The organism is Bacteroides sp. 11BF, assembly GCF_019633765.1.
Taxonomy (GTDB): domain Bacteria; phylum Bacteroidota; class Bacteroidia; order Bacteroidales; family Bacteroidaceae; genus Bacteroides; species Bacteroides hominis.
On record NZ_JAFKPJ010000005.1, the window covers coordinates 288,357 to 329,834 of the forward strand.

The following is a 41,478-nucleotide window of genomic DNA, read 5'->3' on the forward strand; positions in this document are numbered from 1 at the left end:
AACCGGTAACCAAACCGTTATCGCCAAATTAAAATAAAAAACGAACAATGGCAAATGCTATTATCCGCCATATACCCAACACAGTGACCTGCCTGAATCTCTTTTCAGGATGCATTGCTTGTGTTATGGCCTTTGAAGCCAAATACGAATTGGCTGTCACTTTTATCATCTTGAGTGCTGTCTTCGATTTTTTCGATGGTATGTTGGCACGTTTGCTTCATGCCTACTCTCCTATTGGTAAAGAATTGGACTCTTTGGCCGATGATGTCAGCTTCGGCGTAGCTCCGGCTATACTTGTTTTTTCATTCATGAAAGAACCCGGACTTATGTATCCCGACTTTCTGGCAGGCGTAAAAGAGTATATTCCTTATCTGGCTTTTCTTATTTCGATATTCTCAGCTCTCCGTTTGGCCAACTTTAATGTAGACGAACGCCAAACGAGTTCCTTTATCGGTCTTCCTGTCCCTGCCAACGCTTTATATTGGGGTGCACTTATTGTAGGAGGCAAAGAATTCTTACTTGCTCACTGCAATGTTATATACCTTATTATAATGGTAATGCTTTTTTCATGGTTGCTGGTAGCTGAGATCCCCATGTTCTCCCTGAAATTTAAAAATCTTTCTTGGAAAGACAATAAGATTAGTTTCATATTCCTGATAGTCTGCATTCCACTGTTGCTGTTCTTGGGTATCAGCGGATTCTCAGCGGTTATTGTATGGTATATCATTCTTTCACTTTTAACAAGAAAAAATAAATAAACAATCCTTCTGGCACGTTTGTTGTACTACAAATTTTAAACAATGCATAAAACAAATAGCCTATGTTTCACATTTTAGGATTTTTATTCATTATCGTTATCGCCGTTATCATTATCGGACTGGCCCTTGTAGGAAGTGTGTTAAGAGCCATCTTCGGACTGGGGAAACGCTCATCTGCCTCCGGTTCCGGAAGCCAGAATTCGACACACAGTAATTCGGGGCAAAGATACTATCGTCCGACACAAGCTAACGATAAAGAGGAAATCATTACTGAAACCGGAGCTAACAAGCACAAAAAACTTTTTGATGACAATGAAGGAGAATATGTGGATTATGAAGAGATAAAAGATTGATAATATAAAAATTCACCTTCTTTTAGACGCAAAAAAATCTTTCATCAGATTGGCACATTCATCGGCGAGTATCCCTTTGACAACTACAGTTTTGGGATGAAGGGACTTTGGAGCATATCTCTGGTACCCCCTTTTTTCGTCTTCAGCACCAAAAACCAATTTACCAGTTTGTGCCCAGGCAATAGCACCGGCACACATCACACAAGGTTCTACAGTAACATACAACGTACATTCATTCAGATATTTTCCTCCAAGGACATTGGCTGCCGCAGTAATAGCCTGCATTTCGGCATGGGCTGTCACGTCATTCAATGTTTCAGTCAGATTGTGTGCACGAGCAATGATCCGCTCTTTACATACGACAACTGCTCCCACTGGGACTTCTCCACGTTCGCCGGCCTTAGCAGCCTCAACCAGAGCTTGTTTCATAAAATAAGAATCGTCCAACATAATCTTAACGCCGCATATCGTGTTCACCAAAAAGAGTCGGATAATCCTCCTCCATATTTTTATGTATAAACATGAGAATCGTTTCACGAAGCCAACGCGATTTATTCGTTATCTTATACTTATCCAGATAACGATCTACAATCTGCTGCTCATCTTCGCTTAGCAATATACTCATCCTGCGTTCCCGTTTAGGTTCGTCAAGAGTTGCCTTATTACACTTTTTATCTCTCTTTCTCATATTCTTTGCAAATTTACTTTTACTTCTGTAATTTCAAAGAAGAAAAAGAGTAAATTTGCAGAAAATAGTATGCTAAAAGTATATGGCAGAACATAATCTGTTAGGAAAGGCCGGAGAGGATGCTGCTGTTCAATATCTGGAGCAGCACGAATATACCATTCGTCATCGGAATTGGCGTAAAGGACATCTGGAACTGGACATTGTGGCAGCCAAAAACGGTGAACTGATAATTGTGGAAGTAAAGACACGTACCGACACGGACTTTGCATTACCTCAGGATGCTGTTACTCCACAGAAAATCAGGCGAACCGTAATCGCAGCCGATACATATATTAAGCTTTTCCAAATAGACGCATCTGTAAGATTTGATATTATTACTGTCGTAGGTAAAGTAGGAAATTTCAGAATTGAACATATAAAAGAGGCGTTTTACCCGCCATTATTTTAAATAGTATGAATATAGAATCAGCCAGAGAATACTGCCTTCAGAAAAAAGCAGTCACCGAATGCCTCCCATTCGATGAATACTCACTTGTACTGAAAGTGATGGATAAAATGTTCGCACTAATCGATTTGGAGGGAGCCAATATGATTGCTTTGAAATGTAATCCTGATTATGCCATCGAACTACGTGAACATTATTCAGCCATCGAAGGTGCTTATCATTTCAACAAAAAATATTGGAATCAGATTTTCTTTGACCGGGACGCCGACGATAAATTGATAAAACAGCTGATTGACCATTCTTACGAAGAAGTATTGAAGAAATTCACTAAAAAACTACGTGCCGAATATGATGCCCTTCCCTGAGTCTTTTCCTGTACCTTTGATTTATATCGAAGAGACAGACTCCACCAATCATTATTTAAACGATCTGTGCAATAAGCAAGATGTCAGTGAACTAACCACAGTAGTAGCTAACTACCAAACCTTGGGCAGAGGACAGCGAGGAAACAGTTGGGAATCGGAGAAAGGTAAGAATCTGATGTTTAGCTTCGTACTTTATCCCACTTCTTTAGAAATCCGCAGACAATTTCTTCTATCTCAAATCATCTCTTTATCCATTAAGGAAGAACTCGACACATACGTTAAAGATATCTCTATTAAATGGCCGAACGATATCTACTGGAAAGAAAGAAAAATCTGCGGAATATTGATTGAAAATGATTTGATGGGAGTACATATCAGCCAAAGCATTGCAGGGATTGGTATCAATATTAACCAGGAAGAGTTTTTTAGCCCGGCCCCCAATCCTGTATCACTTAAACAAATCACCGGTCAAACTTACGAACTCTCCGGAATATTGGCAGGAGTTATGCAACGAATTATAGAATATTACAGCCTGCTTCAAAAAGGAGAGCACACTTACATAACCCACCGGTATCAGAAGGCGCTTTTCCGAAAAGAAGGTATGCATAAGTATTCCGATGCGAACGGAGAGTTTATAGCCAGAACCATAGAAGTTGAAGCCGACGGTCATCTTGTTTTGCAAGACGATACAGGCAAAATACGCCGATACGTATTTAAAGAGGTACAGCACATTTTATAATACTTCTTCTTTTTTAGTTTAAAACATTACCTTTGCAATATTGTTTTAAATATAAAAACATTTAATTTATGAAAATCAGATGCCTACTGTTAATATCCATATTAACACTACTGTTTGTCAGTTGTGAAGACTCCAATACCGAAAATAATTCAAAACTTGAGTTGTCGGAGTCATCTTTTCAAGATATTGACAGCGATGGAGTTACTCTAACCGTAAATATCACCAGCAGCGATTCGTGGGTAGCAGCAAGTTCTTCAACCTGGTGCAAGCTCGTACCCAATAAGGGAGCAAGTAATCAGCCACTCGGCATTGTTGTAGAGACTAACCTTGAAACGACTGAAAGAAGTGCAACGATTGCGGTAACTTCCAGTGGAATAAAAAAGGTCATAACCGTCACACAATTGGCAGCTGGACATTCAACCGATCCCGAAGCGTACCACTATGAACTTCCCATAATCTTCCACGTGCTATATAAGAATAGTTCCGACCCCAAACAGTACATTAGTCCAAACCGTTTAACTGACATATTAAAAACGGTCAACAAATTATATAAAAACAAGATTGGAAGCGTAGATATGAACCTGACTTTTACACTTGCCTCTACGGGTCCTGACGGAAAAGATTTAACTACTCCGGGAGTGGAATACACCCTTTGGCCGGAAAGTTATCCCATCGACTGCGATGCATTTATGTCCGACAATACGCGAAAATATGTAAGTTACCTTTGGGATCCTAACCAGTATATCAATGTGATGATTTACAACTTTACCAATGACAATTCCGGCTTTACAACATTAGGTATTGCCCACCTTCCCTTTTCTACCAAAGGCAGTACCTTTTTGGAAGGGCTCAATCCGGTAGAAAGTCCCTATTTGACGCTAAATAATTTAAAGTTTCCCTATTGTGTATCAATTAACAGCCTTTACATAAATGAACAATCATCGGGAAACTCATATAACTCAGCAGACGTAACCGTCACTATGGCTCACGAATTAGGTCATTATTTAGGTCTGCACCATGTGTTCTCCGAAGATGATAACGGCACTTACGACGGATGCATTGATTCGGATTATTGTAAGGATACTCCGACATACAATAAAGAATATTATGATCAGTGGTCAAACACTCAATTAGCTTTAGGAGTACATGCCTTGTCTACCCTCGCCTTAAGAGAAAATTGCATGACCGATCAGACATTTACATCCCATAACATCATGGATTACGCATATAGCTATTCTGACCAATTCAGCCATGACCAGCGCAACCGTATCCGCCATGTCCTGACCTACAGCCCACTAATTCCGGGACCGAAAAAAGGACAGACACAAACCCGCACAGCAGTCGAAGGTCCTTTGGATTTGCCAATACTTATAAGAAGATAAGAAAAAAGAGGTGAACAGCCTTACTATCTGTTCACCTCTTTTTCTATCAGTTTTATTCTATCTAATGTCTTCTTTGCTTCAGTAGAAGGAAACTGGCTGACCACCCTCTCTAAATATCCTTTTGCCTTTATATATCCGGTAGTAAGTATCTGGCTGAGTCCCTCCCGGTAACGGGCATACTGCATCCGGGTAGGAGTGTTTATTTTCTTATAATCATTCTCTATCTTCTGCTTTTCCTGTTCAGCCTTCAGGTAATAGTAGTTACCGACAAAGATATTAGCAGCCAGATTATCTGCATCCAGCGTCAATATCTTCTCGTAAGTCTTCAAAGCTTCTGCTTCCTTACCCCGGCAAACCTCCATCTCACCACAAGAAGCTAAACAGTTCACATCGTTCGGTGATTTTTGCAGCAATTCTTTATAAAACAGATACGCCTTATCATAGCTACGTGACTTCTTATAGAATGAAGCCAGCTCATTAGCAAACTTCGAGGCTACATCTGTATTCTTATCCACCCCGGTCCAGTAAAACATTTCAGCCTTTTCCACATTTGTATTTACAGCCTGACGGAACAGACTAATAGCTTGTTCCCACTGTTTATTATCAATGGCGACTGATACCCTCTGCAGCATTTCTCCTGCCGATTGTGCTGAAAGCGCAAACGGAAGCGAAAACAACAAGGAAAGAAATAAAGTTAAGGCCTTCATCTTATTCATATTTATTTAGTTAGGTCCCTACAAAGATAGAAATTATTCCGACTCACCGGTCGCTAAAAACCAATTAAATAACGTTATTGTTCTCTTCATTTTCAGATTCACCTTTTTTCGTGTAACTTTGCCCGTCCATGGATAAAATCTTTCATCTCAGCAGTGGTAACAGACGGATTCTGCAAATAGCCGTCCCTTCCATCATCTCCAATATAACCGTTCCGCTATTGGGGCTGATCGATGTTACTATTGTAGGCCATCTGGGGTCAGCAGCCTACATTGGTGCCATTGCCGTGGGAGGTATGCTGTTTAATATCATTTACTGGATATTCGGTTTTCTGCGGATGGGTACCAGCGGAATGACTTCTCAGGCATACGGCAAGCGCGATCTTGACGAAGTGACCCGACTCCTATTACGGTCGGTCGGTGTAGGACTGTTCATTGCTCTCTGCCTGATGCTTCTGCAATATCCCATACTAAAAGCGGCATTTACTTTTATCCAAACCTCCGATGAAGTGAAACGCCTTGCTACACTTTATTTCTATATCTGCATTTGGGGCGCTCCCGCCATGTTAGGGCTTTATGGCTTTGCCGGATGGTTTATCGGTATGCAAAACTCCCGTTTCCCGATGTACATCGCCATCACTCAAAATATAGTCAACATCGCAGCCAGCCTATGCTTTGTCTATCTGTTGGGTATGAAAGTAGAAGGCGTTGCGCTGGGTACTCTGATTGCCCAATATGCAGGTTTTTTCATGGCATTCCTGTTATGGCACCGATATTATGGGCAACTGCGAAAACGCATCCAGTGGAAAGGCCTGCTGCAAAGACAGGCCATGTATCGTTTCTTCCAGGTAAATCGTGATATCTTTCTCCGTACTTTATGCCTGGTGGCGGTAACGATGTATTTTACCTCTGCCGGAGCAGCACAAGGAGAAGTTGTCCTGGCCGTAAACACACTACTTATGCAACTTTTTACTCTGTTCTCATATATCATGGATGGTTTTGCTTACGCAGGCGAAGCATTGGCAGGACGCTATATAGGTGCCGATAACCGGGCGGAACTTCACCGCACTGTCCGCAGATTATTTGCCTGGGGTACCGGCCTTTCAATCGCTTTCACCCTACTTTATGGCATAGGAGGACAATCATTTCTCGGCTTACTCACCAACGAAGCGTCTGTTATCAATGAAGCAGAAACCTATTTCTATTGGGTATTGGCTATTCCTCTTGCCGGATTCTCGGCATTCCTTTGGGACGGCATCTTCATTGGTGCGACTGCAACACGCCAAATGCTCTATTCCATGTTTATAGCTTCGGCCAGTTTCTTCATTATCTATTACACATTTCATAACTCAATGGGTAACCACGCTTTATGGATGGCATTTATCGTCTATCTCTCTTCACGGGGATTCATACAAGCACTACTCGCCAGAAAGATAATGCAACAAAAATAACTCTCAAAAGAATCTCGCTTTAAAACTATTCGTTTATCTTTGCAAAAAAAGAAATCATTAACAACCAACTCGTATGGCAAAATACAAAAGAATCCTGTTGAAGCTCAGCGGTGAGAGCCTGATGGGAGAAAAGCAATATGGCATCGATGAAAAACGATTGGCCGAATATGCCGCACAAATCAAAGAGATTCACGAACAAGGCGTACAAATAGGTATCGTCATCGGTGGTGGCAACATCTTCCGCGGACTGAGCGGAGCCAATAAAGGTTTCGATCGGGTAAAAGGCGACCAAATGGGAATGCTGGCCACTGTTATCAACAGCCTTGCACTCAGCTCGGCATTGGTTGCTGCCGGGGTGAAAGCACGCGTACTGACCGCAGTACGTATGGAACCCATCGGTGAGTTTTACAGCAAATGGAAAGCCATCGAATGTATGGAAAACGGCGAAATCGTGATCATGTCAGCAGGAACAGGAAATCCATTCTTCACTACCGATACCGGTTCTTCCCTCCGCGGCATCGAGATAGAAGCAGACGTAATGCTGAAAGGCACCCGTGTAGACGGTATCTACACTGCTGACCCGGAAAAAGACCCGACTGCTACAAAATTCGACACCATCACTTACGACGAAGTGTTGAAACGCGGATTGAAAGTGATGGATCTCACAGCTACATGTATGTGCAAGGAAAACAATCTGCCCATCGTGGTATTCGATATGGATACGGTAGGTAACCTGAAAAAAGTAATCACAGGAGAAGAGATTGGCACATTGGTACACAATTAGTCAATTCTCTAATCTGAAGAAATACGAATGGGTTAATAAGTGGACAGGATACGTTCACTTATTAACCCATTCTTCATTTATTCTCCAGTTTCCATTTCATCAGATAATTTCCCATCCTTCTCCAACAGTTCACGAGTCAGCAACTCTTCCGGGAAATAATAATGAAAAGGTATCCTATGACAGTGTTCTTCTTTTAGCCTCTTATTCAGCCTCCTTTCAGGAAGTGTATTTTCTTTTACCTTAAAACAGAAGCATATGATTCTTAAAATTTCATGTCTTCAACCCGTTTCTTTCATTAAAAGAGGCAGATCTCCGGACATGCATCCGGATATATTCCGCGCATACATACAGGATATACTCGGATATACGTCCGGAAAGACACTTGAATAAATCAAAGAGAACCTATTGTTTTATGAATACCAAGTGAAACATACTTTCCATTATTTTGCCTTAATAGCATATTAATGATATTCAATATAGAATATTAAATTAATGTGCTAAAAACATGACCGATCATCAATATAAATCAAAGAGGTTCTTTACTAATTCCAATTTTGTACCGGATATCCGGTACAAAATCATTTTACAACAATTTTATAAAGCAATATGTTTGATTTTCACAACTACAAACTATATATTTGCGAAACAAGATTGAAAAAGACAGAGTTATTCGTTATCTGATCTAATAAAAAGTATTCATACTTTATGTAAAACCAGAAATAAAAATCTATATATTAATCTATAAATACACACAACATGGAATGGCCCAAAAGTAAAAATAACAAAATGGAAGAGCTATTGGAAAGAATGAGCCAATTTGAAGCTAATCTTGCTCAATTAATCTCAACCGGAATGCCCAATCACACTCCCTCTCCAGCTACCGATGAGGCGACATCCTCCCCCAATGAACAGGAACAACTTTCTCCCGAACAAGAAGAAGAAATGAAATTAAAAATCCAGGAGCTTCAACAAAAAGAAAAAGAGTTGAATCTACGTGCTGAAAAGTTGGATAAATTAGCAAAAGAACTTGAAGAACGGCAGCAGAACCTGGAGAATAGGAATCCAAACGATGAACGCTCCATAGAGCCTGCGACGCATCCCGATCACTCGTTCCCTTCTCAAATCGGAGATCAAATAAATGCATTAAAAAAACTATTGGAAGATTCTTCTTACAAAGATAAAATCATTAAGGATCTTCATGAAGAACTGCAAAGTCATAACCGGGATCTTCATGCGGAAATCGTAAAACCTCTTCTGAAAAACATGATAAAAATGCATGAACGACTCACGAAAACTTATAAGTTTTATGAAAATACGGAAGCTAAGAGTTCCCCTGAAACTTATACGAGATTATTGAGAGAAGTGGAAAATTGTAAACTGCATATTCAAGATATTCTGGAAGACGAATACGACTTAGAGTATTTTGAACCAACAATAGGCAGCGCATATTCACCTAAAGAGCAAACAGCCATCCGGACAGTGATCACTGATACTCCTGAACAGGCCGGCACTATTAAAGAATTTCATTACGGAGGCTTCCGAAATACTACCACAAACAAAATATTTCAACCCTCAACAGTCACTGTATATAAAAAATCAGAATAATCAACTCATCTAAAAAAACTCTAAAAAGATAAATAACTATGGACAATACCAGAAGTGTATATGGTATCGATTTAGGTACCACCTACAGTTGCATTGCACAAGTAGATAAATTCGACCAAGCCATTGTTCTCCGCAATTTCGAAGGAGATGCCACTACTCCATCCGCTGTATATTTTGAGGATATGGACCATGTTGTCGTGGGAAAAGAAGCCAAAGGTATGTTGGCCACTGAACCTACCAAAACGGCAGTATTCATAAAACGCCATATAGGTGTAGATGACAGTTTCGATAAAAACACAAACGAATTTCCCTATCATTACGACCCAACAGAAATCTCGGCTTTCATCTTAAAAAAGCTGGTTAAAGATGCCAACGATTTGGGAGACAATCCGGAACCGATCAAAGATGTCGTTATCACTTGTCCGGCCTATTTTGGAACCAAAGAGCGTATGCAAACCAAGCAGGCCGGAGAAATAGCCGGCTTAAATGTACTTTCTATCATCAATGAGCCTACGGCTGCCGCGATCTCTTACGGTGTAAAGACAGATCAGAAAAAAACGGTTTTAGTATACGACCTCGGAGGCGGAACATTTGACGTTACCCTGATTAATGTGAACGGTGGTGCCATTAAAGTAATAGCCACAGGTGGAGACCATCATTTAGGAGGAGTAGACTGGGATACCGCATTAGCTGAATATATGCTGGCAGCTTTTAACGAACAAAATAACACTTCTTATTCGTTCGAAGACCGATTAGACCTAAAATATGAGTTGTTATTACTTGCAGAAGACAAGAAAAAAGTATTGACAGCCAAGCAGACAGCGAAAGCAACTTACCAATATGAAGGCAATTCCGCACGTATAGAAATTAGCCGTGAGTTATTCAATTCGCTGACAGAAAGGAAACTGGACGAAACGATTGATGCCACCAAGAAGGTCATTGCTATTGCCAAAGAAAAAGGTTACAATAATATTGATGAAATACTGTTGGTGGGAGGTAGCAGCCGCATGCCACAAATAAAGGAACGGGTAGATAAAGAATTCAATTGTGATGCCAAACTAACCGACCCGGATGAATGTGTAGCCAAAGGAGCGGCAATTTATGCTATGAATGCCGCCTATTCACAAGCAGTTCGCGACTATGAAGAAGGAGAAAGTGATGATAAACCGGCTCCTCTCCGTGGAGATCGTACCACAGTGGTCAATGTCACCAGTAAAACATATGGTACCGACGTAATCATTGAAGGACAAAGCATGGTGCAAAACCTCATTTTTGCAAATAGTTCGTTACCCACAAAACGAATTGAAACCTTTACTACTTCTATTCCTAACCAACGAGGTGTATCTGTGAAAGTATTTGAAAGTGATTTCACAAATATGGAAACAGAAAGTATCGTGGAAGAAAGATTCTGCACACTAATTGACGACCATACGCTTAAACTGAGCAAAGACTGGCCTCAAGGTACCCAGATTTCAGTTACATATCAGATTGACCAGGAAGGTATCTTGCACGGATTAGCTTATGTAGAAAATGATAAACTTGAATTCGATCTCAAAATCACCGGTGTAAAATGTGAAGAAGAACTCAGAAAATCAAAAGCAATCATCGACAAAGCATCAGTAGAGTAAAAAACAGAACAAAGCAGAACCCTATAAATGGATAAGACTTTATTAAAACTGGAAATCGGCAAGTGGAACGAAGCTTGTCGATTTCTTAAAAGCAAACAAACAGAACTCTCTACAGCAGAATGGACTGCTATAGAGACACTTGCCGACTATTGGCGAAAAAAATTTGATCCGGATGCTACCAGCGAATGCATAGACCTGATAAGCACTCTTGAACAATCGGATAAATTACACAGCAATAATAAAGAAATTATTGTATGGAGTAAAGAGTTTCGTACCATCGCCAGGAAATATTACACTAAAGACGAAACTACATTTTTAGTATTCCAAAATGCGTTAAAGGAATTATATCAGAGTTCTGCACCCCGCTCTTCGGCTCCTCTTCAGACACCTGTCAACAGTGAATCTCAAAATATCATATTAAAACAAAATGCCAAAAAATGGGCAAGCACTTATTCGCAATTATACGAGAATCAGAATGAACTGGACCGAGATGAATGGAATGCTGTCCGTTTCTTAGCCAATTTCTGGAAAAACGGTACATTTAACGAAACGTCCCGAAAAGAATGTGAGCAGTATATCTCCATTCTAATCGCATCAGACAAATTGCATAGCAATAACAAAAACATCATTACCTGGAGCAAAGATTTTCGTGGAATAGCCAAAACATATTATACAAAAGATTCTAAAACTTTTGAGGACTTCAAAAAGTTCATGACGAAATATACCCGCGAAAACCCGATACAAGAAAGAGCCCCTCAGGAAAGAATACCACAAACTCCTCCCCGGCAAACATCCCCTTCCATTGAAATAACCAGATTGGTAATTGCCAATACTGACGAAAAAGGTGATCCCATTCCTTCGAATCAGGCCGAGCTCGATACTCGTAGCTGCTATTTACAGCCTCGAATTGATTATCGAGTATTAAGAGGAGGGAGCAGTGTAGATATATGGTACAAATTATACGCTCCCGACAGGACACTCATGACAGCCAGCAACAGCAAGTCCGGTTATACGTGGTATGGCAATGTCCCTCTCACAGGTTCCCGATCCGCATATCCCTTGAATGGCTTCGGAAGTATGTCTGGAAATGTATTCTCCGCCGGTCAATGGAGTATTGAGTTCTTTGAAAATGATCTGCAAATTGCAACATACACATTCACAATCAAACAATACCGGGCCTCTACCCCGCCCCCGCAGTCACGGGTAACACCGCCACCTCCTCCAAGAACCCCATCTAACCGACGAACATCTACAGTTCCGCCTAAAAAGGGGCACGGAGGTTTGTGGTCGTTCCTGATTATCACCGCTATCATAGGCTTTTGCGGCTATCAATATTGGTATAAACCTATGGCCATTGATCGGGACGCAGAGCGTACCTATGTATACGTATCCAGCTTGCTGCAACGTTCCGATAAAAATGCAAATGTAGAATATAATCGTATCCAATCTCTGCCCTATGGTTCGGAGCTCATCACTTACCAAAAAGAAGGAGATGGATGGTCATACATTAAAGCCAATGAGAAAAAAGGATATGTATCTACCAATTACACCCTAAGTAAGGCTGATTTTGAATTGTTGAATAACTTATGGGGAAGCAAAGAAGCTATGGAAGGAGCACCGACAGCAAAATGTCGGCTGGCACTCGTAGACTTTATAAAGAAAAACAACTATAAAACAGGGACGGGACAATGGCAGTTGTTTGCACAGCCCATAGAAGTCAAACCTAACGCAGTACTTTACCCCCGCCTGGCTAACGGATATACGAAGTTTACAGAATTTGCGTTCATCTTATCCAACACCTCCACACACGAAGGCGTACTGGCTATTTATTCGTTTGCAGATGACGAAACTCCCGTTTTTATATATCAAGAGCAAACAACAGAAAATGCCCAAATAAAAGATATTAAATATTATCCATGGAAAACAGATAAATATAAAGTTATCTATGCTACCCCAAATGCTACGGTTAGTCGCTCGCCTCAACTCCCAACCAACCAGCAGCCGTCAAAAACAAAGAGCGAGAACGGACTAAAAATAACAAAGGCACTTTTTGGAAACACTGATAAAAGTTACAATGTTCTTACTCAATTTGGGACACAGCTCCCCACCACCACTCAGTACTTGTCTCCACGTATTTTCTATGAAAATCCTGCAGGGAAGAGTTCAGTGGTTATCAAATATAAAATTATCACTCCACAGGGGAACTTAATGACTGGAACAGGATCACCCTCCGGATATACTAATGAACAAAAAGTAACTCTAAACAGATCCGGATATATTAATTTAGCCGGTTGGGGAAATACGACCGGAGATGCGTACACTTCTGGAACTTACCGGATAGAATTCTGGTCCGAAGGACAATTATTGTATTCAACCGGAGTGCAAATTCAGGGCAATTCAGAAAAGGCTGTAACCGTTTCTTCAAAACCAGTTGAGTGTCCCATCAAGATCCGAACAATGTTATTTGCCAACTCAAACGATAAAGGGACCATTTTAGAAGATTATGGGAAGCCGCTTTACGGAAATAAATTACAATACCTGAAACCAAAGATTATTTATTCAAGTCTAAACGGGGCCAGAAACATTACATTGTATGCCAAAATCTATCGGCCCAATGGTGTACTCATTGCCAACAAGAACTCGCCGAACGGATACACTTACAAGCATGGTATATATACACCTGCTGTCGGAGCTGATAACAATGTTTCTTATTTAACAAGCTGGGGAAGTCCAGAGTGTGACGTGTATTCTCCAGGTACTTATCAGTACGAGATATGGTACGAGGGAAGTAAAATCTTCTCCTGCCAAGTAATCGTACACTAAGCATAATACAATGAAAAAGAAAATTATACGGTATCTAATTATATCGCATCTAACATTTATCCTTTCTATAGGCGGTATGGCAGTAGCTTTCTACTACTACCATACTGCCCAAATGGCACAAATTAAGAATGCGAACATTCTTCTCATCTCAAAAGATGAAATGAAATTACGCTTAATAGACTATAAGGGCCAAGAATTATTCACTGCCGACATAGCTTGTGGGAAGAATTATGGCAATAAGGAAAAACAAGGAGATTTAAAAACTCCTGAAGGAACTTTTAAAATAATCGATATCCAAGATGCTTCTAAATGGAAACACGATTTTGGAGATGGGAAAGGTGAAATAGAGGGTGCATACGGTAATCATTTCATCCGGTTAGAAACACCCGGACATAAAGGAATTGGGATTCATGGCACCCACGACCCATTATCTATTGGGACCCGAGCGACCGAAGGATGCATTCGAATCAAAAATTCAGAATTAGAGCAATTAGTATCTTTAATCCGAGTGCCGACAACTGTTATCATCACGCCTGCTGTAAAAGACATAAAACCCAGTAAATAACAAACTGATGAAAACATTCAAACGATTCCTGTTCATTTGTATCGGACTATTCATTATAGTCCTCTCTACCCAAGCTTTGGAAAAGTATGAAGTGACCGCCAATACTTTTCTAAACATACGTAGTCATGGAAGCACAAATGCTCCTGTCATCGGAACAATAAATCATGGGGGAATCGTAAATGTAGAATCAATAGATGGCGAATGGGCAAAGATATCCTTCAATGGCGGATATGGATACGTAAGTACGGCCTACATACGACCTGTTACTCCAACACCTCCCGCAAAAGCTCCAACAAATACATTCAGCGACTGGTTTCGACAAACAAATTATGATTGCCGCCCTTTAGTTTATATCATATTAGGACTTTCTATTGTGCTATTCATCCTTAGAATGCGTCGTGGAGAAAGTACTCCGCTGGAAGACACCGAACATACGATAAACCTCAGTTTATTCATTACCGTCTGTTTGTTAGAACTATTTTATGTGTTTTCAATGGGGGCAAATAGTATTTGGTTTTGCACTCCCGATAAAATAGGATGGCTATGGACCATCATTAATTTCTTTATATTCGGTGCAGTTGTATTTAATCAATGGATGTGTTTTTTCAATACCTTGAATGATGTGCAATACAATTCCTACGCAACTTTCAATTGGACATGGGGAATATATACTTGGGGCATCTGTATCATAGGCGCTATCATTTGTGGCTTTTTCTTTGCAGGCTTTTTGCCTGTGATAGGAATTGGATTTCTTGTCGGACAATCTGTGCAAACAGGTATTATTTTCAATAAAGTACTTCCCAAAGGTGGATGGAAACATGCATGTATCTGTACATTAACTTATTTAATTGGTTCAACAGCCACTGTCTTAATTGTAGCTCATTTCCTCATCCTTTTACTAATTGTACTAATTGCTCTCTTTTTGCTTTCACTTTTAGGAAAATCATCTTCTTCATCCGGCGGTAAAAGATGCTCCAATTGTAGTCACCTCAGTGGTTCCAGTTGTAACTTAAGCGGACGTTATATCAGCAGCCCGTCTACCACCTATTGCGATAATTACCAATAATACTATTTAGAAAGAGAAACGTCAGGCAATGCATTTCTCTCTATAGATAGTTGCAGATAACCAAAAAATAATCTACTTTTGTTTTCAAAATTAATCAAAGTGCCAATTTTATAAAGACTTAATAAGATGGTAGACGTAAAAACGATTATCGAAGAATCACAAGAGAAGATGGATATGGCAGTGATGTATCTGGAAGAAGCACTGGCACACATCCGCGCCGGAAAAGCAAGCACACGCTTGCTGGATGGTATCCGTGTAGACTCTTACGGAAGCATGGTGCCCATCAGCAACGTAGCTGCCGTAACCACTCCCGATGCACGCAGCATCACAATTAAACCTTGGGATAAAAGCATGTTCCGGGTTATTGAAAAAGCCATTATCGACTCCGATCTCGGTATCATGCCGGAGAATAACGGTGAAATTATCCGCATCGGCATCCCCCCTCTTACCGAGGAACGCCGTAAACAACTTGCCAAACAGTGTAAAGCTGAAGGCGAGACAGCTAAAGTAAGTATCCGCAACGCGCGCCGCGACGGTATAGATGCACTGAAAAAAGCTGTAAAAGACGGTTTGGCTGAAGATGAACAAAAGAATGCAGAAGCTAAACTGCAGAAGGTTCATGATAAGTACATCGCCAAGATTGAAGAAATGCTGGCTGAAAAGGACAAAGAAATTATGACCGTATAATTCTAAATTACAAGTTACGAGCTACGAGTGCAGTGCACAAGCACAGCCTCTCCAATCATTTCTTATAGCTCGTAACTTGTAATTTGCAGTTTATAAAACATGAAGGGATTAGTAATAAAGAATACAGGTAGCTGGTATCAGGTGAAAACCGATGACGGGCAGTTGGTTGAATGCAAGATCAAAGGTAATTTTCGGCTGAAAGGCATACGGAGTACAAATCCCGTTGCCGTAGGTGACCGTGTACAAATCATACTCAACCAGGAAGGAACGGCCTTTATCAATGAGATAGAAGACCGGAAAAATTACATCATCCGCCGTTCATCGAACCTCTCCAAACAATCGCATATTCTTGCAGCCAACCTCGACCAATGTATGCTGGTGGTGACTATTAACTATCCCGAAACTTCAACCACCTTCATCGACCGTTTTTTGGCGTCGGCAGAGGCCTACCGTGTACCGGTGAAGATTCTTTTCAACAAAGTGGATGCTTATGATGAAGACGAACTGCATTATCTGGACAGCCTCATCACCCTCTATACCCAAATAGGTTACCCTTGTTTTAAAATATCCGCACTGACCGGTGAAGGAGTCGATGCCATACGCGAGGAACTGAAAGGTCGGGTAACTCTCTTTTCCGGACATTCGGGAGTGGGCAAGTCAACCCTCATCAATGCCCTTGTCCCGGGACTGGAAGTCAAGACCGCAGAGATATCAGCTTATCACAACAAAGGAATGCACACCACCACTTTCTCCGAAATGTTCCCCATCCCCGGCAACGGATATATCATCGATACACCCGGTATCAAAGGTTTCGGCACTTTCGATATGGAAGAGGAAGAGATAGGGCATTACTTCCCCGAAATATTCAAGACTTCGGCAGACTGCAAATATGGAAACTGCACACACCGTCAAGAACCCGGTTGTGCTGTTCGGAAAGCGGTAGAAGAGCACTACATCAGCGAATCACGCTACACTTCCTATCTGAGTATGCTTGAGGATAAGGAGGAAGGAAAATACCGTGCGGCATACTGAATCTCTGCTATTTTTCAGAGAATATTCTTTATTCTATTTTAATGCTTCACTTGGCAAAGCAACTGCTTCTCCTACAAAAAATACGTTTCGATCTTCCATCTTCCACCTTTTTCCACTTACTCCATTAATAATCAATGCAATGACATGGTGGAAGATCGCATTTTCAGCCTGTTTATCTTCCACCCGCATCTTCCATCTTCCACCCGTTAACTTGAGCGCCATCCAATCGTTAAGACACTGATAAACAACACCAAGAAACGTATTTATTAACTGAATACATTGTTTAAAGCATTGTGCTTTCCTTTACTGTTTAGTCGAAAATGATCCGCTCTTCATCCCATCCCCGCTACCCGGGCTCATGAGTCCGTATACTCGGGCTTATAAGCCCGCATACCAAGGCCCATGAGCCCGCATACCAGGGCCGGAATAAACAAACGGAGATTCATCATAATAATTTTGGATACAAGCCTTTAAGACCAAAAACAAATACCGTTGGTTAGTTCGTAATCCGCGAAGAAGAAAAGAACCGTCGCACTTTATCAGGAGGATGATTCGATGACTGTTACAATAAGTCCTCACCCTTTTACTGAAAGGATATTGGGGCTTTCATATACTGAAAACATAATCAATAAGACACCTTAACACAAAAAATAAATCTATATTTTAATTTCCCGATTAAACCTTTTCCCACCCTCTTAGTCTAACCTTAGAACGGACATATACTAATACTAAGACATGGATAAAAAGGTTAAATGGGGCATCATCACATTGATTGGTGCCGGACTGATAGGCTGGGGTATCTACTCTCAGCTTCCTAAAGCAAATGAAGAGTTGGCAGCAGCCGACAAAGTGATGGCTGGCAAGCAGATCAACAAAAGAGTTCTGAATGTAAATGCCAAGATCATAAAGCCACAATTGCTGACAGATCAGATTCAAATTAGCGGCAGCTTGATGCCTGATGAAGAAGTGGATCTTTCTTTCGAGACTTCAGGAAAGATCGTTGAAATCAACTTTGACGAAGGCAGTGCCGTAAAAAAAGGACAGCTATTAGCGAAAGTAAACGACCGTCAGTTGCAGGCTCAGTTGCAACGCCTCGTAGCTCAGTTAAAACTTGCCGAAGATCGTGTATTCCGTCAGAACGCTCTGCTTGAACGGGACGCTGTCAGTAAAGAAGCCTACGAACAAGTAAAAACGGAACTGGCTACCCTCAATGCGGACATCGACCTGGTGAAAGCTAACATTGCCATGACCGAACTTCGCGCTCCTTTTGACGGAGTAATCGGGCTCCGGCAAGTAAGTGTCGGTTCATATGCCTCACCAACCACTATCGTAGCCAAACTGACGAAAATTATTCCTTTGAAAATAGAATTTTCCGTACCAGAACGTTATGCAAGCCAGGTAAAGAAGGGCACCAACCTCAACTTCGAACTGGAAGGTAAATTAAGTTCTTTCCCGGCAAAAGTGTACGCAACCGAGTCAAGAATCGACCAGTCTACCCGTACGCTGACCGTTCGTGCCCTATATGCCAACAGTAACGGCGCACTACTCCCGGGACGCTACGCCAGCATTCAGCTGAAAAAAGAAGAAATCCCGAATGCCATTGCCATCCCATCCGAAGCGATTGTACCGGAAATGGGTAAGGATAAAGTATTCCTCTATAAATCGGGCAAGGCTGAACCGGTAGAAATAACCGCAGGCATTCGTACCGAAGCCGAAGTGCAGGTAATAAAAGGTCTGCAGATGGGTGATACCATCATCACTTCGGGAACCCTTCAACTCCGTACAGGATTACCTGTCACACTGGATAATATCAATTAACTCCCGACCGCCTTATGAATATATCCGAATTAAGCATACGACGGCCGGTACTCTCAACGGTATTGACCATCATCATTTTACTCTTTGGACTGATCGGGTACAACTACCTGGGTGTCCGGGAGTATCCGTCTGTAGATAATCCTATAATCTCAGTATCCTGCTCCTATCCGGGTGCTAATGCCGATGTAATCGAGAATCAGATTACCGAACCCCTGGAACAGAACATCAATGGTATTCCGGGTATCCGTTCGTTGTCCAGCGTCAGCCAGCAGGGACAAAGCCGTATCACGGTAGAGTTCGAGCTGTCCGTCGATCTGGAAACAGCAGCCAATGACGTACGCGACAAAGTATCCCGTGCCCAGCGCTACCTGCCGCGCGACTGTGACCCTCCTACTGTTTCGAAAGCGGATGCCGATGCTACTCCTATCCTGATGGTAGCTCTGCAAAGTGACAAACGCTCCTTGCTGGAACTCAGTGAAATTGCCGACCTGACCGTAAAAGAGCAATTACAAACCATCTCCGACGTAAGTAGCGTTTCCATCTGGGGAGAAAAGCGCTACTCCATGCGCTTATGGCTCGATCCTATCAAGATGTCGGGTTATGGGATCACCCCTATCGACGTAAAGAATGCAGTAGACAAAGAAAATGTCGAACTTCCTTCGGGCAGTATCGAAGGAAATACGACAGAGCTCACCATCCGTACCTTGGGATTGATGCACACCGCAGAAGAATTCAATAACCTGATCATCAAAGAAGAGAACGACCGTATTATCCGTTTCAGTGACATAGGCCGCGCCGAACTGGGGCCGGCCGATATCAAAAGCTATATGAAGATGAACGGAGTACCGATGGTAGGTATCGTCGTAATCCCACAACCCGGTGCCAATCATATCAAGATAGCCGACGCAGTGTACGAACGCATGGAGAAGATGCAGAAAGACCTTCCCGAAGACGTGAAGTATTCTTACGGATTCGATAACACTAAGTTTATCCGTGCATCCATCTATGAGGTAAAAGAGACGGTTTATGTAGCCTTCATCCTGGTTATCATCATTATTTTCCTTTTCCTGCGCGACTGGCGGGTGACGCTGGTTCCCTGTATCGTAATCCCGGTATCACTGATCGGTGCCTTCTTCGTCATGTATCTGGCGGACTTCTCCATCAATGTACTCTCCATGCTGGCGGTCGTGTTGGCGGTAGGTCTGGTGGTAGACGACGCTATTGTGATGACCGAAAACATCTATGTACGCATAGAGAAAGGTATGCCTCCGAAAGAAGCCGGCATCGAAGGAGCAAAAGAGATTTTCTTTGCCGTCATCTCCACCACCATTACGCTGGTGGCCGTGTTCTTCCCCATCGTCTTTATGGAGGGTATGACAGGACGTCTGTTCCGTGAATTCAGTATTGTAGTTTCCGGATCGGTGATTATCTCTTCATTCGCAGCCCTGACCTTTACTCCGATGCTTGCCACCAAACTGTTGGTAAAACGGGAAAAACAAAACTGGTTCTATATGAAAACAGAACCCTTCTTCGAAGGAATGAACCGTCTGTACAGTCGTTCACTGGCTGCTTTCCTCAACAAGCGCTGGATTTCCTTACCTTTTGTAGCCATCACAATCGGTATCATCGCTTTCTTATGGAACCACATTCCTGCAGAAATGGCTCCGCTGGAAGACCGCTCACAAATAAGTATCAACACCCGTGGTGCTGAAGGTGTGACATACGAGTACATTCGTGACTATACGGAAGACATAAACGATCTGGTAGACTCGATCGTACCGGATGCAGAGTCGGTAACAGCACGTGTATCGAGTGGTAGCGGTAATGTACGCATCACGCTGAAAGATATGAAGGATCGTGACTATACACAGATGGACATTGCCGAAAAGCTATCGGCGGCAGTACAGAAAAAGACGATGGCGCGCTCGTTCGTCCAGCAATCGTCTTCTTTTGGCGGACGGCGTGGCGGCATGCCCGTACAATATGTGTTGCAGGCTACCAATATCGAGAAACTACAGGAAGTACTGCCTAAGTTCATGGCCAAGGTATACGAAAATCCGGTATTCCAGATGGCGGACGTAGACCTGAAATTCAGCAAACCGGAGGCACGTATCAATATCAACCGCGATAAAGCCAGTATAATGGGGGTAAGTACCCGCAACATTGCCCAAACCCTGCAATACGGATTGAGCGGACAGCGTATGGGATACTTCTATATGAACGGTAAGCAATATGAAATCTTAGGAGAAATCAACCGTCAACAACGCAATACGCCTGCCAACCTGAAAGCAATCTACATCCGCAGTGACAAAGGAGACATGGTACAGCTTGACAATCTGATCGAGTTGACCGACGGCATCGCACCTCCCAAGCTGTATCGTTACAACCGTTTCGTGTCGGCTACTGTTTCCGCCGGACTGGCGGAGGGCAAGACCATCGGACAGGGACTGGACGAGATGGACAAGATAGCCAAAGAGACTTTGGACGACACGTTCCGTACGGCACTGACCGGTGATTCGAAGGAGTACCGTGAAAGTTCTTCAAGCCTGATGTTTGCCTTTATCCTGGCCATTGTGCTGATTTACCTGATCCTGGCGGCACAGTTCGAAAGTTTCAAGGATCCGCTGATCATCATGTTGACTGTACCTCTGGCCATCGCCGGTGCACTGGTATTCATGTACTTCGGCGGTATCACGATGAACATCTTCAGTCAGATCGGTATTATTATGCTGATCGGTCTGGTAGCCAAGAACGGTATCCTGATCGTGGAGTTTGCCAATCAGAAACAGGAAACAGGTGAAGACAAACTGACAGCTATCAAGGATGCGGCATTGCAGCGTCTGCGTCCCATCCTAATGACAAGTGCTTCTACCATCTTAGGATTGATCCCGCTGGCGTTCGCCTCAGGTGAAGGTTGTAACCAGCGCATTGCAATGGGTACGGCTGTTGTGGGAGGTATGTTGGTATCTACCTTGCTGACTATGTACATCGTACCCGCTATTTACAGTTATATTTCGACGAACCGAAGTAATAAATTAAAGAGAGAATGAAACAGATTGCCCTATTTATCATAGCATTGTGCTGCACCCCTTTGGGTCTGCAAGCACAACAGCCACAAATTTATACTCTAAAATCCTGTCTGGAGTACGGCCTCCAGAATAATTATTCCCTGCAAATAGTCCGTAACGAAGAGCAAGTAAGCAAAAATAACGCTACGCCGGGTAATGCCGGCTACCTGCCTACCCTCGACCTAACGGCCGGTTATACAGGAACTGTGGACAATACCAACACCAAGGTCCGGGCTACCGGGGAGTCGGTAAAAGAAAACGGTGTCTTCGACCAGACCGTTAACGTGGGGCTGAACCTGAACTGGACTATCTTCGACGGCTTCAACATCACTGCCAATTATCAAAAGCTGAAAGAGTTGGAACGACAGGGAGAAACCAATACCCGTATTGCCATCGAAGACCTGATAGCTAACCTTGCAGCCGAATACTACAATTATGTTCAACAGAAAATCCGCCTTCAGAACTTCCGCTACGCCGTATCCTTGTCAAAAGAACGCCTGCGAATCGTGGAAGAACGTTATCACATCGGTAACTTCTCCCGCCTGGACTATCAACAGGCCAAAGTAGACTTCAATGCTGACAGTGCCAAATATATGAAGCAACAGGAATTACTGCATACGTCGCGCATCCAGCTGAACGAACTGATGGCCAATGAAGATGTGGACCAGCCGATTGTGATAGAAGACAGTATCATTAAAGTTAACGCAGGACTCCGGTTCGAAGAATTATGGAACGCCACTCTACTGACCAACGCTTCATTGCTGAAAGCCGAACAGAACAATACACTCGCCATGCTGGACTATAAAAAGGTAAACTCTCGTAACTACCCATACCTCAAAATGAATACCGGATATGGCTATACTTTTAATAAATACGACATTGCCTCCAATAGCCAAAGAGGCAATCTGGGTGCCAACTTCGGGGTAACAATCGGATTCAATATCTTCGACGGAAACCGCCGTCGCGAAAAGAACAACGCACGTATCGCCATCAAAAACGCCCGTCTGCAACGGGAGCAGCTGGAACAAGGACTGAAAGCAGACCTTAGCAATCTGTGGCAAGCCTACCAGAATAATCTGCAAATGCTGAAACTGGAACGGCAAAACCTGGTGGCTGCCAAAGAGAATCACGAGATAGCCATGGAACGATATATGTTAGGAAACCTTTCGGGTATCGAAATGCGGGAAGCACAGAAGAGTCTGCTGGATGCGGAAGAGCGAATTCTGTCTGCCGAATATGACACTAAGTTATGCGAAATCTCCCTGCTACAGATCAGTGGGAAAATAACAAAATATCTGGACTAAACGTACACTTAGCCCTTCTCCTTATAACATTCGGGGGTGTGTCAAAACTTACCACAGAGGGAAAGACTTTTGACACGCCCCCACCTTTTAAACCGACGGAACTGTTTGTTTTAATACAAAAGAAGCCTTGTATCGCCCGTTCAGATTGCTTATCTTTGCAGCCAATCCAATCACAAGAGTACGGCGGGCAAACCAAGCGATATTTCCCACGACTCTTTGTGTACCACGTACAACTAAGTAAAAAAAGAAACAGAAAGATGGGATTATTCATAAAGAAACCCTTTGAAGCCCTGTTGGCAGAGGCCAATGCGTCAGGAAGTAAATCATTGAAACGAGTATTAGGTCCCTGGAGTCTGGTAGCACTGGGTGTCGGTGTCATTATCGGAGCAGGACTCTTCTCAATCACCGGAACCGTAGCAGCAGGCTATACAGGACCGGCCATTACACTTTCATTTGCCATTGCCGCACTGGGATGCTGTTTTGCAGGACTCTGCTATGCGGAATTTGCTTCCATGATTCCGGTTGCCGGAAGTGCCTATACCTACTCATATGCCACCATGGGCGAACTGATTGCCTGGATCATCGGTTGGGATCTTGTCCTTGAATATACAGTAGCGGCTACCACTGTCAGTATCAGTTGGAGCAGATACCTCGTGGTCTTCCTTGAAGGACTCAACATACATCTTCCGCAAGCACTAACCGCCTGCCCGTGGGATGGAGGAATCGTCAATATCCCTGCATTCCTGATTGTGGTACTGATGAGTATCTTCCTGATTCGCGGTACGGAAGGCAGCTCCATCTTTAACGGTATCGTAGTATTCCTCAAAGTATCGGTGATCGCTATTTTTGTCGTATTGGGCTGGAAATATATCAATGCGGATAACTATACTCCATACATTCCCGCCAATACAGGCACACTTGGAGAGTATGGGATTTCGGGTGTCTTACGCGGGGCAGCTATTGTCTTTTTTGCTTTTTTAGGATTCGATGCCGTCAGTACAGCCGCCCAGGAAACAAAGAACCCGAAACGAAATATGCCGATCGGTATCCTGGTATCACTCCTTGTTTGTACTGTGCTCTATATGTTGTTTGCCCACGTAATGACGGGAGTTGCCCACTACACCGAGTTTAGCGGACAGCAGGGCATTGCACCGGTAGCTATTGCCATCGAACACATGGGGCATACCGATGCGGCAGGCATCATCCATCCGGACTATCCCTGGTTGAACCGTGCTATCGTTCTTGCCATCCTGTTCGGTTACTGTTCTGTAATTATGGTCACTTTACTGGGACAAAGCCGCGTCTTCCTGAGTATGAGCCATGACGGACTGCTCCCTCCATTCTTCTCGCACATCAATGAAAAGTTTCGCACACCGGCACGCAGCAATCTCCTGTTTATGCTGATAGTAGGTTTATTGGCTGCATTCGTCCCGGCACGCCTTGCAGGAGAGATGACCAGCATCGGCACACTGATGGCTTTCACACTGGTATGTGCCGCCGTATTGGTAGTACGAAAGACCATGCCGGATATCCCCCGTTCTTTTAAAACTCCGTTTGTGCCACTCGTCCCGATTTTAGGAATACTCACCTGCCTGTGCATGATGCTTTTCCTTCCCGCCGATACTTGGATACGTCTGGTATTGTGGATGCTCATCGGGTTGGATATTTACGTTGGCTATGGTATGAAGCACAGCAAACTGGAACAAGGCGTGAAAAACCGCCGGGGCCAATCGGCACTGAACATGATCGGTATCACACTGTCCGTGCTTTGTGTCATCACCGGGCTATGGCACCAGCAGACGGTGGGTTGGGACGAAAGTAAAGTATTGCTGATAATCTCGTTTGTTTTCGCATTTACGCATTGTGCATATTATATGATGCGTATCTGGAAAGGGACAGCGAAGCAAAAATAGTCTAAAAACGAGTTCACCACAGATTACACAGATTATTTATTACGTAGATAATCTGTGTAATCTGTGGTGAACTTTGCGATATACTATTCCACCGCTTGCATCACCCGCTTCGCTGTTTCAATGCAATCTCCTTCAGCCTCCGCCGAATAGGGATTAGTGGCTTTGGCCCAAGGTTCTTCCACTGCATAGAAATCAATTTTCTCCGGGGTTTTACCTTCCAGTTTCTGAGAGAGAGAATCGAAATAAAGCTTCCAACGCATATAATAGAAATCCTTCAGTAATCCGTTCCACTCTTTATGGGCATAATCACGAAGTCCGCCATAATCGGCTGCATTCCGGTTGCCCCAAGTCGTAATCTGCACACGGGCATTCCACTCATACAAAGCCTTTTCTTCGGATGTACCACCCAACGCCCGCGCCTCTTCAATCCACTTTCCTACGCGAAACTCCGGGCGGGTACCCAACAACTGATCCTGCAACAGAATCAGGTTCAGGAACTTCTGAGAAGCCATTCCGAAGAGTTCTTTATCACCACTCCGGTAAGCAGCGGTAACCGCCTTCTGCATCAGCCTGCCCTTCTCTGCGAGTGCCTGCCGAACGATATCCACCAGATCGTACTCAAAATTATTGTTTCCTTTATAACGATCGGCCACAGATACCATCAGGCGTGCAGCCTCAATCACATCTTGCGGACGGTAGTAATCTTTCATTTCCGACCAGCTGGACACCTGGTACACATCTTCCGCCGGACGTGCACAGAATACGGATTCGTGTGTACCTTGCTGCGTCAGGTTCTTCGGTGAGTTATAAATGGAGTTCGCCAGTTTGGTCCAGGCAGCCTGTACCACTGGATCATCTGCACCGTAACGTGCTTTCACATACTCCTTCAACCATTCCTCTTTCGTAAACCGCTCTGCACGCCAAGGCAGTTCCATCACCAGTTCGTACATCACAGGATTATTCTCTATCCCCTCAGGGGTCATCCCCACACCTTTAAGTGTAGAACCTGCGTGCGGATCGGCTTTAGCGAGATAAAAATTATCGATCACATTATCCATCTTTCCGTGCAGTCCGACATTACCACCGTAGTTCAGCAACATACAGTATACCCAGTCGTGCTGTCCATATCCGTTTTTGCGATACCATTCGGAAGTGGAATCTCCCCACTGCGGACGGCATTCACTGGTCAGGTCGAGTATCAGCAAGTCACCGGCCCCCAGATTCTCAATCATCTTCGGACGTGGATTTGCCTGCCATGCCTGCGCCACCCAAACCGCTTTCGGATTGGCCTTCTTCATAGCTTTCATCACAGCCTTACCTGCCGCATCGAGATCCACGCCTGCCGTATTGCCTCCTTCATGGAAGGGGTCCATGGAGTAAAAGTCAGCTTTCCCGTATAGTTTCTCAAGCTCTTTATAGTAGAGAGAAGAGATTTCCTCAAAACGCGGGTCGCTTGGTTGCAGGAATGCCGGACGGCGATAGCCACACCATGTTCCCGGATCGGATACGTTCAATCCGAGTTTCTCTTTCGCATTATGGGGCACCATGCCGCAATAACCCGGAAGGACCGGTTCGATGCCGTATTCACGCATACGCTTCAGGATTTTCTTCTGTAAAGCAATCTGCTGTGTATACCAGCTATCCGGATTAGGTCCGCCCCAGCCTTCAAGGTTATTCATCAGCCACCAGGCAAAAAAGCCCGGACCGGATATGAACTCATTTATTTCGGTTTTGGTATATCCCAACTTATCAAGCACGTTATACCACACAGCCTCTGCCCCGGTCACAGCCAAAGGGATATTGATGCCGTGCAAAGCCATCCAGTCTATTTCTTTCTCCCATCGGTCCCAATCCCAGAAAGCCATGGAATAAGAAAAAGTACAATAGTTCAAATCATAACGGTAAGGCAGGGTCGTTTCTCTCCGTTCTTTTTTTGTCACCGGAGGAAGCACAGCCGGCAGTTTTGCCTGCATTCCGTTCCAGGAAAGGTGGATACCGGCATAATACTTCAGATACCAATTCAACCCGGTAGCGATGCTCACGTAATTGTTTCCACGGATAACGACTTTATCACCCTTCTGATCGAGTTCAAAAAAGTCGGTACCGGACTTCACTTGCTCGATAATAAACTTCTTCGAAGCTCCTTTGTCTATGCGCTCCAACAAGCCGGTCACCGGAGAAGCCATTGTCAAAGAAGTAACACAAAGTAAGATTGTTAATAGTATTGATTTACGATTCATAAATAATATGCTTTAATTACTGTTTTATCCCATAATCCATTTCGCCTTCTTGCCCAGCACACGATAGACAGCCCATACGATCAGCCACGAAGCACCGAACGCGAATACAGACGCTACCGGAATCTGAATGCCCAAAGGCACTCCCAACGTACGTACCAACAGTACGGAAGGACCGGTAAAGAAATAGTGTATCATATAGATACCAAAACCACACAAAGTGAGATTGGCAAGCGCTTTCTTGATTCCCTCCGAACGGAAGTTAACCTTTTTGCAAAGCATAAACACCGGGATGGTCATCATCACAACATTCAGCGAACAGTAAGTGAAGAAGAGCTCAAGCATCTCGTCGCTGTATTCCGGCAAAGCCGTAATAGATCGGAAACCAAAGAAAGTAACGGCATATCCTATCACAAACATCGGAAGGCCGATTGCCAGAATCTTGCTTAACGACCAATCGAGATTGCGCAGATAATGTCCTAATAACAGATAGCCATTGAAGCCTGCGAAGTAATAGAGCATACCGAATGCATTCCACGAACAAGTACCCCAGAGGTATTGTGCCACAAATTGATTATAGTAAGGAAGCAATAAAGTGACAGCCCATGCGCCGAGGAACCACAATTTGGCTTTATCCGACGCTTTCTCTACCCAAGCAGAAAAAACAGGAAGGTAAAGATACAAACCGATCAACAGGTAAATATACCACATGTGTACATCTACAATCGAAAAATTGAAAGGTATCTGGGCAATATAATCCAGCGAAATAACCAGCGACTGCCGTGTTACTTCTTCGCCCGAATAAGGGAAAAAGTCGAGAATAACTTCCGGTTTGATGCCCAACACACCCGTGATCCAGGGGAAAAGGTTGTAGATGACCGACCAGATGAGGAATGGCCATAAAACACGGGGGATACGTTTCTTATAAAAGACAGAGACTTCGCCGCGCACCGGCAGAAGCAGGGCTCCGGTAATCATCACGAACAGCGGTACGCAAGGACGAAGCAATGCTCCGTAGATGGCACCCCAAAGTTTGATTTCGTCAATATTAGGGGCAGTGCCCGGATAAAAGTTGAAAGGGTCTGTGCAGTGGCAACAGACAACGGTAAACATGGCAACAAAACGGACAACGTCCAGCCAGACAATGTGTTGAGGATTTTTCTGTAGTTCCATCGGGGAATTGTTTTACTGATAATGATTAAGGTGTTTATAATAAGAAAGGCATCTGTATAACACAGCATACAGACGCCTCTCACTCGAGTTAACATGATAAATAACCAATATTAATGGCCACTCACCAGATTCTTATTTGTTGCTGCAAGAGCCGCAACGGGGTTTAATTTGCTTGAAGAAGTCGTTGCCCTTGTCATCTACAAGAATAAATGCGGGGAAGTCTTCTACTTCGATCTTCCAGATAGCCTCCATACCCAATTCCGGATATTCCACACATTCGATGCTCTTGATATTGTTCTGGGCGAGGATAGCAGCCGGGCCACCGATTGAACCGAGGTAGAAGCCGCCATGTTTCTGGCAAGCATCAGTCACCTGCTGGCTACGGTTACCTTTTGCCAACATCACCATACTGCCTCCATGTTCCTGGAACAGGTTCACATAAGAGTCCATACGTCCGGCAGTAGTCGGTCCCATAGAACCGCAAGCCATACCGGCAGGAGTTTTGGCCGGACCGGCGTAGTAAATCGGATGATCTTTGATGTACTGAGGCAGATCTTCACCACGATCCAGACGTTCTTTCAGTTTGGCATGAGCGATGTCGCGACCTACGATAATCGTACCGTTCAGTGACAGGCGTGTAGCCACCGGATATTTAGTCAGCTCCTTCAGGATATCTGCCATCGGCTGGTTCAGGTTGATCTTTACAACATCACCTTCGCCTGCGTTACGCAGTTCTGCCGGAATCAGGCTACCCGGATTAGAATCGAGTTTCTCGATCCAGATACCGTCTTTATTGATCTTACATTTGATGTTACGGTCGGCAGAACAAGACACTCCCAAACCCACCGGACAAGACGCACCGTGACGGGGCAGACGGATGATGCGTACATCGTGTGCCAGATACTTACCGCCGAACTGCGCACCCAAACCTATCTTTTGAGCTTCTGCAAGTACTTCTTTTTCCAGTTCTACATCGCGGAATGCACGACCATATTCGTTACCGGTAGTAGGCAACTCGTCATAATAGTGAGTAGAAGCCAGCTTCACGGTCAACAGGTTCTTCTCTGCCGAAGTACCTCCGATTACGAATGCAATATGATAAGGAGGACAAGCCGCCGTACCCAGTGTCTTCATCTTTTCAACCAGGAACGGAACCAGAGTACCCGGATTCAAGATCGCTTTTGTCTCCTGATACAGATATGTTTTGTTGGCAGAACCACCACCTTTGGTCACACACAGGAATTTGTACTCCATGCCTTCTGTAGCCTCGATATCGATCTGGGCAGGCAAGTTGCACTTCGTGTTCACTTCGTCATACATATTGAGCGGAGCGTTCTGTGAATAACGCAGGTTTTCTTCCGTATAGGTTTTGTAAACACCCAGTGAAAGAGCTTCTTCATCGCAATAGCCGGTCCAGACCTGCTGTCCTTTTTCACCATGAATGATGGCCGTACCGGTATCCTGACAGAAAGGAAGCACGCCTTTGGCAGCCACTTCAGCGTTGCGCAGGAAAGTCAATGCCACGTACTTGTCGTTATCACTTGCTTCCGGATCGCTCAGAATCTTTGCCACCTGCTCGTTGTGTGAGCGGCGAAGCATGAAAGATACGTCACGGAAAGCGGTATTGGCCATAGCTGTCAGACCTTCTTTCTGTACTTTCAGCACAGGTGTTCCTTCGAACTCGCTTACTGACACATAGTCTTTGGTAAGCAGATAATACTCGGTTTTATCTTCCCCATGTTCGAACATAGGTTGATACTTAAACGGAGGTGTTGCCATATCTCTTTATTTTATTACGTAATGTTAGTTAGTGAGGCAAAGGTAAGAATAGTTTTCCAAAGTATGAATAAAGTGGTGAATTTTGTCAAGAGCGGATTTACTTATTATTAACGTTCGGAGAGCGTTTCTACGAAGAAGAAGAGACCGCTCCGGAAGAAAGGCTCATTTCTGTGGAATGCAACCGTCTGTCCGGGCAAATGCAACCGTCTGTTTGGGCCGAAGCAAGGCTCTTCACATCACGGAGCAACGGTCTCGAGGGCATGGAGAGCCGGGGAAAGAGCAGAAAAGCCCCCGGCTCCGGGACACCGGGAGATAAGGGTACAAAAAAAGAGGAAGCTTTGCGGGCTTCCTCTTCTACTGCATTCTAATTTGAATATAAGTAATGAATCTGTTGACAAAGATACAACATCGGACAGGCAAAGTCAAGCATTCCGGGAATTATTTTAATCGTTTTCGCGATACAGGGAATAGGCAGCCTGCAATATCTTATTCTTCAAAAGCGGTGAATAATCCGGATGGCCGTCCAGGAAACGCACCACTTCTTCATAAGCCGGGCGGCTGAGATGATTGCCCAACAAGGCCGAGGCCCAGTTTTTCGGAAAGAAAATATCTCCTGTGCGTTGTACTTCCTCCAGCACCTCGAGTCCCGGACGGATGTATTTCACCGATTGCTCCTCGCGCAACGGATGGTTCAGATAACGTATCACGGCAGCCGTCCAAGGCTCTATCCGCCGGTTTTCCGCTACAAGCAGGCTGTTGAACAAAGTATCGAGCCGTGCGGTATCGGATACGACCGCCCGTGAAATAAAATCGAACTGGCGCAGACGGTCCGGATCATCAATCCGTGCCCGTTGTGTACGTAATATCTGTTCACTTTCGGCAGGCAGGCGGATGGCAAGTTCGTAAGCCAAAGTCGTGTAATCCTGTTGGTTCAACCGTTTGTCCGATTGCTCCTGCCACAAGGCATAAAGTTCCTTCACCATAGGTTGGGAAGTCGCATTCTGCATAAAATAACGCAGCAACTGCACCCGGCACGAAGGCAACGGATGATTCCGGCTGATGGCGTAGACCCGCGCCTCAACCTCTGCTATCTGTGCCGGAGCTACCCGCCGCATGGCACCCGCCAAATAACCACTCACTGTAGACGCCACCAGAGCGTTCTTTTCTGCAGGAAGCCCTGCCAACAGGCTGTTTGTCCAGTCGTCCGCCGAAATATGTTTAGCCAAGTAATTCTCATAAAGTGTCATCAAGAGTGATTGGCGTGCCGTATCGTCTTTTACCTCCCACCAATGTGCCAACAGCCACTTCAAAGCAGATTCGTCGGGAACGAACAAGCCATAACCTCTGCCATCGGTATTGGGCAACACCAACGAAGGTACAAAAGGAAGCTGTATCCGAACCAAAGTATCCGTCATATTCACCCGCAACACCGAATCGCGCTCTCCGCAAAGAGTGACGGCAAAACGCTGCGGCCAAAGCAAACCACGGTTATAAGGATCACTCTGACGGACCTCCAATTCTTGTCCATCGATCCGGAAGTTCAGCGTAGGCATTCCTTTCCGGTTCACCCACACATCACTGAAGGTTGCCAAATCTTCGGACGCCTTGCCGTCTAAAATGCGAATCAGATCGTCCCAAGTGGCATTAGCGTACGAATAGGTTTTCAGATACTCCTGTATACCACTCCGGAAGTTGGCTTCACCCATCCTGTCAACCAGTTTCTCCATCATCACGGGAGCCTTGTTATAGATGATCTGCCCATAGATCAGCCCGGCATTACGCAGATTATCAAGTGGCTGCCGGATGGCATTTGTCCCCAAAGTACGGTCCTCGGTAAGAGAAGCGGCATTAAAAGTCTTGAGCTTATTCAGGGTATGATTGATCTCCGGAAACAAGGGTTCGACAATCCGGGCAGCAAAATAATTGGCAAAAACTTCCTTGGTCCATACATCGTCAAACCAATCCATCGTTACAAGATCGCCAAACCACATGTGAGAGGTCTCGTGCGCAATCAATTCCGCCCGGTTCAACTCCTCGTCCGGAGTGGGATGTTCGCTCAGGAAAATCCCGTTATCATTATATAAGGTAGCTCCTGTATGTTCCATTCCGCCAAACTGGAAACCGGGAAGAACGATGAAATCATATTTGGCAAACGGATATGCGATCCCTGTATACTCTTCAAGCCAGTGAAGTGATGCCATGACTTGTCTGAAAACAATATCCAACTGTGCTATTTTCTTAGGGTCGGTCTCACGATAATAGGCGGCGATGGTACGCCCGTCCTGAGTATACTCCTGTCGCTCCAATTTTCCGGCCACAAACGAAAAGAGATAAGTACTGAGTGGTTCGGTCGGTGCAAAACAAACGGTTTTACGGTCACCGGCTACTGTTTCACTCCGGACGTATGTGTTGGAAACAGCTTTCCAGTCGGCCGGAACCTCAAGCTTTAAAGTAAACTCGGCTTTTAGGTTGGGCTGCTCAAAGCAAGGGAAGACAGTACGGGCACGGTCGGGAACGAGCAACGTATAGAGGTATTCATCGTTCCTGTTCAGCGACTGATTGCCGGCAATGAAACGAATCTGTATGTCATTCGCCCCTTTCGCTGTCAGCGAAGCAGGCAGAATAATGTGTTCGTTCTCAAAGCGCACATCACTTACCGGTTTTCCATTGGCAATGACTTCTTTTATTTTTCCACGCTCCTCACGAAAATCAATCAGGACTTCCTGAGCGGCAGCAAGGTCGAAGCGCAAGGTGATATCACCGTCAATAGGTGTCTCCTTCTGCCGTGGAATGCTGAAACTGAGTTCATACTTCAAATTCTTAATCTCAGCTTTACGATGATCGGCAAGCTCTTTAGAAACGCCGGCATCATAAAAACGAGGGTTCTTCTCTGCTGTCCGGCAACATCCGGTCAGCAGGAAGAACCCGATCATTCCAAATAAAATGTGTATTTTCATAGCAAATATATTATAGCTCGTAATTCCGTCACGCCAGTTGTCCGATACGGTTAATCAGCTCCTCACCCAGAGCAGTCTTATCATCAATGTGTTGCAGCACGGCAGTGACAAACGGATTACTCTCAAAATCGCCACGTACTTGGCCGAAATCCAGCTTCATTTCATCGCGTGAGCCATCGGCACCAAAACCCGTCATAGACGAAAGTGAGAATTCCTTGCGTGCGTCATCATACACCATGCGGTCCAGTCCGACCACTGCTTCACGCCAGGCACGGACGATAGCGATAACATCTTTTGCTGTAATGGTTTCGGGGTTCAGACCATAAAATTCCTGTATCTTATGGTAAGCCCACGTCCATTCGTAAGTATAATAGTTATCGTGCATCTCGGCAAAACGGGCATTCATACTCTTCAAACGATCGATCTCACCACTTTCGATACCGGTAATCAGTTTTTCCACTTCACTTTTCGGAGCAATCAAACCGGCAATATCCACCCACTCGCCTACTCCGATTTCGGTATCCGGTTTCAGACGCCGGCGTATCTCTTCATTATCTTTGAAGTTAATCCCCTCAAGACGCTTAATGATGGAATTACCAAGAAACTTATGGATAGCTATTTCGTAATAGCGTATGCCGCTATTCAGCGAAGAGTTCTTGATTTTTGCACTTTGGTAAGAATAGATCTCCGATGTCTCGCCGGACACCCGCTTCAGATCTTTCAGTATAGAGCGCCCCTTGAACATCTTCTGGATAGTATATGGACTCAGAAGGTTGTAGTTTATATAGTCCAGGCGGTTCGGGTCCGTACGTTTGTCACGCTTCGGCCACTTCTGGGCATCGCGGATAGTCCCGACACTGCGCAGATTGACTCCCGGCACCAGATAAGTCGTATTCTGCTGCTCGATCAGGTAAGAGAAAGGCAGGTTCGAGGTATCGGCATGATTCACATGACGCCCCATCACCAATGAAAAAGCCCCTACACGCGCCGGCCATAAAATGTATGAATCGGAAGTAGTCTTAGCTCCTCTTTCCAACGTCCCCTGATGAATCGGTCCCAGTTTATACATATGATTACTCTGGTTCGACCCCGAACCGGCATTCATAAACGAAAACATACCGGCTATCAGCAAGGTAGACTTATGATGGGTTACGGTATACGGACCGGCAAAGATGGCACATGCTTCACCGTTCTCTCCCTGGCAATTACTGAAAAACAGGGAATCGGAAGCGGAGTAGTTGTGTCCCAACTGACAGGCTTGCCCAACGAAGCAACGGGTCAGCATAGCTCCATCGTCCACATGAGAACCGGAGGAAATAATAAAGTCATCGCAAATGACACCATGCCCGATATGTACCGGAGCGGCTTCATTGCTGTTGATACTTCCGTTGTAAAGACGGCAGGTTCCGCAAATCCGGCAATGATCGCCAATACGCACATTCTTGATAGAACCGGTATTGAGAATCATCACATGGCTGCCGATGGTCCCCATCGCAGAAGCATGCTTGTTGGAGTAATAGTCAGTGATCGCCTTCATCCGGCTGATCAGTTCCGGACGGTGCCGGTAAAGAGCCAGAATATAAGCTTGATGAGCAGACAGTTTGTCATTGATCAACACTTCGCGACCTCCCGTTTCGTTCAGCACGGCGGCCTCTACTCCATTACCGAACTGAGTCAGACCGTCCACCAGAATAATATCTACATTCTCAATGAAAGTGTCGTTTCCTATTTCGTAGTTGGCAATGTAATTCTGGATATTCTCAATGCAACAGTTGTCGCCCACAATTACATTGTGCAAGGTGACATGCCTCAGCCCGGAATGCTTCCTGATTCCTCCCGGCAAGATAAAGTCCGAATGGAAAACGCCCAGTTTCACCTCTCCCGAGAAACGGGTGTGATGCACAAATTCGGTTGTGAACTCTTCAGCGACCGCAACATGGTTCCAGTCATCAGCCAGACACGACTGGCTCTTCAACTGAAGAATTTCATCTTCAGTCAGTCTACGGTAAGTCTTTCCCATAATCCTCTTATTACAAACTACAAGTTACTCTTCGTCGTCGTAGGTCTGATAGAGAAAGTCGTTATAGGGATACTTCTGCACGTGCAATTCTTTCACTCGCTGATAAACCACACTCTTCAGTTCGTCTATATTGATTTTCTCACGGGCGGAGATGAACAGACAGTTATCTTCCATCTTAGCCATCCATGTTTTCATCAGTTCTTCGAGTGTCAAGTTCTCCTTTGTTTTGGGGGTAAGGTCGTCCGGCGCCTTTTCTACATAGGTATAGGCGTCTATCTTATTAAATATTAAAATCATTGGTTTTCCACCTCCACCGATGTCGGCCAGTGTTTTATTCACCACCTCTATCTGCTCTTCAAATCCGGGATGCGAAATGTCCACAACATGAACCAGCAGATCGGCCTCACGTACTTCGTCGAGGGTAGACTTAAAGGAATCCACCAGGTCAGTAGGTAACTTACGGATGAAACCAACCGTATCGGAAAGCAAGAAAGGCAAATTATCGATAATCACCTTGCGTACCGTCGTATCGAGTGTGGCAAACAGCTTGTTTTCAGCAAAGACTTCACTCTTCGCCAACAGATTCATCATGGTCGATTTGCCCACATTGGTGTAACCTACCAAAGCTACACGGATCATGCGTCCGCGGTTCTTACGTTGGGTAGACTTCTGCTTATCTATTTCGGCGAGACGCTCCTTAAGCAGTGACATACGGTTAAGGATGATACGGCGGTCCATTTCCAACTGAGTTTCACCCGGGCCACGAAGACCTACCGAACCTCCTTTACCACTTCCGGAACCACCACCCTGACGTTCAAGGTGAGTCCAGAGACGTTGCAAACGGGGCAACATGTATTTATATTGCGCCAATTCTACCTGAGTCTTGGCATTAGCCGTCTGGGCACGCATGGCAAATATATCAAGAATCAGTGAAGTACGGTCCAGTATCTTCACTTGCAGTTCAGCTTCGATGTTACGTATCTGCTTGGCCGAGAGTTCGTCATCAAAGATGACCATTCCCACTTCCCGGTCCTCTTCAGCCTCTGTTCTTATATATTCTTTAATTTCTTCCAGTTTTCCTTTTCCCACATAAGTCACCGAGTTAGCCGTCGGCAACTTCTGCGTAAACCTTTTCACCACTTCCGCCCCGGCTGTCTCAGCCAGGAATGCCAGCTCGTCCAGATATTCATTGGTCTTGCGTTCATCCTGTGTCTGAGTGATGAGACCTACCAGAACAGCAGTTTCGACTTTGGCTTCGGATATTACAAATTCTTTCATTCTACTTTATACCTTATCATAATATGGCGACAAATATAGCTATTTTCGTAACATACTAAAAGAAAAAATCGCCCAAGTGTTTCTACCTGAGCGATTCTTTATTATTTATTGACTATTTATTTATTAATATCTTTATTCAGCAGCAACTCAACCTGAGGTATCGGCCAAGTATATTTTTCATCGGACGGACCCACATTAATTGTTTCATTCGCACCCACCTTAATGAAACGTTCCCCACGTCTCATAATATCAATACCACGGATACCCTCGCCTATAAACTCAAGGCGTTTCTCGTTGTAAATCGCTTCTTTCAGTGCATCACCCGTCAAGTTATCGATCTTCAACGGATCCGTAGCTGCATCTACCGAACGTCCTCTGACTTGTTTCAACAGGCTTTTGGCAGTAGCTTCACCTCCGGCCTTGTTGGCATAACATTCGGCAAGGTCGAGCAAAGTTTCGGCATAGCGAAATAATAATAGTATTGATTCGATTACTAAAAAGACCTGTGCCTAAAGCAGATGCTTTCGACGCAGGCCTTTCTAATGATATATTAAGAGTTATCTGCTAATATCCTTCGTTCTGAATTAGCTTTCCTTTTGAAACATTGATCTCAGCAACAGGAATAGGCATTACAGTACGATAGTCATCATACTTCACCTCTTTTACTGCCGGGCTGTTAATAGACTGTTTATTACGCCAGTAATCCCAAGCGGAATGGTTTTCTCCATAAAGTTCAAGACGGCGTTCTGTCAGAATGTCATCCAAAGTAACGGTAGCCACATCTGTATACCCCTGAATACGATTTTTACGCAATTCGTTGATATAATACGCTGCGTCACCACCTGTCTTCAGGGCTGCTTCTGCTGCAATCAAATAAACTTCAGACAGACGAATCACTTTCGGATTGTTTACATAAATCTGTCCGTCTCTTCCCGGATACTTCTGTATATACCAACCCTTGTTAGTCTTTCCGTCCGTATCAGTTTCTTCAGCGATCAATTCGCTTCTGATATCGTCTGGACGTGATTGTAGGAAGGTTTTGAAATTTTCTGTAATTCCCGCTTCGGCATATCCTTCGGCATGTGTATAATATCCCAAAGAATTGCGTTGAGGATTATAGAGAGATGTTACCATGATTTCAAAAATACTTTCATTACTACCTTCTTTAAGCCATGAACCGATATATTCACCTCTGGTTAACAGCCGATAGGGAGAGTGTTCAATGACATACTTAGCATCTGCCAATGCTTCCGCATTTTTATTCATATACAGATAGACGCGGGCACGAAGCGCACGGGCTCCCCAATAGTCGATATGCCCCAGTTCTTTGTGATCTGTCTCTGACAATTTGTTCAATGCAGTCTGCAAATCTGTAAGAATCGTTTCATAAGTTTTAGCGATAGTGGCTCTTTCACCTATATATCCTGATTCATATACCTGTGTAGAAAGAACAATCCCCAAATCATCGTCTTGCGCATTAGAGGGCAACTTAGCAAACAAACGAGCCAGATCGAAATGGAATAATGCACGAAGGGCATACAGTTCTCCTTCCATAGCTTCTACGTCATCCCCTTTTAATTCAGCTTTTTGAACACTGTCAAATATCTTGTTGATTCTTGCTAAAGATAGATAAAAACGCTTATAGAAATTAGATGCATCCGTGCTGTTTTTAGTCGCTTGATATTTGGATACATCAGTCGCTTGGTTATTTTTACCAATACACTGAAAATCGCTACCCCTCATATCGGCATATAATCCAAAATCACCGGCATAACTACCTCTGGGATTTGTTCCTAAATCGATAGAGGAAGTTTGTGACTGATAAACACCATTCACTGCATATTGCAAATCTTCCACCGTTGCAATAGCTCCTTCCGAAGGCCATTCAGCAGAAGGGGTTTTGTCAAATGTATCGCATGCCGATACAGATAAGGCTAAAATTAGAGTAAAAACATATAACTTTTTCATTATATCGTCTATTTATTAAATTAGAATTGAATATTGATACCGAAAACACAACTTCTCAACTGAGGTGTATCAGCTTGTCTGTATCCGTTCATTGCTACATCGGGATCTATGTTTTTAGTTTTTGACCAAAGCATAGCCAGATTATTAGCTCTAAAATAGATTCTGCAAGTTTTCAAATAGTTCTTCCAGACAGGCAGTGTATATCCAAAGGTCAGTTCTCTCAAACGAATATTGTCGGTCGATTTGATTGTACGACTTGAAAATCTATCCCAACGGTAAGGATTACCATAAATAGGCATCGGATTATCTACCTTGTCACCCGGATTTTTCCAGAAGTTTCCTGCTACATCAGCATCAAGATTGGTGCTACCAAGTCTCACGCCATCGTGGTGAGAGAAATATCCCGGATAATCAAACATATCTCCACCAAACTGATAAGTGATCAGAAACGACAAATCAAAATCCTTATAAGTGAATGTGTTAGTCAAACCTCCTAACACATCAGGCAATGCTTTTCCTACAACGCCTTTGCCTGCTTCCGAATAATAGTTCGTTACTCCTTTAGAATGATCGTTCGGGTCAAGCCAGAACTCGCCAAGTCCTGTTTCTGCATTTACACCTTTCCACTCCGGCAAATAGAAAGTATACATTGATTCGCCCTCACGATGCAGATACATTTCTCCGTCACCATATTCAATATCCTTGCTTTCAGGCAGTTTATCTACCAATGAACGCTGATAAGTCATGTTGAAATTGGTTGTCCATGTAAAGTTCTTGTTCATGATGTTTTTAGAGTTTACTTCTAACTCTACACCATCATTCTTCAAACTACCCAGGTTTTCCCAACGATTCTCAAAACCAGTGACAAGAGAGGTTGGAACCTTAAACAGCAAATCAGTTGTTTTCTTATTATAATATTCAATAGACAGGTTCACACGATCGTACATGTTCCATTCGAATCCCACATTAAAATTCTTCGATTTTTCCCAACTCAGTTTGTCATTGCTAATGCTTGACCAGTAAATAGCCGGATTATTACCATATCCTGAGCCCGTAAACAGATCCATGTATCCATAATAACTTCCTGGCAGGTTACCATTTGTACCAAAAGACGCTTTGATCTTGAAGTCTGTGAACAACGGCATGTCTTCCATAAAGCTTTCTTTACTCAATCTCCATGCACCGGATACTGACCAGAAGCTTGCCCAACGATTATCTTCACTCAAACGCGAAGAGCCATCACGACGGAAACTTGCTGATAGATAATATTTGTTATCATAGTTATAGTTACCGCTTGCAAAATATGACATCATTCCTGCGCCGAATGTAGCGCTTGATGCCTGATCGGGTTGTCCGTTTGATAACTCAGGATAATGGCTTGAGTAATTTTTAGCCACAGTAACAATCTGAAGCAGATCTCTGTTCTCTACTTCAAAACCTGCCATCAAGTCCAGATTATGCATATCTTTGAATGTATCAGAATAGCGCAATGTAGATGAACTGGTGGCAACGCGGCTTTCAAAGCTATAACGTGATCCCATACCTGCAACAGATGCACCATTCACACTATTACGATCCCAATATTCAAAATGTTTGTTATCTATATAGTCATATCCAAAAATCGTTTTGAAGTTCAATTTATCACAAAATCGGATATTAACATCAGCATTTGTCAAACTACGAAACATCTTACTCTGGATCCACTCCAGTGAATATTTACTATCTTTTCCTCCTAACATCAAATGTGGATTCGAAGCTTGTCCCCAAGCAGCATTCTCATTGTAGCTTCCATCTGTATTTTTAACCGGAGAAGTGGGATCCATCGCAAACAAGACTCCAAGAGGTGATGACGTGCCCAAACCTTGCCCCTGATCTCCTTGATCACGGAAACCATTCTGAGTTGTTGCTGTCACCATCTCTTTGAGAGATACTTCCAACCATTTATTAACTTTATGATTCACATTCAAACGCCCTGAAATACGTTCGAAATCACTACCTAAAACAATACCTTCGCTCTTATTATAACCTACACCAGCATAGAACTGTGTATTCTGCGTACCCCCATTAATCGATACCTGATGGTTTTGTGTAATGGCAGTTCTATAAATTTCGTTCTTCCAATTGGTATCAATGCTTCCATCCGGATTGTGAAGAAAGCCTGCCATGTCAGCATCGGTTACCTCTTGCAAAGCTTCTTCTTTTGTAGGTACACCTTCATAAACCATATAATAGTTGGCCAGCCCTTCTCGAGTGTAATCAATTAAATCAGAACTCTTCATCATTTTGAACTGATTCACGGCCATTTTATTCCACCCAACTTCTCCAGAGTATGTCACCGTACTTTTACCCTCTTTTCCTTTCTTTGTCGTAATGATTACTACACCGTTAGCGGCGCGAGATCCATAGAGTGAAGCAGCGGCGGCATCTTTCAATACGGTCATACTTTCAATATCATCCGGATTTAAAGTACTTAAAACACTCTGCGTTTTTCCATAATAATTCATATCATCATCCGATTTAGTAACTACTCCATCAATCACATAGAGAGGAGTCTTAGAACCACTGATAGAACCGACACCACGGATATTGATTTCTCCCATGGAACCCGGATCTCCTGTAGCAGAAGCCGTGCGTACACCGGCCATCTTACCTGACAAAGCTTTATCAAATGATTCTCTCGATCCAGAAACGATTTTATCAGCCTGTATTGTCGATGCTGATCCTGTGAAGGATGACTTCTTTGCAGTACCATAAGCTACAATCATCACTTCATCAAGCGTCTTAGAGTCAGTCTTTAATATCACTTTAATATTAGGTGCAATTGCTACCTCAGCAGTCTGCATTCCGATGTACGAAATTTGCAAAGTCTTTGCAGAACT

32 protein-coding genes and 1 pseudogene (1 of these 33 cut by a window edge) are annotated in these 41,478 nt (G+C 43.9%); 20 read left to right on the forward strand and 13 right to left on the reverse strand.

The annotated features are described in order from the left end of the window. The 3 genes from JZY04_RS07550 to JZY04_RS07560 form a co-directional block, all read left to right on the forward strand. Positions 1 to 37, forward strand: the end of a protein-coding gene (locus tag JZY04_RS07550; protein WP_122141557.1) for a phosphatidylserine decarboxylase family protein. Its footprint begins 650 nt before the window's first position; 37 of the gene's 687 nt are visible here — the last part of the coding sequence; its start codon lies beyond the left edge, outside the window; it ends in the stop codon at positions 35 to 37. 10 nt (positions 38 to 47) lie between these two features. Continuing rightward, positions 48 to 758 (forward strand): CDP-diacylglycerol--serine O-phosphatidyltransferase, encoded by a 711-nt coding sequence (gene pssA, locus JZY04_RS07555; RefSeq protein ID WP_005823437.1) that lies wholly within the window; start codon positions 48 to 50, stop codon positions 756 to 758. Positions 759 to 820: 62 nt separating this feature from the next. Then, entirely contained in the window at positions 821 to 1,111 is a 291-nt protein-coding gene (locus JZY04_RS07560) for a DUF4834 family protein (protein ID WP_005823438.1), read from the forward strand. Positions 1,112 to 1,123: 12 nt separating this feature from the next. Here JZY04_RS07560 and JZY04_RS07565 read toward each other — a convergent pair whose 3' ends face one another. Both JZY04_RS07565 and JZY04_RS07570 read right to left on the reverse strand, forming a co-directional pair. Next, positions 1,124 to 1,561 (reverse strand): nucleoside deaminase, encoded by a 438-nt coding sequence (locus tag JZY04_RS07565; RefSeq protein WP_005810542.1) that lies wholly within the window; start codon positions 1,559 to 1,561, stop codon positions 1,124 to 1,126. Positions 1,562 to 1,565: 4 nt separating this feature from the next. Then, positions 1,566 to 1,799, reverse strand: a complete 234-nt coding sequence (locus JZY04_RS07570; protein WP_005775389.1) for a hypothetical protein — start codon at positions 1,797 to 1,799, stop codon at positions 1,566 to 1,568. Positions 1,800 to 1,881: 82 nt separating this feature from the next. Between JZY04_RS07570 and JZY04_RS07575 the strand changes: the two genes are divergently transcribed. The 4 genes from JZY04_RS07575 to JZY04_RS07590 all read left to right on the forward strand — a co-directional run bounded on the left by JZY04_RS07575 (position 1,882) and on the right by JZY04_RS07590 (position 4,730). Then, entirely contained in the window at positions 1,882 to 2,247 is a 366-nt protein-coding gene (locus JZY04_RS07575; protein ID WP_005810543.1) for a YraN family protein, read from the forward strand. A gap of 5 nt (positions 2,248 to 2,252) precedes the next feature. Continuing rightward, positions 2,253 to 2,609, forward strand: a complete 357-nt coding sequence (locus JZY04_RS07580; protein ID WP_005775387.1) for an MmcQ/YjbR family DNA-binding protein — start codon at positions 2,253 to 2,255, stop codon at positions 2,607 to 2,609. Beyond that, positions 2,593 to 3,348 carry a biotin--[acetyl-CoA-carboxylase] ligase gene (locus JZY04_RS07585; RefSeq protein ID WP_122141556.1) on the forward strand — a complete coding sequence of 252 codons (756 nt, stop codon included), beginning with the start codon at positions 2,593 to 2,595 and terminating at the stop codon, positions 3,346 to 3,348. The genes JZY04_RS07580 and JZY04_RS07585 overlap by 17 nt, the downstream gene beginning before the upstream one ends. 68 nt (positions 3,349 to 3,416) lie before the next feature. Beyond that, entirely contained in the window at positions 3,417 to 4,730 is a 1,314-nt protein-coding gene (locus tag JZY04_RS07590; RefSeq protein WP_122141555.1) for a zinc-dependent metalloproteinase lipoprotein, read from the forward strand. Positions 4,731 to 4,753: 23 nt separating this feature from the next. Here the strand turns inward: JZY04_RS07590 and JZY04_RS07595 are convergent, their stop codons facing one another. Then, positions 4,754 to 5,437 (reverse strand): lipopolysaccharide assembly protein LapB, encoded by a 684-nt coding sequence (locus tag JZY04_RS07595; RefSeq protein ID WP_122141680.1) that lies wholly within the window; start codon positions 5,435 to 5,437, stop codon positions 4,754 to 4,756. Between the two features lie 137 nt (positions 5,438 to 5,574). On the opposite strand from JZY04_RS07595, the gene JZY04_RS07600 reads away from it, so the two are divergent. The 9 genes from JZY04_RS07600 to rsgA all read left to right on the forward strand — a co-directional run bounded on the left by JZY04_RS07600 (position 5,575) and on the right by rsgA (position 17,084). Continuing rightward, positions 5,575 to 6,894: an MATE family efflux transporter gene (locus JZY04_RS07600; RefSeq protein WP_122141554.1), complete on the forward strand. Its 1,320-nt coding sequence runs from the start codon at positions 5,575 to 5,577 to the stop codon at positions 6,892 to 6,894. A gap of 73 nt (positions 6,895 to 6,967) precedes the next feature. Further along, positions 6,968 to 7,678, forward strand: coding sequence for a UMP kinase (gene pyrH, locus JZY04_RS07605; protein ID WP_005775381.1), 711 nt, complete (start codon positions 6,968 to 6,970; stop codon positions 7,676 to 7,678). Between the two features lie 786 nt (positions 7,679 to 8,464). Continuing rightward, on the forward strand, positions 8,465 to 9,283 hold the full coding sequence (grpE, locus tag JZY04_RS07610; RefSeq protein ID WP_250706858.1) for a nucleotide exchange factor GrpE: 819 nt from the start codon (positions 8,465 to 8,467) through the stop codon (positions 9,281 to 9,283). Positions 9,284 to 9,321: 38 nt separating this feature from the next. Further along, positions 9,322 to 10,911, forward strand: coding sequence for an Hsp70 family protein (locus JZY04_RS07615; protein WP_005775379.1), 1,590 nt, complete (start codon positions 9,322 to 9,324; stop codon positions 10,909 to 10,911). A 27-nt stretch (positions 10,912 to 10,938) separates the two neighbouring features. Then, positions 10,939 to 13,734, forward strand: a complete 2,796-nt coding sequence (locus JZY04_RS07620) for an SH3 domain-containing protein (protein WP_122141552.1) — start codon at positions 10,939 to 10,941, stop codon at positions 13,732 to 13,734. A gap of 10 nt (positions 13,735 to 13,744) precedes the next feature. After that, positions 13,745 to 14,299, forward strand: coding sequence for a L,D-transpeptidase (locus tag JZY04_RS07625; protein ID WP_005810551.1), 555 nt, complete (start codon positions 13,745 to 13,747; stop codon positions 14,297 to 14,299). A 7-nt stretch (positions 14,300 to 14,306) separates the two neighbouring features. Continuing rightward, entirely contained in the window at positions 14,307 to 15,365 is a 1,059-nt protein-coding gene (locus JZY04_RS07630) for an SH3 domain-containing protein (RefSeq protein ID WP_122141551.1), read from the forward strand. Positions 15,366 to 15,491: 126 nt separating this feature from the next. Next, entirely contained in the window at positions 15,492 to 16,052 is a 561-nt protein-coding gene (gene frr, locus JZY04_RS07635) for a ribosome recycling factor (protein ID WP_005775374.1), read from the forward strand. 99 nt (positions 16,053 to 16,151) lie between these two features. After that, positions 16,152 to 17,084: a ribosome small subunit-dependent GTPase A gene (gene rsgA, locus JZY04_RS07640; protein WP_122141550.1), complete on the forward strand. Its 933-nt coding sequence runs from the start codon at positions 16,152 to 16,154 to the stop codon at positions 17,082 to 17,084. A 33-nt stretch (positions 17,085 to 17,117) separates the two neighbouring features. Here the strand turns inward: rsgA and JZY04_RS07645 are convergent, their stop codons facing one another. After that, positions 17,118 to 17,306, reverse strand: a complete 189-nt coding sequence (locus tag JZY04_RS07645; RefSeq protein ID WP_032530235.1) for a hypothetical protein — start codon at positions 17,304 to 17,306, stop codon at positions 17,118 to 17,120. A 513-nt stretch (positions 17,307 to 17,819) separates the two neighbouring features. Between JZY04_RS07645 and JZY04_RS07650 the strand changes: the two genes are divergently transcribed. The 4 genes from JZY04_RS07650 to JZY04_RS07665 all read left to right on the forward strand — a co-directional run bounded on the left by JZY04_RS07650 (position 17,820) and on the right by JZY04_RS07665 (position 25,187). Next, positions 17,820 to 18,902 (forward strand): efflux RND transporter periplasmic adaptor subunit, encoded by a 1,083-nt coding sequence (locus JZY04_RS07650; protein WP_005775369.1) that lies wholly within the window; start codon positions 17,820 to 17,822, stop codon positions 18,900 to 18,902. Positions 18,903 to 18,916: 14 nt separating this feature from the next. After that, positions 18,917 to 21,952, forward strand: a complete 3,036-nt coding sequence (locus JZY04_RS07655) for an efflux RND transporter permease subunit (protein WP_005775368.1) — start codon at positions 18,917 to 18,919, stop codon at positions 21,950 to 21,952. Next, the gene (locus JZY04_RS07660; RefSeq protein WP_022011044.1) at positions 21,949 to 23,274 is read left to right on the forward strand and encodes a TolC family protein; all 1,326 of its coding nucleotides are present in this window, start codon (positions 21,949 to 21,951) and stop codon (positions 23,272 to 23,274) included. The genes JZY04_RS07655 and JZY04_RS07660 overlap by 4 nt, the downstream gene beginning before the upstream one ends. Positions 23,275 to 23,531: 257 nt before the next feature. Beyond that, positions 23,532 to 25,187: an amino acid permease gene (locus JZY04_RS07665; protein WP_122141549.1), complete on the forward strand. Its 1,656-nt coding sequence runs from the start codon at positions 23,532 to 23,534 to the stop codon at positions 25,185 to 25,187. A gap of 83 nt (positions 25,188 to 25,270) precedes the next feature. On the opposite strand, the gene JZY04_RS07670 is transcribed toward JZY04_RS07665, so the two are convergent. The 9 genes and pseudogenes from JZY04_RS07670 to JZY04_RS07710 form a co-directional block, all read right to left on the reverse strand. Continuing rightward, positions 25,271 to 27,427, reverse strand: a complete 2,157-nt coding sequence (locus JZY04_RS07670; protein ID WP_122141548.1) for an alpha-N-acetylglucosaminidase — start codon at positions 27,425 to 27,427, stop codon at positions 25,271 to 25,273. A 24-nt stretch (positions 27,428 to 27,451) separates the two neighbouring features. Further along, positions 27,452 to 28,597, reverse strand: coding sequence for an acyltransferase (locus tag JZY04_RS07675; RefSeq protein WP_122141547.1), 1,146 nt, complete (start codon positions 28,595 to 28,597; stop codon positions 27,452 to 27,454). A 132-nt stretch (positions 28,598 to 28,729) separates the two neighbouring features. Further along, positions 28,730 to 30,376, reverse strand: coding sequence for a fumarate hydratase (locus tag JZY04_RS07680; RefSeq protein ID WP_005775362.1), 1,647 nt, complete (start codon positions 30,374 to 30,376; stop codon positions 28,730 to 28,732). Between the two features lie 443 nt (positions 30,377 to 30,819). Next, the gene (locus JZY04_RS07685) at positions 30,820 to 33,333 is read right to left on the reverse strand and encodes a M1 family aminopeptidase (RefSeq protein WP_122141546.1); all 2,514 of its coding nucleotides are present in this window, start codon (positions 33,331 to 33,333) and stop codon (positions 30,820 to 30,822) included. A gap of 28 nt (positions 33,334 to 33,361) precedes the next feature. Then, entirely contained in the window at positions 33,362 to 35,353 is a 1,992-nt protein-coding gene (locus JZY04_RS07690; RefSeq protein ID WP_122141545.1) for a DUF4954 family protein, read from the reverse strand. A 24-nt stretch (positions 35,354 to 35,377) separates the two neighbouring features. Continuing rightward, a complete protein-coding gene (gene hflX / locus JZY04_RS07695; protein WP_005775357.1) occupies positions 35,378 to 36,631 on the reverse strand; it encodes a GTPase HflX in 1,254 nt (417 codons plus the stop codon). A 116-nt stretch (positions 36,632 to 36,747) separates the two neighbouring features. After that, positions 36,748 to 37,104, reverse strand: a pseudogene (locus tag JZY04_RS07700) (RagB/SusD family nutrient uptake outer membrane protein); the annotation flags it as partial. Between the two features lie 91 nt (positions 37,105 to 37,195). Further along, complete coding sequence (locus tag JZY04_RS07705; protein WP_122141544.1) at positions 37,196 to 38,599, reverse strand: RagB/SusD family nutrient uptake outer membrane protein; 1,404 nt, start codon at positions 38,597 to 38,599, stop codon at positions 37,196 to 37,198. Positions 38,600 to 38,619: 20 nt separating this feature from the next. Beyond that, positions 38,620 to 41,442, reverse strand: coding sequence for a TonB-dependent receptor (locus JZY04_RS07710; RefSeq protein ID WP_234078744.1), 2,823 nt, complete (start codon positions 41,440 to 41,442; stop codon positions 38,620 to 38,622). Positions 41,443 to 41,478 lie beyond the last annotated feature (36 nt).

Bases quoted from the DNA above. Each gene is read 5' to 3' on its own strand.
- pssA (WP_005823437.1), top strand. From the start codon at position 48: ATGGCAAATGCTATTATCCGCCATATACCCAACACAGTGACCTGCCTG.
- JZY04_RS07560 (WP_005823438.1), top strand. From the start codon at position 821: ATGTTTCACATTTTAGGATTTTTATTCATTATCGTTATCGCCGTTATC.
- JZY04_RS07565 (WP_005810542.1), bottom strand. From the start codon at position 1,561: ATGTTGGACGATTCTTATTTTATGAAACAAGCTCTGGTTGAGGCTGCT.
- JZY04_RS07570 (WP_005775389.1), bottom strand. From the start codon at position 1,799: ATGAGAAAGAGAGATAAAAAGTGTAATAAGGCAACTCTTGACGAACCT.
- JZY04_RS07575 (WP_005810543.1), top strand. From the start codon at position 1,882: ATGGCAGAACATAATCTGTTAGGAAAGGCCGGAGAGGATGCTGCTGTT.
- JZY04_RS07580 (WP_005775387.1), top strand. From the start codon at position 2,253: ATGAATATAGAATCAGCCAGAGAATACTGCCTTCAGAAAAAAGCAGTC.
- JZY04_RS07585 (WP_122141556.1), top strand. From the start codon at position 2,593: ATGATGCCCTTCCCTGAGTCTTTTCCTGTACCTTTGATTTATATCGAA.
- JZY04_RS07590 (WP_122141555.1), top strand. From the start codon at position 3,417: ATGAAAATCAGATGCCTACTGTTAATATCCATATTAACACTACTGTTT.
- JZY04_RS07595 (WP_122141680.1), bottom strand. From the start codon at position 5,437: ATGAAGGCCTTAACTTTATTTCTTTCCTTGTTGTTTTCGCTTCCGTTT.
- JZY04_RS07600 (WP_122141554.1), top strand. From the start codon at position 5,575: ATGGATAAAATCTTTCATCTCAGCAGTGGTAACAGACGGATTCTGCAA.
- pyrH (WP_005775381.1), top strand. From the start codon at position 6,968: ATGGCAAAATACAAAAGAATCCTGTTGAAGCTCAGCGGTGAGAGCCTG.
- grpE (WP_250706858.1), top strand. From the start codon at position 8,465: ATGGAAGAGCTATTGGAAAGAATGAGCCAATTTGAAGCTAATCTTGCT.
- JZY04_RS07615 (WP_005775379.1), top strand. From the start codon at position 9,322: ATGGACAATACCAGAAGTGTATATGGTATCGATTTAGGTACCACCTAC.
- JZY04_RS07620 (WP_122141552.1), top strand. From the start codon at position 10,939: ATGGATAAGACTTTATTAAAACTGGAAATCGGCAAGTGGAACGAAGCT.
- JZY04_RS07625 (WP_005810551.1), top strand. From the start codon at position 13,745: ATGAAAAAGAAAATTATACGGTATCTAATTATATCGCATCTAACATTT.
- JZY04_RS07630 (WP_122141551.1), top strand. From the start codon at position 14,307: ATGAAAACATTCAAACGATTCCTGTTCATTTGTATCGGACTATTCATT.
- frr (WP_005775374.1), top strand. From the start codon at position 15,492: ATGGTAGACGTAAAAACGATTATCGAAGAATCACAAGAGAAGATGGAT.
- rsgA (WP_122141550.1), top strand. From the start codon at position 16,152: ATGAAGGGATTAGTAATAAAGAATACAGGTAGCTGGTATCAGGTGAAA.
- JZY04_RS07645 (WP_032530235.1), bottom strand. From the start codon at position 17,306: ATGGCGCTCAAGTTAACGGGTGGAAGATGGAAGATGCGGGTGGAAGAT.
- JZY04_RS07650 (WP_005775369.1), top strand. From the start codon at position 17,820: ATGGATAAAAAGGTTAAATGGGGCATCATCACATTGATTGGTGCCGGA.
- JZY04_RS07655 (WP_005775368.1), top strand. From the start codon at position 18,917: ATGAATATATCCGAATTAAGCATACGACGGCCGGTACTCTCAACGGTA.
- JZY04_RS07660 (WP_022011044.1), top strand. From the start codon at position 21,949: ATGAAACAGATTGCCCTATTTATCATAGCATTGTGCTGCACCCCTTTG.
- JZY04_RS07665 (WP_122141549.1), top strand. From the start codon at position 23,532: ATGGGATTATTCATAAAGAAACCCTTTGAAGCCCTGTTGGCAGAGGCC.
- JZY04_RS07670 (WP_122141548.1), bottom strand. From the start codon at position 27,427: ATGAATCGTAAATCAATACTATTAACAATCTTACTTTGTGTTACTTCT.
- JZY04_RS07675 (WP_122141547.1), bottom strand. From the start codon at position 28,597: ATGGAACTACAGAAAAATCCTCAACACATTGTCTGGCTGGACGTTGTC.
- JZY04_RS07680 (WP_005775362.1), bottom strand. From the start codon at position 30,376: ATGGCAACACCTCCGTTTAAGTATCAACCTATGTTCGAACATGGGGAA.
- JZY04_RS07685 (WP_122141546.1), bottom strand. From the start codon at position 33,333: ATGAAAATACACATTTTATTTGGAATGATCGGGTTCTTCCTGCTGACC.
- JZY04_RS07690 (WP_122141545.1), bottom strand. From the start codon at position 35,353: ATGGGAAAGACTTACCGTAGACTGACTGAAGATGAAATTCTTCAGTTG.
- hflX (WP_005775357.1), bottom strand. From the start codon at position 36,631: ATGAAAGAATTTGTAATATCCGAAGCCAAAGTCGAAACTGCTGTTCTG.
- JZY04_RS07705 (WP_122141544.1), bottom strand. From the start codon at position 38,599: ATGAAAAAGTTATATGTTTTTACTCTAATTTTAGCCTTATCTGTATCG.
- JZY04_RS07710 (WP_234078744.1), bottom strand. From the start codon at position 41,442: ATGCAGACTGCTGAGGTAGCAATTGCACCTAATATTAAAGTGATATTA.